The organism is Streptomyces uncialis, assembly GCF_036250755.1.
GTDB lineage: Bacteria > Actinomycetota > Actinomycetes > Streptomycetales > Streptomycetaceae > Streptomyces > Streptomyces uncialis.
Map to the genome: position 1 here is coordinate 4369703 of NZ_CP109583.1, position 56506 is coordinate 4426208.

Annotated in this window: 52 protein-coding genes and 2 pseudogenes (2 of these 54 cut by a window edge); 23 read left to right on the plus strand and 31 right to left on the minus strand. The window is 71.4% G+C overall.

The window, feature by feature from the left end:
* A protein-coding gene (locus tag OG711_RS17990; protein ID WP_073783302.1) for a RidA family protein crosses the window boundary here: on the plus strand, positions 1 to 245 show its 3' portion. The gene continues 145 nt to the left of window position 1, outside the view; the window shows 245 of its 390 coding nt (coding positions 146-390); its start codon lies off the left edge, out of view; its stop codon occupies positions 243 to 245.
* A 262-nt stretch (positions 246 to 507) separates the two neighbouring features.
* Here OG711_RS17990 and OG711_RS17995 read toward each other — a convergent pair.
* A pseudogene (locus tag OG711_RS17995) lies at positions 508 to 981 on the minus strand (YbjN domain-containing protein); the annotation flags it as partial.
* Between the two features lie 85 nt (positions 982 to 1066).
* Positions 1067 to 2413, minus strand: coding sequence for a D-inositol-3-phosphate glycosyltransferase (mshA, locus tag OG711_RS18000; RefSeq protein ID WP_329559750.1), 1347 nt, complete (start codon positions 2411 to 2413; stop codon positions 1067 to 1069).
* A 265-nt stretch (positions 2414 to 2678) separates the two neighbouring features.
* On the opposite strand from mshA, the gene OG711_RS18005 reads away from it, so the two are divergent.
* The 3 genes from OG711_RS18005 (at position 2679) to OG711_RS18015 (ending at position 6922) form a co-directional block, all read left to right on the plus strand.
* Positions 2679 to 3464, plus strand: coding sequence for a methyltransferase domain-containing protein (locus OG711_RS18005; RefSeq protein ID WP_329559751.1), 786 nt, complete (start codon positions 2679 to 2681; stop codon positions 3462 to 3464).
* Positions 3465 to 3857: 393 nt separating this feature from the next.
* Complete coding sequence (locus OG711_RS18010) at positions 3858 to 4904, plus strand: C40 family peptidase (RefSeq protein ID WP_329559752.1); 1047 nt, start codon at positions 3858 to 3860, stop codon at positions 4902 to 4904.
* A 488-nt stretch (positions 4905 to 5392) separates the two neighbouring features.
* Complete coding sequence (locus OG711_RS18015) at positions 5393 to 6922, plus strand: PP2C family protein-serine/threonine phosphatase (protein WP_329559753.1); 1530 nt, start codon at positions 5393 to 5395, stop codon at positions 6920 to 6922.
* A gap of 121 nt (positions 6923 to 7043) precedes the next feature.
* Here OG711_RS18015 and OG711_RS18020 read toward each other — a convergent pair whose 3' ends face one another.
* From OG711_RS18020 to OG711_RS18030, 3 genes are all read right to left on the minus strand, one after another.
* Complete coding sequence (locus OG711_RS18020; protein WP_073783296.1) at positions 7044 to 7385, minus strand: DUF2516 family protein; 342 nt, start codon at positions 7383 to 7385, stop codon at positions 7044 to 7046.
* 220 nt (positions 7386 to 7605) lie between these two features.
* Complete coding sequence (locus OG711_RS18025; protein WP_329559754.1) at positions 7606 to 8400, minus strand: hypothetical protein; 795 nt, start codon at positions 8398 to 8400, stop codon at positions 7606 to 7608.
* Between the two features lie 2 nt (positions 8401 to 8402).
* Positions 8403 to 8954, minus strand: coding sequence for a helix-turn-helix domain-containing protein (locus tag OG711_RS18030; RefSeq protein WP_329559755.1), 552 nt, complete (start codon positions 8952 to 8954; stop codon positions 8403 to 8405).
* Positions 8955 to 9209: 255 nt separating this feature from the next.
* Between OG711_RS18030 and OG711_RS18035 the strand changes: the two genes are divergently transcribed.
* On the plus strand, positions 9210 to 10058 hold the full coding sequence (locus OG711_RS18035) for an NAD(P)H-binding protein (protein WP_329559756.1): 849 nt from the start codon (positions 9210 to 9212) through the stop codon (positions 10056 to 10058).
* 124 nt (positions 10059 to 10182) lie between these two features.
* Here the strand turns inward: OG711_RS18035 and OG711_RS18040 are convergent, their stop codons facing one another.
* Positions 10183 to 11145 carry a phosphotransferase family protein gene (locus OG711_RS18040; protein WP_329559757.1) on the minus strand — a complete coding sequence of 321 codons (963 nt, stop codon included), beginning with the start codon at positions 11143 to 11145 and terminating at the stop codon, positions 10183 to 10185.
* Between the two features lie 257 nt (positions 11146 to 11402).
* Between OG711_RS18040 and OG711_RS18045 the strand changes: the two genes are divergently transcribed.
* Positions 11403 to 11807 (plus strand): type II toxin-antitoxin system PemK/MazF family toxin, encoded by a 405-nt coding sequence (locus OG711_RS18045; RefSeq protein WP_329559758.1) that lies wholly within the window; start codon positions 11403 to 11405, stop codon positions 11805 to 11807.
* Positions 11808 to 11945: 138 nt separating this feature from the next.
* Here the strand turns inward: OG711_RS18045 and OG711_RS18050 are convergent, their stop codons facing one another.
* The gene (locus tag OG711_RS18050; RefSeq protein ID WP_266509457.1) at positions 11946 to 12911 is read right to left on the minus strand and encodes an alpha/beta fold hydrolase; all 966 of its coding nucleotides are present in this window, start codon (positions 12909 to 12911) and stop codon (positions 11946 to 11948) included.
* A gap of 245 nt (positions 12912 to 13156) precedes the next feature.
* Between OG711_RS18050 and OG711_RS18055 the strand changes: the two genes are divergently transcribed.
* On the plus strand, positions 13157 to 14104 hold the full coding sequence (locus tag OG711_RS18055) for a helix-turn-helix transcriptional regulator (RefSeq protein ID WP_329559759.1): 948 nt from the start codon (positions 13157 to 13159) through the stop codon (positions 14102 to 14104).
* A 27-nt stretch (positions 14105 to 14131) separates the two neighbouring features.
* Here the strand turns inward: OG711_RS18055 and OG711_RS18060 are convergent, their stop codons facing one another.
* Together OG711_RS18060 and OG711_RS18065 are read right to left on the minus strand one after the other, a co-directional pair.
* Positions 14132 to 15328 carry an alkene reductase gene (locus OG711_RS18060; RefSeq protein ID WP_329559760.1) on the minus strand — a complete coding sequence of 399 codons (1197 nt, stop codon included), beginning with the start codon at positions 15326 to 15328 and terminating at the stop codon, positions 14132 to 14134.
* Positions 15325 to 15756 (minus strand): RidA family protein, encoded by a 432-nt coding sequence (locus tag OG711_RS18065; protein WP_073783277.1) that lies wholly within the window; start codon positions 15754 to 15756, stop codon positions 15325 to 15327. The genes OG711_RS18060 and OG711_RS18065 overlap by 4 nt, the downstream gene beginning before the upstream one ends.
* Positions 15757 to 15901: 145 nt before the next feature.
* Here OG711_RS18065 and OG711_RS18070 point away from each other — a divergent pair, with 145 nt between their 5' ends.
* Together OG711_RS18070 and OG711_RS18075 are read left to right on the plus strand one after the other, a co-directional pair.
* Positions 15902 to 16489: a TetR/AcrR family transcriptional regulator gene (locus tag OG711_RS18070; RefSeq protein ID WP_073783275.1), complete on the plus strand. Its 588-nt coding sequence runs from the start codon at positions 15902 to 15904 to the stop codon at positions 16487 to 16489.
* Between the two features lie 153 nt (positions 16490 to 16642).
* Positions 16643 to 17551: an aminoglycoside phosphotransferase family protein gene (locus OG711_RS18075; protein ID WP_329559761.1), complete on the plus strand. Its 909-nt coding sequence runs from the start codon at positions 16643 to 16645 to the stop codon at positions 17549 to 17551.
* A 140-nt stretch (positions 17552 to 17691) separates the two neighbouring features.
* Here OG711_RS18075 and OG711_RS18080 read toward each other — a convergent pair whose 3' ends face one another.
* Positions 17692 to 18120: a VOC family protein gene (locus tag OG711_RS18080; RefSeq protein WP_329559762.1), complete on the minus strand. Its 429-nt coding sequence runs from the start codon at positions 18118 to 18120 to the stop codon at positions 17692 to 17694.
* A gap of 171 nt (positions 18121 to 18291) precedes the next feature.
* A complete protein-coding gene (gene helR / locus OG711_RS18085) occupies positions 18292 to 20583 on the minus strand; it encodes an RNA polymerase recycling motor ATPase HelR (RefSeq protein WP_329559763.1) in 2292 nt (763 codons plus the stop codon).
* Positions 20584 to 20693: 110 nt separating this feature from the next.
* On the opposite strand from helR, the gene OG711_RS18090 reads away from it, so the two are divergent.
* Positions 20694 to 21059, plus strand: a complete 366-nt coding sequence (locus OG711_RS18090; RefSeq protein ID WP_329559764.1) for a hypothetical protein — start codon at positions 20694 to 20696, stop codon at positions 21057 to 21059.
* Between the two features lie 299 nt (positions 21060 to 21358).
* On the opposite strand, the gene OG711_RS18095 is transcribed toward OG711_RS18090, so the two are convergent.
* On the minus strand, positions 21359 to 21946 hold the full coding sequence (locus tag OG711_RS18095; protein WP_329559765.1) for an HAD domain-containing protein: 588 nt from the start codon (positions 21944 to 21946) through the stop codon (positions 21359 to 21361).
* An 872-nt stretch (positions 21947 to 22818) separates the two neighbouring features.
* Between OG711_RS18095 and OG711_RS18100 the strand changes: the two genes are divergently transcribed.
* The gene (locus OG711_RS18100; protein WP_329559766.1) at positions 22819 to 23373 is read left to right on the plus strand and encodes a VOC family protein; all 555 of its coding nucleotides are present in this window, start codon (positions 22819 to 22821) and stop codon (positions 23371 to 23373) included.
* Between the two features lie 194 nt (positions 23374 to 23567).
* The gene (locus OG711_RS18105; RefSeq protein WP_329559767.1) at positions 23568 to 24848 is read left to right on the plus strand and encodes a serine hydrolase domain-containing protein; all 1281 of its coding nucleotides are present in this window, start codon (positions 23568 to 23570) and stop codon (positions 24846 to 24848) included.
* A 33-nt stretch (positions 24849 to 24881) separates the two neighbouring features.
* On the opposite strand, the gene OG711_RS18110 is transcribed toward OG711_RS18105, so the two are convergent.
* Positions 24882 to 25085, minus strand: coding sequence for a hypothetical protein (locus tag OG711_RS18110; protein ID WP_329559768.1), 204 nt, complete (start codon positions 25083 to 25085; stop codon positions 24882 to 24884).
* On the minus strand, positions 25082 to 25432 hold the full coding sequence (locus OG711_RS18115; RefSeq protein ID WP_329559769.1) for a hypothetical protein: 351 nt from the start codon (positions 25430 to 25432) through the stop codon (positions 25082 to 25084). Before OG711_RS18115 ends, OG711_RS18110 begins: the two co-directional genes overlap by 4 nt.
* Before the next feature lie 182 nt (positions 25433 to 25614).
* On the opposite strand from OG711_RS18115, the gene OG711_RS18120 reads away from it, so the two are divergent.
* The gene (locus OG711_RS18120; RefSeq protein WP_329559770.1) at positions 25615 to 25896 is read left to right on the plus strand and encodes a GntR family transcriptional regulator; all 282 of its coding nucleotides are present in this window, start codon (positions 25615 to 25617) and stop codon (positions 25894 to 25896) included.
* An 18-nt stretch (positions 25897 to 25914) separates the two neighbouring features.
* Here OG711_RS18120 and OG711_RS18125 read toward each other — a convergent pair whose 3' ends face one another.
* The gene (locus OG711_RS18125) at positions 25915 to 26241 is read right to left on the minus strand and encodes a hypothetical protein (protein ID WP_329559771.1); all 327 of its coding nucleotides are present in this window, start codon (positions 26239 to 26241) and stop codon (positions 25915 to 25917) included.
* A gap of 850 nt (positions 26242 to 27091) precedes the next feature.
* Between OG711_RS18125 and OG711_RS18130 the strand changes: the two genes are divergently transcribed.
* The 8 genes from OG711_RS18130 (at position 27092) to lpdA (ending at position 35670) form a co-directional block, all read left to right on the plus strand.
* Positions 27092 to 28267 (plus strand): helix-turn-helix domain-containing protein, encoded by a 1176-nt coding sequence (locus tag OG711_RS18130; protein WP_329559772.1) that lies wholly within the window; start codon positions 27092 to 27094, stop codon positions 28265 to 28267.
* Between the two features lie 51 nt (positions 28268 to 28318).
* Entirely contained in the window at positions 28319 to 29353 is a 1035-nt protein-coding gene (locus OG711_RS18135; RefSeq protein ID WP_329559773.1) for a transcriptional regulator, read from the plus strand.
* Positions 29354 to 29368: 15 nt separating this feature from the next.
* Positions 29369 to 30391 carry a transcriptional regulator gene (locus OG711_RS18140; RefSeq protein WP_329559774.1) on the plus strand — a complete coding sequence of 341 codons (1023 nt, stop codon included), beginning with the start codon at positions 29369 to 29371 and terminating at the stop codon, positions 30389 to 30391.
* Between the two features lie 11 nt (positions 30392 to 30402).
* On the plus strand, positions 30403 to 31416 hold the full coding sequence (locus OG711_RS18145; protein WP_329559775.1) for a transcriptional regulator: 1014 nt from the start codon (positions 30403 to 30405) through the stop codon (positions 31414 to 31416).
* Between the two features lie 155 nt (positions 31417 to 31571).
* Entirely contained in the window at positions 31572 to 32060 is a 489-nt protein-coding gene (locus OG711_RS18150) for a MarR family winged helix-turn-helix transcriptional regulator (protein ID WP_073783242.1), read from the plus strand.
* Positions 32061 to 32717: 657 nt separating this feature from the next.
* Positions 32718 to 33359 (plus strand): histidine phosphatase family protein, encoded by a 642-nt coding sequence (locus OG711_RS18155; protein WP_073783240.1) that lies wholly within the window; start codon positions 32718 to 32720, stop codon positions 33357 to 33359.
* 222 nt (positions 33360 to 33581) lie between these two features.
* Positions 33582 to 34139: a pyridoxamine 5'-phosphate oxidase family protein gene (locus OG711_RS18160; RefSeq protein ID WP_329559776.1), complete on the plus strand. Its 558-nt coding sequence runs from the start codon at positions 33582 to 33584 to the stop codon at positions 34137 to 34139.
* Positions 34140 to 34257: 118 nt separating this feature from the next.
* On the plus strand, positions 34258 to 35670 hold the full coding sequence (gene lpdA / locus OG711_RS18165; RefSeq protein ID WP_073783238.1) for a dihydrolipoyl dehydrogenase: 1413 nt from the start codon (positions 34258 to 34260) through the stop codon (positions 35668 to 35670).
* A 197-nt stretch (positions 35671 to 35867) separates the two neighbouring features.
* On the opposite strand, the gene OG711_RS18170 is transcribed toward lpdA, so the two are convergent.
* The 5 genes from OG711_RS18170 to OG711_RS18190 form a co-directional block, all read right to left on the minus strand.
* A complete protein-coding gene (locus OG711_RS18170; RefSeq protein ID WP_329559777.1) occupies positions 35868 to 38261 on the minus strand; it encodes a HelD family protein in 2394 nt (797 codons plus the stop codon).
* Positions 38262 to 38327: 66 nt separating this feature from the next.
* Positions 38328 to 38966 carry a TetR/AcrR family transcriptional regulator gene (locus OG711_RS18175; protein WP_329559778.1) on the minus strand — a complete coding sequence of 213 codons (639 nt, stop codon included), beginning with the start codon at positions 38964 to 38966 and terminating at the stop codon, positions 38328 to 38330.
* Between the two features lie 104 nt (positions 38967 to 39070).
* A complete protein-coding gene (locus OG711_RS18180) occupies positions 39071 to 40261 on the minus strand; it encodes a phosphotransferase family protein (protein WP_329559779.1) in 1191 nt (396 codons plus the stop codon).
* 252 nt (positions 40262 to 40513) lie between these two features.
* Positions 40514 to 41269, minus strand: a complete 756-nt coding sequence (locus tag OG711_RS18185; RefSeq protein ID WP_329559780.1) for an HAD family hydrolase — start codon at positions 41267 to 41269, stop codon at positions 40514 to 40516.
* Positions 41269 to 42105 (minus strand): GntR family transcriptional regulator, encoded by an 837-nt coding sequence (locus tag OG711_RS18190; RefSeq protein ID WP_073785315.1) that lies wholly within the window; start codon positions 42103 to 42105, stop codon positions 41269 to 41271. The genes OG711_RS18185 and OG711_RS18190 overlap by 1 nt, the downstream gene beginning before the upstream one ends.
* 322 nt (positions 42106 to 42427) lie before the next feature.
* Here OG711_RS18190 and OG711_RS18195 point away from each other — a divergent pair, with 322 nt between their 5' ends.
* The gene (locus OG711_RS18195; protein WP_073783230.1) at positions 42428 to 42616 is read left to right on the plus strand and encodes a hypothetical protein; all 189 of its coding nucleotides are present in this window, start codon (positions 42428 to 42430) and stop codon (positions 42614 to 42616) included.
* Positions 42617 to 42978: 362 nt separating this feature from the next.
* On the opposite strand, the gene OG711_RS18200 is transcribed toward OG711_RS18195, so the two are convergent.
* From OG711_RS18200 to OG711_RS18215, 4 genes and pseudogenes are all read right to left on the minus strand, one after another.
* Positions 42979 to 44247, minus strand: a complete 1269-nt coding sequence (locus OG711_RS18200) for a GNAT family N-acetyltransferase (protein ID WP_329559781.1) — start codon at positions 44245 to 44247, stop codon at positions 42979 to 42981.
* A gap of 58 nt (positions 44248 to 44305) precedes the next feature.
* Complete coding sequence (locus OG711_RS18205) at positions 44306 to 44977, minus strand: YdcF family protein (RefSeq protein ID WP_073783226.1); 672 nt, start codon at positions 44975 to 44977, stop codon at positions 44306 to 44308.
* Between the two features lie 66 nt (positions 44978 to 45043).
* Positions 45044 to 45388, minus strand: a pseudogene (locus OG711_RS18210) (XRE family transcriptional regulator); the annotation flags it as partial.
* 144 nt (positions 45389 to 45532) lie between these two features.
* Positions 45533 to 46714 (minus strand): helix-turn-helix domain-containing protein, encoded by a 1182-nt coding sequence (locus OG711_RS18215; protein WP_329559782.1) that lies wholly within the window; start codon positions 46712 to 46714, stop codon positions 45533 to 45535.
* A gap of 491 nt (positions 46715 to 47205) precedes the next feature.
* On the opposite strand from OG711_RS18215, the gene OG711_RS18220 reads away from it, so the two are divergent.
* Positions 47206 to 47334, plus strand: a complete 129-nt coding sequence (locus OG711_RS18220) for a hypothetical protein (protein ID WP_329559783.1) — start codon at positions 47206 to 47208, stop codon at positions 47332 to 47334.
* 76 nt (positions 47335 to 47410) lie between these two features.
* Here OG711_RS18220 and OG711_RS18225 read toward each other — a convergent pair whose 3' ends face one another.
* The 7 genes from OG711_RS18225 to OG711_RS18255 all read right to left on the minus strand — a co-directional run.
* A complete protein-coding gene (locus OG711_RS18225; RefSeq protein ID WP_329563890.1) occupies positions 47411 to 47959 on the minus strand; it encodes a GNAT family N-acetyltransferase in 549 nt (182 codons plus the stop codon).
* Between the two features lie 173 nt (positions 47960 to 48132).
* Complete coding sequence (locus OG711_RS18230; RefSeq protein WP_329559784.1) at positions 48133 to 48711, minus strand: XRE family transcriptional regulator; 579 nt, start codon at positions 48709 to 48711, stop codon at positions 48133 to 48135.
* Positions 48712 to 50120: 1409 nt separating this feature from the next.
* On the minus strand, positions 50121 to 50537 hold the full coding sequence (locus OG711_RS18235) for an NUDIX hydrolase (RefSeq protein ID WP_073783216.1): 417 nt from the start codon (positions 50535 to 50537) through the stop codon (positions 50121 to 50123).
* Positions 50534 to 51778, minus strand: coding sequence for a CHAD domain-containing protein (locus OG711_RS18240; protein ID WP_329559785.1), 1245 nt, complete (start codon positions 51776 to 51778; stop codon positions 50534 to 50536). The genes OG711_RS18235 and OG711_RS18240 overlap by 4 nt, the downstream gene beginning before the upstream one ends.
* Positions 51759 to 53987 (minus strand): RNA degradosome polyphosphate kinase, encoded by a 2229-nt coding sequence (locus OG711_RS18245; RefSeq protein WP_073783214.1) that lies wholly within the window; start codon positions 53985 to 53987, stop codon positions 51759 to 51761. The genes OG711_RS18240 and OG711_RS18245 overlap by 20 nt, the downstream gene beginning before the upstream one ends.
* A gap of 591 nt (positions 53988 to 54578) precedes the next feature.
* Positions 54579 to 55625: an ABC transporter permease gene (locus OG711_RS18250; RefSeq protein WP_329559786.1), complete on the minus strand. Its 1047-nt coding sequence runs from the start codon at positions 55623 to 55625 to the stop codon at positions 54579 to 54581.
* Positions 55622 to 56506: the 3' portion of an ABC transporter ATP-binding protein gene (locus OG711_RS18255; RefSeq protein WP_329559787.1), read on the minus strand. The gene runs 63 nt beyond the window's last position; the window shows 885 of its 948 coding nt (coding positions 64-948); its start codon lies beyond the right edge, outside the window; its stop codon occupies positions 55622 to 55624. Before OG711_RS18255 ends, OG711_RS18250 begins: the two co-directional genes overlap by 4 nt.

Sequence of the window (56506 nt, forward strand, 5' to 3'; positions counted from 1 at the left end):
TGGAGCAGGCCGAGCAGTGCCTGCGCAACATCGAGGCGGCGCTGACCGAGGCGGGGTGCACGTTCGCCGATGTGGTGCGGGTGCGGTATCTGCTCCCCGAGCGGGAGGACTTCGAGCCCTGCTGGCCGGTGCTGCGCCGCTGCTTCGGTGAGGTGCGGCCGGCCGCCACGATGATGGTGTGCGGGCTGGCGGACCCCCGGATGCGGATCGAGATCGAGGTGGACGCGCGACGGGTCACCGCGTAGCCCGGATCGGTACGTCGGTACGTGCCCGGTACGTCGGTACGTCGTACGTGTCGGTACGTGGGTGGGGGCGGCTACCGCGCTGCCGGGGCCGTGACGCGTGAGCCCCCTGGACCCGTCCGGTGCGTCAGGGCTGGGTGTCGGTGTCCCCGGGGGCGGGGCCGTCGGCCGTGGGCTGCTCGCCGGACGGGGCGGACGTGGGCCGGGCGTCGGACGTGAGGTGGGCGTCGCCGGACGGGGTGCTCGCGGACGGGGTGTTCGCGGAGGTCAGGTGGGCGAAGGCGTCCAGGTTGCGGGTGGACTCGCCACGGGAGACGCGCCACGCGTACTCGCGGCGGATCGACGTCGCGAAGCCCAGTTCGAGCAGGGTGTTGAACGCGCCGTCGGCCGCTTCGAGGACCGAGCCGAGGACGCGGTCGATCTCGTCGGGGGTGACCGCCTGGAGCGGGAACCTGCCGGTCAGGTAGATGTCGCCGAGGGGGTCGACGGCGTAGCCGACGCCGTAGAGCTTGAGGTTGCGTTCCAGCAGCCAGCGGTGGACGCCCTCCGCGTTCTCGTCGGGGTGCCGGATCACGAACGCGTTCAGGGACAGCGTGTGCTTGCCGACGATCAGGGACACCGTCGTGGTGAGTTTGCGGGTGCCCGGGAGCTTCGCCACGTAGGTGCCAGGGCCGGGGTTCTCCCACTCGATCCCGGCCTCGGTCAGCACCCGCTCGATGATCGTCGCCGCGTCAGCCATACGGGGAGCCTACGGGAGACCTGTGACACCGCCGGGGTGACGCGTCTGTGGTGATCGACACGGGCACGCGCGCGTGCCCGTGTCCTCAGGTGTGCCGGGCGCGGGCCTTGCGGCGGAACTCGTGCATGGCGTCCGCGTAGACGTCCGACGTGGTGGAGGCCGCGCGGTCCCAGCCGAAGGACTCGGCGTGCAGGGCCGCCTCCGCGCCCATCCGGAAGGACATCGCGGGGTCGTCGGCGAACGCGCCCAGCACGCGCGCGTAGGCGATCGGGTCGTGACCGGGGATCAGGAAGCCGGTGTGCCCGTCGCGCACCGCGACGGGCAGTCCGCCGACCGCCGCCGCGAGGACGGGGGTACCGGTGGCCTGGGCCTCGATCGCGCAGAGTCCGAACGACTCGTTGTACGAGGGCATCACGAGGACCGAGGCGGCCCGGAACCAGTCGGCGAGCTCGTCCTGGCCGACCGGCGGCCGGAACCGTACGACATCGGCGATCCCCAGCCGTGCCGCGAGCTTCTGGAGCCCTTCCGGGCGGGCCAGGCCGCTGCCGCTGGGGCCGCCGACGACGGGGACGACCAGCCGGTGGCGCAGTCCGGGACGTTCCGCCAGCAGGACGGCGACCGCCCGCAGCAGGATGTCCGGCGCCTTCAGGGGCTGGATGCGGCCGGCGAAGAGGGGCACCAGGGCGTTCGGGGGGAGTCCGAGGCGGGCGCGGGCGGCGAGGCGGCCGTCGGCGGGCCGGAAGCGGTCCAGATTGACGCCGGGGTGGACCACCGCGGTCTTGCCGGGTTCGGCGTCGTAGTGCCGGACCAGTTCGTCGGCCTCCTCGGAGGTGTTCGCGATGAGCCGGTCGGCGGCGCGGACGATCTGGGTCTCGCCGATGACCCGGGCGGCGGGTTCGGGGGTGTCACCGTCGGCGAGCGCGGCGTTCTTGACCTTCGCCATGGTGTGCATCGCGTGCACCAGGGGGACGCCCCAGCGTTCGGCGGCGAGCCAGCCGACGTGCCCGGACAGCCAGTAGTGCGAGTGGACCAGGTCGTAGTGGCCGGGCCGGTGGCGGGCCCACGCCTGCATGGTGCCGTGGGTGAAGGCGCAGAGCTGCGCGGGCAGGTCCTCCTTGGCGAGGCCCTCGTAGGGACCGGCGTCGACATGCCGGACGAGGACGCCCGGGGCCAGCTCCACGGTCGGCGGCAGCCCGCCGGTGGTGGCCCGGGTGAATATCTCCACCTCGATGCCCTGCGCGGCCAGCCGCCGGGCGAGCTCGACGATGTAGACGTTCATCCCGCCCGCGTCGCCCGTGCCTGGCTGGTGCAGCGGCGACGTGTGCACGCTCAGCATCGCCACCCGGCGGGGTCTGCGGTGGGCGCCCGGCAACCGCAGTCGGGGCGGGGAGACGGCGGAACGTCGTCCGAGCCTGCTGACGTACTGGCTCACGAAGCGGTCCTCCTCGCGGCTGCTTCCGGTCGTCTGCCGTGCTGTGGTGCTGATCACCGAGCTCGTGCGCGACCGCGTGCGGTGCCCGTCGGAGGGCGCGGCCCACCCTCCGAAGCGCTCCAACACCGGAAGTCATCGCTCCATTTCCATTTTGCCCAACTATTACGTTGCCTTCCTCAACCTCGCAGCTCACAGCCCTGGAGGCCCGGCCCGGGCCGCCCGGCCGGAGGGTCCGCGAGCCGCCCCGCCTGGATACCCTCTGGACATGCCCTCCCGCCCCGTGGGGACGGTGACCCGTGGGACCACCAACCCGAACCGGCTGCGCCGGATGGACCGCTGGATCGCCGCCGCCCATGCCCCCGCCCTGCGCCGCGCCGCCGAACCCGTCGCCGTCGACCTCGGATACGGCGCCGCTCCCTGGACCGCGGTGGAACTGCTGGGGCGGCTGCGGACCGTCGCGCCACGCGCGCGCGTGGTGGGTGTCGAGATCGACCCCGCGCGCGTGGCCGCCGCCGAGCCGTACGCGCGCGAGGGCCTCACGTTCCGGCACGGCGGCTTCGAGGTGCCCTTGCCGGGCCGCCCGCTGCTGATCCGCGCGGCGAACGTGCTGCGCCAGTACGACGAGTCCGAGGTGGCGGAGGTCTGGCGGCGGCTGTGCGGGCGGCTCGACCCGGAGGGACTGCTGGTCGAGGGCACCTGCGACGAGATCGGGCGCCGTCATGTGTGGGTCGCGCTCGGTCCCGAGGGCCCTCGTACGGTGACGTTCGCGACCCGGCTGGCCGCGCTGGAGCGCCCCTCGGACCTCGCGGAACGGCTGCCCAAGGCGCTGATCCACCGCAATGTGCCGGGCGAACCGGTGCACGCGTTCCTGCGGGACTTCGACCGCGCGTGGGCCGCCGCGGCCCCGTACGCGTCGTACGGGGCCCGGCAGCGGTGGATGCGGGCGGTACGGGATCTCGCCGCGGGCGGCTGGCCGGTGCTGGACGGTCCGGTGCGCTGGCGGCAGGGCGAAGTGACCGTGTCCTGGGGGGCGCTGGCCCCGGTGGGGTGAGACGCGCTCGGGGACGGGTGGGGTGCGCGGGATGGGTGCGGTGGTCGGGGCGGGACGCCGTACGTGGGGCTGCTGGGTGTGGAGGTGGCTTGGGTGGGGTGTGGGGGCGGCGGTCGGCGCTATGCGGGCGTCGGGCTGTCGGTTCCGGCGGTCGGGCCACATGCGTTCGAACGGATGAATGTCCGTACGGGGGCTTCGAGCGGGGAACGATCTCCGGGAGCCGCTCGTCCATCGGAGTGAGCGGTGCGGGGTGGCGGAGCGGCGGGGTGCGGGCGAGGGCGGCGGGGCGTGGCGGGGTGCGTCCGGGTCCGGTGTCCTGTGCGGCGGCCGGGTGTCGTCCCGGGGCCGTCCGTACGGCACTGAAGGCCGAGTGGAGCTGAGGGGGGCACAGCCATGCGGGTGTACCGGAGTTCGACGGCCGCGGCCGTGGTGGTGGCATGCGCGATCGGCCTGCTGGCCGCGCCGGGTGCCGCCTTCGCGGCGCCCGCCCCGCCCGGGGACTCCGTCCGGCTGGAGGACGTCCGCAAGCGGCTGGACCGGCTCTATCACGAGGCGGCGGTGGCCACCGACGCGTACAACGCGGTGGAGGAGCAGGTCACCGAGCAGTCCGGGACGGTCAGCGACCTCAAGAAGAAGATCGCGGACGGCCAGAAGCGGCTGGACGGGCTGAAGAACCGCGCGGGCGCCGCCGCCCGCGCCCACTACCGCACGGGCGGCGGCCTCCCGCCCGGGGCCGGGCTGATCCTCAGCGACGACCCGGAGGACTTCCTCGACGGCGCCGGACGGCTCAAGGAGGGCCAGCGGGCCACCGAGGGCCTGATCGCCGCGCTGGCCCGCACCCAGGTGAATCTCCGGATCTACGCCGAGGACGCCGCGGCGAACTGGGACGAGCTGGAGCGGACCCGGAAGAAGAAGGACTCCGCGCAGCAGAAGGTCAAGCAGAAGCTCGCCGACGCGGAGGAGCTGTGGACGTCCCTCGCCACGAGGGAGCGCGAGCGGCTGCGGGAGATGGAGCTGGAGCGCGAGCGCGCGGCGCAGGCCGCCTGGCTGGGCTCCGGTGTCCTCGACGAGGTGGCGGCCGAGGGCAGCGGCGCGGGCGGGAAGGCCGTCGCGTACGCCAGGAAGCAGCTCAGCAAGCCCTACGAGTGGGGTGCCGAGGGCCCGGGGTCGTTCGACTGCTCGGGGCTCACCCAGCAGGCGTGGGCCGCCGCCGGGACCGACATCCCCCGTACCTCGCAGGAGCAGTGGCGCGCGCTCCCCCGGGTCGACGAGTCGCGGATGCGTCCGGGCGACCTGATCGTCTACAACAACGACGCGAGTCATATCGCCCTGTACATAGGGGACGGCGAGATGATCCACGCGCCCCGTCCCGGCCGTTCGGTCACGGTGGCGGGCGCGGGCTCGATGCCGATACTGGGGGTCGTCCGGCCCGATATGTGAGACGGGCGTCCGTGATCCCCCGCACAGTCCCGTCCGGACGGGTGCGGGGCCCGTGCGGCTTGTGCGGTGTTCGGGTGCGGGTGGGGGGAGTTGTCCGCGCGGCGCCTCGCGCCTTCTTGTGGCCTCTGACCTGCGGGTGGTGCGTGGAGGGGTACGGAATCAGCGCGGTCGGCCGTATGCTTCGGCACGCCCTTGGGCGGTGCCCGCCGGTGCCGGTCCACCAGGTGCGGGCCGGGGCCCCGCGTGACGCACGGCACGTCCCGTGCGGGACTCAACCCCGGTGGCGTGACGTTCGTCATCCCGTACGAGCATCCGTGGGGCGGCCCGCTGTCCAATTGCGGGAGGGGATGCGGCATATGACGGAGGCCGATTACCCAAAGCCTTCCCGTACGTCGTTCCCTTGCGCCGCCGCGTACCGCTAAGGTCCCCGTCTGGCGGTGCGTCGCTCGGCGCCCGTCGCCCTCGGGGGGAGGGAAGGAAGCAAGACGATGCCCGCACCCGTACCGCGCCCCAGAGCCGTTCCGGCCGTGGAAAGCGGTCCGGCCATGGACAGTGGCCCGGCCGCCACGACCACCGACCGCGCACCCATGCGGGCCCCCGTGACCGGTGAGGACCCGGTCACCGCACCGGACCCCGCCACCGGACGGCCCTCCGCAGCCGTCGCGGCGGCCTCTGGCGTACCCGCTCCGGCGGCGTCCGGCGGCGGTCTGAGCCTGCTGGTGATCGAGGACGACCCGGCGGGCTCGCTCGGTATCCCCGAGCTGCTGGACGCCGCGGGCAAGCCCATCCGTATCCGCACCGCCCGCAACCTCACCGAGGCCGAGCGGCTGCTCACCGACGACGTCCACTGCATCCTGCTGGACCTGGCACTGGCCCTCCCGGGCGCCGGACGCCCCCGCGGCCCCGCCCCGGCCCCCACCACGGGCGGACCGACTACGGGCACGGCCACCGGCCCGGGTACGCCCACTGGTACGGGTACAGGGGCGGGGACGGGTGACACCGCGACGAACGGCGGTACGGCCCCGAAGCCGGGCGCACCGGACGAGCTGGCGACCCTGAAGCACGTCCTGAGACTGGCCCCGCAGCACGCAGTCCTCGCGCTCACCACCTCCGGTGACGCGGAGCGCGGCGCCGAGGCCGTCCGGGTCGGCGCCCAGGACTACCTCTTCCGCGACGAGCTGGACGCCCGGCTGCTGAGCCGCGCCATCCGCTACGCCGTCGAGCGCAAGCGCGCGGACGCCGCCCAGCGCAAGCTGACCGAGTCCCGGCTGCGCGCCCAGGAGAACGCCCGACTGGAGCGCGGTCTGCTCCCCAAGCCGCTGCTGGACGGCTCCCGGCTGAGCTTCGCCGCGAGCTACCGGCCCGGCCGGTCCCGCGCGCTGCTCGGCGGCGACTTCTACGACGCCGTGCGCACCCCCGACGGCACCGTCCACGCGATGATCGGCGACGTCTGCGGACACGGCCCCGACGAGGCCGCACTGGGTGTCGAGCTGCGTATCGCCTGGCGGGCGCTGACGCTGGCGGGTCTGTGCGGGGACGAGCTGCTGTCGACGCTCCAGCAGGTGCTGGAGCACGAGCGCGCCGACGAGGAGATCTTCGCGACCCTCTGCACGGTCGACATCGCCCCGGACGGCCGCCGCGCCGGACTGTCCCTCGCCGGACACCCGTCCCCGCTGGTCGTCCGCCCCGGACGGCTCGCGGAGCTGCTGCCGTACGAGAGCGGGGGCCCCGCCCTCGGGCTGCTGCCGCGCGCCCGCTGGCCGCGGCGCCAGGTGGACCTGGGCGGTACGTGGAGCCTGATGCTCTACACGGACGGGCTGATCGAGGGCCGTATCGGCGTCGGCAACCAGCGCCTAGGCCAGGACGGCATGGTGGAGCTCGTGCGCCGCCAGCTCGCGGCCGGGATGCGCGGCGAGGAACTGCTGGAACGGACGGTCACGGAGGTCCGGGACCTCAACGGCGGGGACCTCACCGACGATGTGGCGGTCGTCCTGCTGGGACGCGAACCGGGCCACTGAGCGGGCTGTAGGGCTGAGCGGGCTGTACGGCTGAGCCACGCTTTCGGTGCGTGGCGGCGGGGTGTCGTGCAGTACGCGGCGGCGCTACCGGTCGCGTAAGTGCCGCGGTACCGGTCAGCGACTACCGGCCGCCGTTGTACGGGCCGTACGGGCCGTCGCTGCTGCTGCCGCCCCCGCGTCGGCCGCCTCCGCCCCCGGAGACCTGCTTCAGGGCGGGCCGGACGTCCACGAAGAACACGATGGTGGCGATCAGTCCGGCGATCTGGAGGAACAGGACCGGCACCAGGAGGTTCACCGTGACGGTGATGCCCAGGATGATCATCCAGAACATCTTGTTCTGCTTGTCGGCGGCGCGATAGGCGTCGTCCCGGGCGATGGCCGCCATCACCAGGGCGACCGCCGCCATGGCGAACATGGCAATGTAGATCACCAACAGCAGACTGCTGAATCCGGAACTCAGCACACTACCCACCACCCGTGTCGAATCGTCGCTACGCGGCCACCGTACCCGCACAACGCACGGGCCACGCCGTTCGTGCCCCCGAAGTTCCTCACGGTTACCGGGGCCCTCGGGAGCGGACACACCTGTACCTGTGCGGGTCGTCCGTGGACGACGGTTCCCCGTCGGCCGGGGGCCTGCGGGGAACCGTCGTCCAGGTGCGACCGCCGTACGGCCGGGGGGACTACTGCGCGGAGGGCGGAGTCGTCTTCTTGGCCGCGGGCTTGCGGGCAGGCGCCTTCTTGCCGTTGGCGACGGTCTTCCCCGCGGGCGACTCCTGCGCGGAGCCGCCCTTGGTGTCCTGCGCGGGGACGGAACCGGCGGCCGGACGGGGCTTGGCAGCGGACTGCCTGGCCGCGGGCTGACCGGTCCCGGCGGGCTTGGCGGTGCCCGCCCTGGACGCCGCGGGCTTCGCGGTGGCGGACCCCGTCGACCTGGTGGCGGACCCGGCCGGGGACTGCGGACGCGGCTGCGGCCGGCTCTTGGCCCGGGCGGCACCCGGCGCCGCCTTCGGCTGCGTGCGCGGCGCGGGCTCCACGACCTCCGCGAGGTCGACGATCTCGTCGGCCGCCTCGCCGCGCCAGGTGCGCACCGTCTGCTCGCCGTGCTCGGCGACCTTCTCGTACGTCTCCCGGGCCCTGACCGCGTACTCGGCGGCCACGCCCACACTGCGCATCGCGAGGTCCTGCGCGGACTCACCGAGCTTCTTGAAGTCGCCGTCGAGCGTGCCGATGAACTCGTTCACCCTGGCCTGGACGGTCTCCTGGACCTCCTTGGCCCGGGTGGCGGCCTTGTCCTGGACGGCCTTGGGGTCGGCGTTGCGGACCGCGTCGATCCGCGCCGGGGCCTCGGTCCTGAGCTGGTCCACCAGCCCCGGCACCTTCTTGGCCTGCTGGAGAGCCAGATCGGCCGTACCGGCGGCGAAGTAGAGGGGGGTCGGGTCACTGAGGGTCTTGCGCAGGTCGTCGGTGATGGCCATGATCAGCGTCCTCCTGGAGCACTTCGGTTCGAGGGTTCGTCGTGCGGTGTTCCATCAAGCGCGTCGGACTCGGTACGGCTCGGCTCCCCGCCCGGCGGCGGGTCGTCGTCGCCCGTCGCGGCGGACTGCCCACTCGTGGGGGCCGCCGCCGCGGAATCCGGTATCGCGCCCTTCGCGCCGCGCGGGGAGCCGTCGGCGCCGGTGCCGTCGGTCCCGTTCTCCTTGCGGAAGGACTCGTAGATCTGGAGCAGCACCTGCTTCTGCTGCTCGTTGATGGAGGGGTCGCCGAGGATGACGGCACGCGTCTCCAGCTCGTCCCGCTCCCGCTCGTCCAGGATTCCGGCCCGGACGTACAGGGTCTCGGCGGAGATCCGCAGCGCCTTCGCGACCTGCTGGAGCACCTCCGCGCTGGGCTTGCGCAGCCCGCGCTCGATCTGACTCAGATACGGATTGGACACCCCGGCGGCCTCGGCGAGCTGCCGCAGCGAGAGCTGCGCGCTGCGGCGCTGGTCGCGCAGGTACTCACCGAGATTGCCGACGTTGAGCGATGCCATGCCTCTACCGTGCACCCACCTTGCTAACAATTGCAAGCAGGCGCTTGCAATAGTGTTCCGCGCCACGTCGGGCCGCAGCTGAGCCCTGAGTGACCTGTCTCGCTGAAGGCGGGCCAGTCTCGGTGTATCCGAGCCATCTGGCTGTGTGCCTCGGTCAACCTTGGCCATCTGCTGTTCTGTCCCGCTCCTTCTGAGCCGCTGCCGCGCGTGGCCGCCTACGGTTGTACGACTGGCGACAAGGCGACGGGGGCAACGATGCGCATCGCGGTGACCGGGGCGGCGGGCAGCCTGGGTGGGCGGGTCGTGCAGTTGCTCGCGGACCGGGCCGACGTGGACGTCGTGGCGATGACCAGGAGGAGGCTGCCTGCCGAGGCGTTGCCGCCGCAGGTGGAGGCCGCCGTCGCCGACTACGCCGATCCGCCTGCGCTGCGTGCGGCGCTGAAGGGCGTGGACACTCTGGTCCTCGTCTCCAGTGACGGGCCCGATGCACGGGTGCTGCTGCACCACCGCAACGTCGTCGCCGCCGTGGCGGCTGAGCGCGTCGGCCATGTCGCGGCGCTGAGCAGCGTTGACGCCGACATGGCGTCCCCGTTCTGCTACGCCGTGGTCAACCGGCTCACCGAGGATCTGCTTCTGGCCTCCGGCGTCCCGTGCTCGTTCGCCAGGGCTTCGCTCTACATCGAGTTCTTCCAAACCTGGCTCACCGAGGCGCGCGCGACCGGGCGGCTAAGGCTCCCGGCAGCGGATGGCCGGGTCTCCCTGGTGGCGCGCGACGACGTGGCGCGCGCCCTCGCCGCACTCGCGGGGGGTGAGCCGACCGGCCGTCACCATGACATCACGGGACCCGAGTCGGTGGACCTGGCAGGCATCGCCTCGATCGCGGCGGAGGCATGGGAGACGCCTGTCGTCTACGTGGACATCCCGGCTGACACGTACTGTGCCGAGACGGCGGCGACCGGCCTGGATCCCTGGTGGCTCTATGCCTTTTCGTCCATGTTCGCCTCGGTGCGCGAGCAGCGCTGGGATCGAGTCCGAAACGACTACACCCAGCTGACCGGCCGCGCCCCTCTCGCTCTCCGCGACGTCCTGTCGGCACACGGGTGAGAGTCGGACACCACCGAGCGGGCAACGACGACGATCGGCGCGGGGTGGAGGTGGCCGGTGGAGGCTGAGGACTTCCGGCTGGAGTACGTCGGCCCCCCGGGCAACCGCCCCCGCGTCCCGTGTGTCAGCCCGGCGCGTCCATCAGGGCGGTGACATAGGCATCCAGCCGCTCCTCGACAGCTCGCGTCGTCAGCTCTGTCCTCCCGGCCTCCCGCCACGGCTGCGACACCGACCGCACCTCCTCCGAGGCGGCCAGCGCGTCCCGCACCCGCCAGTACCGCCGCTCGCTCGCGCTCGCGGCCAGCACACCGCCGGCCTCCTCGTACGCCTCGGCGAACCGCAGACCCCAAGCAGGGCCGTGCAGCAGCGCGAGATTGACGGAGCAGTGCGCCACATCGAGATCGGCCGGGCCCCAGGAGGGTCCTGCCCAGTCGACGACGCCGGTGATCCGGACGCCTTCCGGGTGCGAGGGCGACACGTCGAACAGCACGTTGCCAGGTTGGAAGTCCCGGTGCAGGAAGCGCCCTTCATAGGGTGGCGCGGGTCCGCGGATCACTTCGATGGCCGCGGCCCATACGGCCGCGTCGGCGCCCTTGGGAACCACGACGGTGTCGACGGTCGTCAACGTCGTGTATGCGCGGGGCCGTTCAGCGGGGTGCACCGCGTGGATCGCGACAAGTTGACGGGCCAGCAGGCGCACACGCGCCTCCACTCCCCTGTCGGCAAGGACCGTCCGGCCCGCCAGATGGGTCATCAGGAGCGACGGATACTCGCACTGCGCGGCGGTCGGATCAACCGCGACCAGGGAAGGAGCCGGCACGGCGGTCCCCGCGAGCAGGGTCAGCGCGCCGGCCTCCCTCATCAGCCCGTCCTCGGCGTTCTCCATGTGAAACGGATCGACGTAGCTCCGCAGCACCAGGTCACGGGTGCCTCCGTCCCGGGTGCCGATGATCAGCCTCCGCATCTCGGCGGTGATGCCGCCGTGCAGCGCCTCGGCTTCGACGATCCGTTCGCCGGCTTCCAGGTGCCGACCCACCCAAGCCAGCGTCAACGGCCGGACGGTCGCGGTCTCATCGTGGTTCGTCACCGTGCCACCCCATCATCCGGGCGGCTGCACGGGCGAAGGCATTTTCAGGTACCGACGGCCGTGCGGCTCGGCCCCCACGGATGTCGGGCGTCAGGCCCTCGGATGCCTCCTTCCGGTGGGTGGGGTCTACGCTGCGATCTGCGGCCCTCGCATGAACGTTCGTCTTCACGCACCGATGATCAACGGTGGCCGCACCCGTCTCCGCAGAGCGTCAGGGTCGCGCGGCGTTCGCCTGCCGTCCCGGGTCAGGAGGACTTGTGCAGCGTGGCGAGGTCTGGTGGGTGGAGTTCGATCAGCGGCGGCCGTTCGTACTGCTGTCGGTGGATGACGCGTCCGGGATCCGGGCGATGCAGGTCGTCGCTCCGGCGGGTGTCGACATCAGCGGTCTGGGCGTCGAAGTGCGGGTCGGCGCCATGGAAGGGCTGCCCTTCGAAGGCGTGCTGCGGTTCGCGTTCGCGCGTCCTGGCCTCACCCCTTGCACGTGGCTGACCACCGTGGCCCGGGACGACCTGATCGAGCGGGCGGGCGTCCTGTCCTCCGCGAAGCTCAGCGAGATCGAGGACGCCCTCCGCCTCGGCGGACAGGCGCAGGAGTGGACCCCGGCGGCAACCGCGAGGCTCAGCGAGTTGAGGGACGCCCTCCGTCCCGACGGCCTCGGGTAGACGGAGAAGGAACCGACGCCGCCGAAGGCGTGGTCCGTCTCGTCCGGACGACCGACGCACCGACGCACCCGGAGACGTGGTCCATCTCGTCCGGACGACCGAGGTCGGCCGTCTCCTCGGCACCTCGCACCATCGAGGTCACGAACTACGGCTGGAGTACCGGACAGCGTCCTGCCGTTCCAGCCAATTCGTGATCGCGCGGTTCGTCTCCTCCGGCTTCTCCTGCTGAATCCAATGGCCGCAGTCCAGACCGACCACTTCCGCGTTCGGCACGGACTCCGTCAGCCTCTCGGACCTCTGGACCGCGTCCCGGTCGCCGTAGATCATGAGCGTGGGCTGCTGGATGACCGGGTCCACGTCCGCCAGCAAGCGCCAGTTGCGGTCGAGATTCCTGTACCAGTTCACACTGCCCGTGAACCCTGCCGATGCGAAGGCGGAGACGAAAACAGCCAGTTCGCTGTCGCTCATGACGGGATCACCGAGCGGCTTTTCCGCCCTGGCGAGATCGATCAGCGCCATACCCGGCCGGGGCTCCCTGGGGGGCTCGTTCTTCCGGTACATGTTGCGAAGGAACTGGAAGGTGTTCTCGTCGAACACGGCGTCCGCGACGCCCGGCCGCCGATTGAAGTGGACGAAATAGAAGTCGCCGCCGAACACCTCTTCCATGAACTCGATCCAGGGCTTCTCGCCGCGTTCCTGGTACGGCAGGCTCAGGTTGATCACCTTGTTCACACGGTTCGGGTGCAGCAGGGTCAGCCCCCAGACGACCATCGCACCCCAGTCATGCCCGACGAAGGTGGCGTCCTCGTACCCGTAGTGATCGAGAAGTGCGACGAGGTCACCCGTCAGGTGTGCGATGTCGTAGTCCGTCACCTCGGCCGGACGGGAGGAATTGCCGTAACCCCGCTGGTTCGGAACGATGACATGGTAGCCAGCCGCAGCGAGGACGGGCATCTGATGGCGCCAGGAAAAGGCGTGCTCCGGCCAGCCGTGACAGAGCACGATGGGCTTTCCGGCATTCTCCCGGCCCGCTTCGAAGACTTCGAGCTCCACACCGTTGACCGGAACAAGGGTGGGCTCGGGGAAATCTGCTGGATCGAACATCACGGTTCCTCTTTATTCTTTTCGGGGTGATCAGGCCCAGGCTATTTTTCTGGGTGATCAGGCTCGGGCGACGGAGGTTCCCGAAGGCGGCGCCCACGCACCCGTGAAAGGCCGAGGGTCGACAGAGCTGAAAGGCCCGGGGTCGATACGGCCGTGGGTGGCGGGACTCGTCGCCGAAGCCATGCCGCCATCCTGGCGACCAAACCGGTCACCCCATGACCGGTTTCATTGAGAGTGTTGTCGGTATGCGAACCGACCGGCTGGTGGCCGTCCTCCTCCTGCTGCAACGGCGCGGGCGGGTGACGGCGGCAGAGGTCGCCCGGGAGCTGGAGGTCTCCGAGCGCACCGCCCGCCGCGACCTCGACGCCCTGGCCATGGCCGGGGTACCCGTGTACTCCACACAGGGCCGGGGCGGCGGCTGGCGCCTCGTGGGCGGCGCCCGTACCGACCTGTCCGGGTTGACCGCGGGCGAGGTCCGCGCCCTGTTCCTGGTCGCCGGACCGGCCTCGGCCGCGACGCCGACCGTGAAGGCGGCTCTGCGCAAGCTCGTCCAAGCCCTGCCGGAGCCCTTCCGGGCGCAGGCCGAGGCGACGGCGTCGTCGCTGGTCAAGGACCCGCAGGCATGGGGATCGGGTCCGGTCGGGCACCGGCCGCCCCGCTTCCTCGACGCACTCCAGGACGCGGTGATCCACGGCGTCCAGGTACGGCTCCGCTACGTCGACCGCGAAGGCGCCGAGACCGGGAGAACCGTCCACCCGCTGGGCATCGTCGCCAAGGGTCCGTCGTGGTACCTCGTCGCCCACACCGAGGCGGGTCGGCGGACCTTCCGGATCGACCGTGTGGCGTCCGCCGACCCGACCGGCGACCCCGTGCACCGTCCCGGGGACTTCGACCTCGCCGAGAGCTGGCGCGAGATCGCCGACGAGATCGACCGCAGACGAACGCCACTGGAGGTCCAGGCGGTATGCGCGCCCCACGGGGTGAGCGTGCTCCGGATGGCGTTCGGCGGCCGGCTCCAGGTGGGGGGTTCCGCGCCCGACGGCCGGGTCGAGGTCGTGATCCGCGGCCACGACGAGTACATGCTCGCCGGTGAGCTCGCCGGGCTGGTCGACCAGGTCGAGGTGACCGGCCCGCCGGGGGTGCGGGACCGCCTGGCCGTGATCGGCGGCACGCTCGTCGAGCGATACGGCTAAGGGCTGTCCCGTGATTCGTGCCGCGGCCTACGCGGCGGCCGGGACTACCTGGGCCGCCGGGGTCGCCGCGACCCCGAGGCCGTCCGTCGCGGGCGGGTAGTCGATGTAGCCCTCCGCCCCTCCCCCGTACAGGTTCTCCGTCGGCGGACCCGCGAGCGGGATGCCGTCGGCCAGGCGGGCGGGGAGGTCCGGGTTCGTCATGAACAGGCGGCCGAGGGCGATCACGTCCGCGTGGCCGTCCCGCACCAGGCGCGCGCCCGCGGCGGGGCTGCTCGGCACCGGACCGTTCGTGTTGGCGACGAGCGTGCCCGACCAGCGGGTCCGCAGATCCGCGATGGCTCCGTACGCGCCGTTCTCCAGCACATGCAGATAGGCCAGGCCCAGCGGCTCCAGCGCGTCGACCAGTGTCCGGTACGTGGTGCGCGCGTCGGTCTCGGCGAGCTGGTTCTCGGCGTTGTCCGGTGAGATGCGCAGGCCCACGCGGTCCGCGCCGACCTCGGTGACGACCGCTTCGACGACCTCCGTCGCGAACCGCAGCCGGCCGGTGACCGAGCCGCCGTACCCGTCCGTGCGCAGGTTGGTGTTGTCGGCGATGAACTGCTGGACGAGGTAGCCGTTCGCGCCGTGGATCTCCACGCCGTCGAAGCCCGCCTCGATCGCGCGCCGGGCCGCGGACGCGAAGTCCCGTATGGTCGCGTCGATCTCACGGGCCGTCAGCTGGCGCGGAGTGACGTGGTCGAGCAGCCCGTCCCGGGTGAAGATCCGGCTCCCCTCGATGGCGACGGCCGACGGGGCCACCGGCAGCTCGCCGTCCGGGAGGGTCAGCGGGTGGGTCATCCGGCCCACGTGCCACAGCTGGGCGAAGATCGTGCCGCCCTCGGCGTGCACCGCGTCCGTCACCTCCCGCCAGCCTCGAGTCTGCGCGTCGGTCACCAGGCCCGGGATGCCGGGGCCGCCCTTGGCGAGCGCGTTGACGTACACGCCCTCCGTGATCAGCAGCCCGGCTCCGGCGCGCTGCCGGTAGTATGTCGCCGCGTGCGGGCTCGGCACGCCCGTCGCGTCGTCGGCCCGGCCCCGGGTCATCGGGGCCATCGCCACCCGGTTCGCCAGTTCCAGCCGCCCCGCCCGGTACGGCTCCAGCAACTCCCGCATCCCCACAACCTCTTCCCGCTCTTCCCGCGATTCCATGTCCCGTGCCTGTCCCGTCACGACCCCGGCGCTCATGCGGCGCTCCGGTCCAGCGCGATGACCTCGACCTCGATCTGCCAGTCGGGCCGGGCCAGCGCGACGACCTCGATGAGGGTGTCGGCGGGGTAGGGCTCGGCCAGGAACTCGCCGCGCAGCGTCATCACATGCGGGAAGTTCGCCGCCATGTCCCGGACGAGGATGCCGACCTTGATCACGTCCGCGAAGGTCAGGCCGCCCGCCTCCAGCACCCGTCCGACGTTCCTGAACGCCTGCCGCCCCTGCGCCAGGAACCCGCCCTCGACGGTCGTCCCGTCCTCCTCGAACCCCGCCTGCCCGGACACGTACACCAGGCCCCCGGCCCGGACGGCCTGCGATATCCGGTACGGCGCGTACCAGTCCGGCGTGGTCGCGATCTTCTCGACGCGCACGCGCTCCATGGTGGCCACGCTCTCGTTGCTGGACATGACTCTCCCCTGTCTCGGCGGGGACCGGAACCGGCCCCCGCACGGCCACGTTACGAAACGTTCCGTAACGTGGCCTGAAGTTAGGCCACTCCGAGCCGGATTGTCAAAACGAAACGTAACGTCACCCGAACGGTAGGGTGGGCCCATGACCCCCGACCCGAACAGTGACCGGCGCAGCGAGCGCGCCCGCCGGGCGATCCTCGACGCGGCGTTCGACCTGGTGAGCCGTAAGGGCTTCGCGAAGCTGACCATCGAGGCCATCGCCGCCCAGGCAGGCGTGGGCAAACCCACGATCTACCGCTGGTGGCGCTCCAAGGGCGCGGTGGTGCTGGAGGCGATGAACGAGGAACTCGGCGACGACTTCGCCTACCCCGACACCGGTGACATCGCCGCCGACCTCACGACCCAGATCACCGCGGTGAGCCGACGGCTGATCACCGGCCGGATGAGCGAGGCGTTCAGGGGCGTCCTGGGCGAGGCCCAGAACGACCCCGAGCTGATGAAGGCGTTCCGCCGGACGATCCTCGAACCCAGCATCGCGCAGTGCCGGGCCCGGCTGGAATCCGCCGTCGCCGCCGGGCAGCTCCGCTCCGACCTGCCCACCGATGTGATGGTCGACCTCTTCTACGCGCCGATCCACTACCGGCACTTCCTGGGTTTCGGCGACGACGCGGTCAGGGGCAGCGCCGATCTCGTCCAGGACGTCCTGCTCGGCCTGCGGCCCCGGCCGTAGGCGGGGTGACGCCCGCTGCCCGGACACTCTTCGGTCTCCACCCCGCCGCGCCGCCTGCGGTCACTACCTCATGCCGGCCGGGGGCCCGTTGCGGTCGGCGGGGACGGAGAAACCCGTTGGCGCCCCGTTCCGTTCAGCGGTGAGACTCGGCCCATGACGCTGCACGAGAACGAGGTCCCGGCCGACGGTTCGGTGGTCCGGTCGCTGCTCACGGCCCAGTGTCCGCAGTGGGCCGACCTGCCGTTGTCGGCCGCCGGAGCCGGTACGGACAACACCATGTACCGGCTGGGCGACGACCTGCTCGTACGGCTTCCCCGGACCCCCGACAACGCGCGGGCCGTCCGGAAGGAACAGCGGTGGCTGCCGCGTCTGGCGCCCCTGCTCGGCCGCCCGGTCCCCGCGCCCGTCCACGCCGGGACGCCCACCGAGGACTTCCCGCTCGTCTGGTCGGTCCACCAGTGGATCGAGGGGGACGTGGTCGGCCCGGACACCGTCCGGGACTGGGCCGCCTTCGGCACCGACCTGGCCGCGTTCGTACGGGAGCTCCACGGCGTCGGCCTCATGGGCGCGACCCGTACGGGCGACCTCAGCTGGTACCGCGGCGGCGGTCTGCGGGCGTACGACGGGACGGCCCGCGAGTACTTCGACGGCTGCCGGGCCGTGGTGGGCACGGAACTCGACGTCGATGCCCTGGAGCGGTTGTGGCACGCGGCACTCGTGCTGCCCGACTCCTCCGGTCCCGAGGTGTGGCTCCACGGCGACCTCAAACCCACCAACCTGCTGGCCCGGAACGGCGCGCTCCACGCGGTCATCGACTTCGGATGCCTCTCGGTCGGCCTGCCCGACGCCGAGCACTCCACCGTCTGGGACCTGCCGCCCCTCGCCCGGGAGACCTACTGGAACGCCCTGCGCCTCGACGAGCCGGCCTGGGTCCGCGCCCGCGCCTGGGCGGTCGTGGTCGGCGTCAGCGGGATCGCCTACTACTGGCACACCTACCCCGCCTTCGTCGCCGAGTGCCGGGCCCGGCTCCAGGCGATCCTCACCGACGCCGCCACGCGCTGAGCGCCCCGACGGCCTCCCCAGCCCGTGTTCGGTGGGTCCCGGTCCGTACCCCGGCGGTACCCGGCGGGTCCCGGTCCGCACCCGGCGGACCCCGGTCCGCACCCGGCCGGTCGTGGTCAGTCACGGCCGGTCGTGGTCAGTCACGGCCGGTCGTGGTCCGCACCCGGCCGGTCCCCGGGCCGCTCCTGGTCCGTCCTCGGCCGGGCCTTGATCACGCAGAAGGGGTGCCCGGCCGGGTCGATGAGGACGCGCCACCGCTTCTCGTTCGGCTGATGCTCCGGCCTGCTCGCGCCCAGCTCCAGCAGCCGGGCCTCGGCCTCGTCCACGTCCTCCACGTCGAAGCAGAGATGGAGCTGCTGGGGGACGAGCGGGTCGGGCCAGGTCGGGGCCCGGTGGCCGTCGACCCGCTGGAAGCCGATGAGGAGTCCGTGCTCACCGCGCAGACCGGCGAACTCCGCACCGGACTCCGCGTGCGGTTCGAGGCCGGTGGCCCCCTGGTAGAACGCCATCAGGGCCAGAGGGTCGGGGCAGTCGAGGGTGACCGCGCTCAACCTCATCTTCGGGGACATGGCACCTCCGGGACGTTCGGTGGACTCACGCCGCACCACCCTAGGCGTGCCCGGTCGCGGGCCGACGCGCCTTGGCGGGAGCGGGAGCGGGTGCCCGCGACCGCTCCGCCCCGGGCACCCGCTCCCGCTCCCGCCACGAACCTCGCAGGTCAGCCGCCGGTCAGCCGGTCGTCAATCGCTCGTCAGGACGACGAGTTGCTGGGTCGGGCGGGTCATCGCGACATAGCGGTCGACCGCGCCCTCGATGCCCGTGCCGAACGCCTCCGGGTCGATGACGACGACCAGGTCGAATTCGAGCCCCTTCGACAGCTCCGGTGTCAGTGACCGCACGCGGGGCGTCGCCCGGAACGCGGGGTCGCCGATGACGCAGGCGATCCCGTCCTCGTTGTCGGCGAGCCAGGAGCCGAGGATCTTGTCCAGATCCGTGACCGAGCCGTGGACGACGGGGATACCGCTGCTGCGGACGGAGGTCGGCACATTGGCGTCCGGGAGCACCGCGCGGATGACCTGCTCGGCCTCCGCCATGACCTCCTCCGGGGTGCGGTAGTTGATGCTGAGGGAGGCCACGTCGATCCGGTCGAGGCCGACCCGGGCGAGCCTCTCCTGCCACGACTGCGTGAACCCGTGCCTGGCCTGGGCGCGGTCACCGACCACGGTGAAGCTCCGGGACGGGCAGCGCAGCAGCAGCATCTGCCACTCGGCGTCGGTCAGCTCCTGGGCCTCGTCCACGATGATGTGCGCGAACGGTCCGGCCAGGGGTTCCGGGTCGGCGGTGGGCATCGCGCTGTGGTCGATGAGGCTGTCCTGGAGGTCCTTGCCGTGCAGCATCGTCAGCGCGCCCTCACCGTCGTCGTCGGCCCTCAGCAGGCTGTCGATGACATCGGCCCTGCGGGCGCGTTCGGCGGCGACGGAGGCCTCGTGCCGACGTTTGCGTACGGACGCCCCCGCGTCACCGAGCCGCTGCCGTGCCGCGTCGAGGAACGGCAGATCGGACACCGTCCAGGCCTGGGGGTCCGCGCGTTGCAGCCTGCGGATGTCGGCGATGTCGAGCCAGGGCGCGCATCTGCGCAGATAGGCGGGGACCGTCCACAGGTCGCCGACCAGGTCGGACGCTTCGAGCATCGGCCACGCGCGGTTGAGGGTCCTCATCAGCTCCCGGTTCTGGAGCAGCGACCTCCGGAGCAGTACGGGCGGGACGTCGTCGTCGTGCTTGTCCGCCAGGATCGAGAAGAGCTCGTCCCGGACCTGGTCGCGTGCCTCGTTGTGCGGGGTGCCCGGTTCCACCGCGTCGAACGCCGCCGCCCAGTCCTCGACGCTCAGCCGGACCTCGGCCCAGTGGGTCGTGACGGTCAGCGCCTGGGTGGGCGGCTCCTCGTACATCCCGACGGCGGGTTCGATCGCCTTCACCAGGGCCGCCGACGACTTCAGCAGGGCGACCGCCGGGTCGGGCTCGGTCCCCGCCCCGGCTCCCTCGATCACGAGGTCGCGCAGGGTGCAGGTCTGCACGCCCTCCTCGCCGAGGCTGGGCAGGACATCGGCGACGTAGGCCAGATACGGCTGGTGGGGGCCGACGAACAGCACACCGCCGCGACGGTGGCCCAGGCGCGGATCGGAGTAGAGGAGGTGGGCGGCACGGTGCAGGGCGACGACGGTCTTGCCGGTTCCCGGGCCGCCGTCCACGACGAGGGTGCCGCGGGACCCCGCCCGGATGATGGCGTCCTGGTCGGCCTGGATGGTGGCGAGCACGTCACGCATCCGGGCCGAGCGGTTGCCGCCCAGGCTGGCGATGAACGCGGACTGGTCGTCGAGCGCGGCGTGCCCTTCGAGCCCGTCGGCGGTGAATACCTCGTCCCAGTAGTCGCTGATCCGGCCACGGGCCCAGCGGTACCGGCGGCGGCTCGCCAGCCCCATCGGATTGGCGTGCGTCGCCGCGAAGAACGGCTCCGCCGCGGGGGAACGCCAGTCGAGCAGCAGCCGCCGTCCCGTGCTGTCGGTGAGGCCGAGGCGACCGATGTACACGGGCTCGGGGGTGCCGGGGTCGGCGGGGCCGCCGGGGGCGTGGGGTGTACCGGGGCTGTCGGCGCTGCCTGGGCTGCCGTGGGTGTCGGCGCTTTCGGGGTTGCCGTGGGTGCCGGGGCTGTCGGGGGTGCCGGTGTTGTCGGGGGTGCCGGGGGTGCCGGCGGGGACGAAGTGTCCGAGGCACAGGTCCAGGCCGAAGCGGCGCAGGGTGCGCAGCCGGGCGGTCAGCCGGTGGATCTCCGCGTCCCGGTCCATCGCCTCCCGGCCGATGCCGCCGGGCGCCTTGCGCTCGACCGCGAGACGGCCGGACAGTTCCGCGATCGACTCCGCGAGGCTCTCCGAGATGGCCGCGAAGTGCCGCTCGTCGCTCGCGATCAGCGCCGGGTCGGCCTTCTGGGAGAGGCGGTCGGGCAGGTCGAACGCGCTGGTGGTCCGGGGGTTCACTTCATCGGCTCCGTTCTGTGGTCGCGTACGACCGTTGTGCGGGGGAGGGGGTCCGGACCGGTGACGGGTCCGGTGCGCGGTGGGTCCGGTGCGGCTTGCGGTGGGTCCGGGTGACCGGTTCGCTGATCGTCGTGGTCACGCCGGTCGGTGTTCCGGCCGGGGGTGACCCCGTGACGGTGACCGTGTCCGTGCTCATGGCCTCCGTCGCGGCCATGGCCGTGGCCTCGGTCGCGGCCTCGGTCGTGGCCCCGGCTATGCCCCCGGTCATCGCCTCCGGTCACGGTCACGGTCGTGGCCGGTTCGGGTCGGCCGGTGGTGGGGCGACGGCAGGCCGAACCGTGCCGGTCTCGTCCGGCGGCATGCCCATCCGCGCCTGCTCGCCCACCTCCCGCGACCGCACCGCGAGCGCGAGGGCGACCAGTGGTTCGACGCCCCCGCACGACCCGAACGTCGACAACAGCACTCGCATTCCGTGACCCCCCGATGTCCGTTGTTCCCGGCTTCGGTCGGTGATTCTGCGTCACGACGGGGGCCTTGCCGCAAGGCCCCCCATGCGCTATACGTTGAGCATGGAAAGGCGTGGGTACTCCGCTTTCCCCATTCTCCCTCCCCCGCTCCCGTCCGCCGTCGACGGGCCCCTTCCCCGCGAAGCCGCGCCGCGCCGCGCATGGCGTTCCGGGCACACAGGGCGGGCCGGACGAGCCACCGCCGTCCCCGAAGGACCTCCCCGGCCCGGCCCCCGGCACACCGAGGCGTACGGCTTCCCCGGCCCGGCTCACGGCGCACTCCGGGGTGCCGGGGTGCCGGAAACCTCGTGCAGCCACTCACCGAGAGTGCCGTAGTCGGCGTCGGTGAGTCCGCGCGTGGGGTCGACGCGGTGGAGCAAGGCTTGCCCTGAGTGGTGGGCGGACGCCCAGGCCCGATCGGCGTCGGTGATCTCATCGTCCACCCAGACGAACGAACGCCCCGCCGCCCACTCCACGAGAGCCCGGGTCTTCCAGTGCACCCCGGCCCGCGCGGCCCGGTCATCGGCGGTGTCCCACTCGGCACGGTCATCGGCGCCGGACGGCTCCGGCCAGGCCACCACTGGCAGCTGCGGCAGTCCGATCAGCGGCGCGACGCATTCGTTCGCCTCGTCCATCCAGGTAGTGGCCCACACCAGCTCGCAAGGCAGGGCCAGCAGCCGTGGCCCGTGCCCGGGGTCGATCCTGGCCAGCAGCGGATTCGAGGCAGCCGCCCCGGCCCCATGACCGGTCCGATACGTCGGGTACCCGTCCGGAAACCGCTCCGGTGACCCGCCGAACGGGATCAGCGGGCCGTCGACATCGAGGAACAGCAGGGGGAGGGGTCCGGGGGCGGTCACCCCGGCACCGTACGGGACGGCGTGGGGTGCGGCGGTGCCGGGACAGGCGGAGGCTCAGCGCCAGGACGGCGGACCGTTCGACGGCGGGACGGGCGGACCGTCCGGTAAGGCACGGCGGACGTTCACCGGTAGGGCAGGCGGGCGGTTCAGTGCCTGCTGGTCGGCACCTTCGAGGTCAGAGCTCGGTCGTCCAGACCCGACAGTGCCAGCCGCAGCTCAGGCTGCGACTCTCAGCTCTTCGGCCAAAAGTACGCTGCCCTCATTTCGAGCAGCAGTCGGCGATCTTGAGGCTCGTGGATGTTCACGAGAAATGGACGTCACTGCCGGAGCGCGTGGTGGCCGACAGAGTTGCTCGGCCGTGATCGGGGACTGCTCGATCCGCTGCCATATCCTTCTGCCGTGGCGAACAGGCCGCGACATCGGGCAGGACGGGGTTGGGGTGTCACGAGACCCGAGGGGCGATTTCCTTGATGGCCCGGCTTGGATGTGCTTGAGCATCCTCGTCTTCGGGTGGACGGCGGCCAGTAGCGGCACCGCGCCCTGGGTGAGGGTCGCCGCGACGCTGATGCTGGTGGCCTGGGTGGTGTTGCTGGCGAGACACCTTCTGCGACGTGCCCGCGGCCGTAAGTCTTCCGAGTCGGATGAATCGGCGTCCTGAAGGACGCCGGGACCGGGACCGGGGCCGGTCGGCCGTGAGGGCGGCCGACCGGCGGAGTGTGACCGGCAGAGATCACCGCCGGACAGCGGTCGTCCACCGGCGGCGATGGAACGGAACGCCGGAACGGGTGGCATGGGAGGGCCGTGGGCCCGGGTACGCGCAGAGCGGGCGTGCCCGCACGTCCGCCCGGTACCCGGAACAGGAGGATGCCCTCATGAGCCCCGTGAACTCTGTGGATCCCAGCAACCCCGGCAACCCCGTCGGCCCCGCCCACCAGGTGGGTTCCGCGAGCCCAGACGGGGTGACGGCCCCCGTGTCCTCCTCGGCGCCCGGGGCCACGCGCCCGCGCGTGGCCCTGTCCACGGTCGTCCTGGAGTGTTCCGACGCCGATGAGCTGGCCGCGTTCTACCAGCGGCTGCTCGGCTGGGAGGTCGAGCGGCAGGAACCTGACTGGGTGAAGCTGCGGGCACCCGGGCGGGGGGACGGCTCCGGGGGTACGGGGATCGCGTTGCAGTCGGACGACACCTACGTACCGCCCGTCTGGCCCGGGGTGCCCGGCGCCCAGCAGATGATGGCCCATCTCGACTTCGAGGTGGCCGACTTGGCGGCGGCGACCGCGTACGCCGTCGCGTCGGGCGCCGCACTCGCCACCCACCAGGCGGCGGCCGACACCCGGGTCCTCTTCGACCCGGCCGGACACCCGTTCTGCCTGTGGACGAAGGAGGGGACGGGGTCAGACGCGGACACGAACAGGGAGACCGGGCGGTGAGGGGGCGCCTTGGTGACCCAGGGCCCGTCCGAGGCCCGCACCGGAATCCGCACCGGAGCCGCCCCTGATATCCCTGACATCCCTGACATCCCCCCTACCGACCAGCCGGACCAGGACCTTGGAGGTATCCCCACCTCCGTTCCGGAGGCTGTCGCCATGGGCGCGGCCGGTCCGCCCCGGCAGGGTGTGGGGGCATGAAGGCAACAGTGAAGACCTCCCGGGCCCGGCTCATCACCGCCGTCGCGCTCGCCTCCACCTTCGCGGCCACGGCCCTCGTGCCCGCCGCGGTGGCCGCTCCCCGTCCGTTACCCATGGACGCCGTGACCTCCGCGGACGGCCGTCCCACCTCACGGCAGCTCCAGCGCGAGGCGGCCCGCGTCCTCGCGGAAGGCGGGTTCGTCGGCGTCTCGGTGCGGGTGCGCGACGGCGCCCGCACCCTGCACGCCCAGGCGGGCGAGGCCGAGCTGGGCACCGGCCGTCCCGTGCCGCGCGGGGCGGAGTTCAGGATGGCCAGCGTCACCAAGCCGTTCGTGGCGACCGTGGTGCTGCAACTCGTCGCCGAGGGCCGGCTGTCCCTGGACGACACCGTCGAGCGCTGGCTGCCGGGTGTGGTGAGCGGCAACGGCAACGACGGCAGCCGCATCACCGTCAGACATCTGCTCCAGCACACCAGCGGCGTCCACAACTACAGCCCCGAGGACGACACCGGGAGCACCGCCGCCGATTTCGAACGGACCAGGTTCGACCACTGGGACCCCGAGCAGCTGGTGGCCGGGGCGATGCGCCGGGCGCCGGACTTCTATCCCGTCCCCGATCCCGTTCCCGTACCGCCCGAAGGCCCCAAGCCCGCCTGGAACTACTCCAACCCCGGTTACGTCCTCGCCGGGATGATCATCAAGAAGGTCACCGGGCGGACCTGGGCCGAGGAGGTGCGCGACCGCGTCATCCGCCCGCTGGGTCTGACCGGCACCTACGCCCCCGGCGACAACCCCCACCTGAAGCGGCCGCACGCGCACACCTACCATCTCTTCCCCGGCTCGGTCACGCGGACGGACACCACGACCAGGAACATCTCCGCGGCGGACGCGGCCGCCGCCCTGGTCGGCACCGAACGCGACGTGGACCGCTTCTTCACCGCCCTTCTCGACGGACGCCTGCTGCCTCCCGCCCAGCTCGCGGAGATGCGCGGGACGGTGCCCGTCAGCGAGCGCCACGACGAGGGCTTTCCCGGTATGCGGTACGGCCTGGGGCTGATGCGCCAGCCGCTGACCTGCGACGACCACACCTGGGGTCACGCGGGGAGTCATGAGGGGGGCGCCGTGAGCACCGGCTTCATCGAGAGCGGACGCCGCTCGGTCGTCGTCGTCGCCAGCGGAACGGGCGGCAGCCCCGAGCAGTTGCTCGCGGGCGAGCGGGCGGTACGCGGTCTCGTGGACCGCACCCTGTGCGCCGGTACGGGCGCCGGTACCCGCTGACGCGATGCCTCGTGGGTGCGGTTCCCCGAACGGTCAACTCCGGCCGGACTCGCCGTGGTCGGCGGTGCACGGGCCCCGGGTGTGGACGTGTTCCGCGCACACGTGGTGAGTGACGCCGACGCCCCCGCTCATGCTGCCGTAGCCGACGGTCACCGGGGCGATGGTCCAGCGTCCGCACAGGCAGCAGTGCTCACCGTGCACCGGGGGCACCTGGGGGAACAGGTGGTCGAGGGTCATGCGGACACCCCGACCCGCGCCACATCGGACCCGTCGAACGTGAACGGGAGGTCCAGCCCGAGGGTGGCCGCGGCGACCGCCGCCCGCCGCTCGTGCTGCCGCTCGCGTTCCTCCTGCTCCCCGATCCAGTCGCGGAGGTACGGCGGAACGCGGTGACCCCACGGCGACGGCACGGACCGCGCGAGGACGTGTACGGGGACGGGGGTCCGGGCCGCGCAGATGACCAGGGGGCCGGGCTCGGCCCGATCGGCCAGGTACTGGACGGTGTGGCGCCCCGGGCTGGTGCGACGGGTCCACGGAAGGACGTCCAGCACCCGTACGAGGGCACGGGAGATAGCATCACGCATACGTCGTTCAGCTCCTTCGAAGCTGTTGCGGCGAGCCCCGGTGGACCGTTGGCGCGGTCTGCCGGGGCGCTTTTGTTGGTGAGAGTAGAGCCTTACGTCATGCCACGTAAAATCTAGTAAAGGTACATACCTTCACGGCCCCTGTTGTACCCTGTCGCGTAAGTGCGGATATCGTTGGCGGCATGGAATACGGCCCTGATGACGAGATCGAGCGGGACGCGCCCGAGCCCCCGTTCCACCAGCTCGCGGGCATCCTGCGGGCACGTATCGCGCGGGGTGACTGGAAGCCGCGTCGCCCGATCTCCTCCGAGACCCGCTTGTGCGAAGAGTTCGGACTGTCCCGCCCGACCGTGCGCAGGGCCATCGCCGTCCTGGTCTCCGAGGACCGGCTGTTCGTCGTCCCGCAGCGGGGCACCTACGTCACAGAACGGAGCACTCAGAGCGAGGGCACCGGCGGCGGGTAGCCCGAAGGTTCAGCGGACTCAGTCGGCCAGGAAGCCCTCGGGGCCGTCCCGTTCGAACAGGTGCCGGTAGGCGGGGTGGGCGGCCAGGAACTTCTCGTGTTCCGGGTCCAGCAGGCCGCAGGAACACGCCCCCGGATGGCCGGTGAACAGGGTGCACCAGTCGTCGCGGCCGACCGGCTTGCCGTTCCCTTCGGCGCAGTCGCGCAGGACGAGGACGGTTCGCGGGTCGCGCCAGTCCGCCCACTGGGTCCACACGCTCTCGGGCGGGGAGCTGTCGAGCAGACGGACGGCGGCGGCGTGCAGACCCGGGTGATCTTCCTCGATCTCGCAACGGAGATCCGTCACGACGTCGGTTTCGTCGTCGCCGAGGGGAGCCGCCGTCAACGCGTCGAGAACCAGGGCCGGGGGAAGGGAACGGGCGGCTCCGCATATCGATGGCCGTTGACCTTGTCCGCTCTCACGTCGCGTGGGCACCATGTCGATTCCCCTCACTCAGGCGCAGAAGATTTCAGAACCCGTCGCGGAGCAGAAGGACCGTAGATTCCTTTCGCCGTCACCTCAGATTCTCCGGCGGCTGTTCGCGTTGACTTGGGCAACGGCGTCACTGAGCCGGACCGACGCTGTGGCGGGGCTCAGATTCTCCAGCCTCGTGCACCATTCCTGTCCACCGCTGACCGGGCGCAGGAAGTAGACCCCTTCTTCCCGGTCCATGACTTCCCCGACGCGTGCGGCGAGGCAGTCGTAAACGATGGCACCAATTGCGTGTTCACCTTCCCCCATGCCGTCACCCCTTCATCCGGAATTCGGCGGCGCGGGTGAAGGATGACGGTCTCGTGGAAGTCCCGGATCGCGTCGAGGTGTTCTCGTCCGCGTTCGTTCCTCTTGCCGCCGTTTCAGAGATCGGGTACTCGCCGGCACGCGTCGGCTCAAGTCCGGCGCCCCGAGACCTGGCGCTGGTCAAGAGCGCTGCTGGACGAGGTCCCCCGCCTTGCGGGCCGGACAGGTACGTGCGGCCCGTCGGTTCGAACACTTCGCTGCGCATGGTCGGCGCTCGCCCCCTTCACTGTCGATGCAGTCGCTGTCAGTAATCAGTCAACGACCGAACGGCAGAGTGAAAGTGCACAAGAAGTGCACAAGGCTCCCTCGTGGGTAGCTCTACCTTGGGAACGCAACCGATCAGAGAGACGCTGATGCCATGGGAGCGATCATCGAAGTCCCCGGACCAGGGGCCAACGTCGCCCGGCTGCGCAAGGCCCGGGGCTGGGGCCAGGACCGGTTGGCAGCCGCGGCCGGTGTGTCCAAGTCCCAACTCGGCAAGGTCGAGCGAGGAGAACGAACTCTTACCCAGGGAGTCGCGGCCTCGATCGCAAGGGTCATGGGCCTTTCGCTGGAGGAGGTTCTGGGTTCTGTACCCGTTTCCCCGAATTCGGAAGAGTCGCTGAAGTCGCTCCAGGCCGCTGTACGACGTTTTGACCTCCCCGGGGACACGGAGGCCGGCGAAGCCGAGTTGAGGAACGCCCTGAAGGAAATGGTGGATCTTCGCGGTGCCGCGAATTTAGCGGAAGTCCTCAAGAAGCTGCCTGATCTTCTTTCGGGGGTCCAGGCATACGCCAACTCCACCGGAACGGCGGAAGCGTGGGCCATGGTTTCGCAAGCCTACTCCGCTGTCTATTGGCTGGCCGCCAGGCATCGATGGATGATACTTGCCGACCTGGCAGTGACCAAACAGAAAATCGCAGCACAGCAAGCGGACTCGATCAGCCTTGCCATCGCGGCACGCGATGAAGCAGGGGTGCACCTCAATCACGGCGATTTCATGGACGGGCTGGCCGTCGTGGACCGCGCCATTGTGCAAGTCGAATCTGCCACCACCGGTCACGAACGAGCGTACGCGCTTGGCATGCTCCACCTTCGAGGTCTGACCCTCGCGGGCCGCGCCAAGGAGAGGCGGACCGCCGACGCGCATATCAACAGGGCATGGAACCTCTCCGAGGAATTCGATCACGAATTGAATCGATACGGTATCCACTTCGGGCCGGAGAACACCGCCGTGCATGTGATTGCCACATCGGGTGACCTCAACCGCCACGAGGACGCGATCGCCACCATGGGTGACCTGAGCGGCAAGAAGGGAATCACACTTCCGGCCACCAGGATCAGCCCTCTCCATATGAACATCGCCCGGTCCAATCTGGCGCTCGGGAACCGCGATTCCGCGTTGGAGCACCTGGAGAAAGCCTGGACGCTGGCACCGCAATTGGCGAAGGTCCACCCAACCTCCCAAGAATTGTTGCGCGTCCTCACGAGTCACCACAAGCGCAGCAATCCACGACTGACCAAGCTGGCGAAATTGGCGAACATCCAGTTCTGACTTCGAACCCGCCGCGCCCCACCAGGACTTGTCGAGCTCGGGAGGCTTGATATGGACCCGGTCCGACGCAACTTGCTCAGTGCGGGGCTTTTCTCCGTCGCCGTAAAGATCCCCGACTGGCGGGACGCCGTGGACAGGATCGCTCTGGCGCGGTCCGGTGAGGTGCGGCGGATCGGAGAAGGGGAGATCTCCATGGTCATCTCCATGACGCAGCATTTTTCCGATCTCGACTACCAGTTCGGCGGACGAAACACACGTCCCGTGGCAGCGGCTTTTCTTGTGAACACAGTCGCCCCATACCTGACTGCGGAAGGGTCTGATTCCGTACGCGACAGGATGCTGTCTGCCGCTTCCGATCTCTGTTATCTCACCGGCTACATGGCCGTCGATGAAGGGCAGCAGGGCTTGGGGCAGCGGTACTACCTGAAGGCAATGGAACTGGCCAGGTCCGCCAACGACAGGAACGCGCATTCCCTCGCGCTGCACGGGATGAGTTCCCAGGCACTTCAGCTCGGACACCACAGAACAGCGCTCCGCCTGACGTCGGCCGCCATGGCTGACGGACGTCAGATGGAGCCCAACATGCGAGCGTTCCTTGCCGGGCAGCGCGCTTACGCCAGCGCCTTGACGGAGGGGTCAGGTTCGGCGCTGCCGTTCCTCCGGAAGGCCGAGACGGAGATAGGGAAGACGGAGTCCGCGAGCAAGGTGGTCATGGGGCACTACAGGGATGCCGTACTAGAATTCGACATCGCACAGGTGAAGTACGGGCTGAACGACACCGCCGGTTCCGTGGAATCGCTGAAGCGGTACACAGCCATGCAAGATCGAAGGCATCGCCGCCGAGCGGTCCTCGACGGCGCGACGCTGGCGGAGCGGCAACTGGAGATCGGACATCTGGAGGCTGCTTGCTCCACCTGGGACCAGATGATGACCGATTACCCGTACGTTCAGTCAGGCCGCGCCGACCAGAGGGTCATTTCCATGGTGAGCTCGCTCAAGCCGTTCCTGAAGAACTCCGTCGCTCGGGACCTCTATGAGCGGGCACGGGAAGCGGTGCGGCGACGCATCCCGCCCGGGAACAAGTAGCACCCGGTACCGGCGGTGACGGTGGACGAGTTCGACGCACTCCTGGCCCGCGAAGGCGACGGCGACGGATTCGATGCCCTTGAGCTGGCGCGGCGGGTGTCGGCCGGCGACGCCGGGAAGGAGACTCTGAGCCGACTGGAGGACTCGTTCGACAAGTTGGCCGTGCGATACCCGGGCTCTCCACCTCAAGAACTACTGGAACGAGTGCGCGGGCATTCCGCCGATGTGACTCGTCTGATGGACGCACGTATGACGTTGGCGGAACAGCGACGTCTCCACGTGGTCGGAGGCTGGTTCCAACTGCTCGCGGCCACCCTGCACATCGACCTGAACCAGGAACACGCGGCCACCGCCAGTCTGCGGACGGCGGACACCCTCGCGCGCCATGCCGAGCACTCCGAGATCCGCTCCTGGTGCCACGAGACGGACGCTTGGCGGGTCCTTACGGACGGTGTGTACGGGCGGGCAGTCGATCTGTCGCAGGCCGCACAGGAGTTGGCTCCAGCAGGCAGCTCCGTCGCGATTCAGGCGACCGCCCAGGAGGGGAGGGCGAGAGCGCGCTTGGGTGACCGGAAAGGCGCGTATGCCGCCATAGACAGGGTTCAGCGCATGTCGGCCACTCTGGAACCGCTGAAGAACGCTGAGCACCACTATCAGTACGAGCCCGGAAAGGCCCTCGCGTACACGGCGACCACACTGGCCTGGATCGGTGACCCCGCCGCGGAATCGTACGCGCGAGAAGTGATCGCCGGACTCGCGCCCACCGGTGACGTCCAGAAGTGGCCCCGCCGAGTCGCGTCGGCCAACATCGACCTGGCTTTGGCACTGCTCGTCGACGACCGGCCGGACGAAGCGTGCGACGCGGTCCAGCGGGCGATACTGTCCGGCCGCGTCGTTCCCTCGAACCACTGGCGGGCGCTGGAAGTGGTCAGGGCGGTGGAAGCCCGGAAGCTGCCGGAAGCCCCTGATCTGCGCGAGGCGTATCAGGGTATGCGCTCGTCGGGAGCGGATCGCAGCCGGCAGAGACGATTGACCTAGGGAGACAGGACGTGGAGCGACGCGAATTTGTCGGTGCGAGCATCTTCTCCGTTGCGCTCAATATCCCCGATTGGCCCGACGTCATGGGAAGAATGGAAGCGGTTCGAACCGGGTCGGCACGCCGGGTGGGGATCTCCGATGTTGAGCTGGTCAAGCGCATGACAGCTCAGCTTTCCGATACGTACGACGAGTTCGGTGGCCGACACACAAGACCCTTGGCCGCGACATTCATAGCCCAAACCGTCACACCTCTCCTCCTTACCGATGGGGCAGTGGAGACACGTAAAGCCATGATGTCCGCTGCCGCTTCCCTCTGCTTCCTGACCGGCTGGATGGCCGTGGACGAAGGAATGCATGGGATCGCTCAGCGCTACTACGTCAAAGGGTTGGAGTTGACAGGAGGAAGCGGCGACCGGCTGACTTACTGCCGTGTGCTCCGGGGGGTCTCGGTTCAGGCGGTGGACCTCGGCCACGGCGCCATGGCGGTACGTCTCGCGGACGCCGCTGCTGCCACCGCGCCGGAATCGGGACCGCGCATGCGGGCATTCATGGGCGGGCAGCAGGCTCATTCCCTTGCTGTCGCGGGAGACCGGAGTGCCGCACTGCGGAGCCTGCGGGAAGCGGAGCGGGCCATGGATCAGGCCGAGAGCACCTCGCAGAATCTCGGAAACTACGACCCGGCTGTTTTGGCCTATCACGTGTCACAGGTTCGATACGCGCTCGACGATGTTGCCGGAAGCGTTGACTCGCTGAAGCTGCATTTTCGCTTGCGGACACCGACGGACACCCGTAGGTCCGCTTTACGTTTCAGTTCCATTCTGGCCGAACGGCAGCTTGAACTTGGGCACGTGGAGCTGGCCTGCAACACATGGGCGCATGTTCTTGACGAGTATCCGAAAATCCACTCGGGCAGGGTTGACCGTCACGTCGCCGCAATCGCGCAGCTACTTTCGCCGTATCGCGCCAACCCGACAGCGCGTGAAGTGCGGGAGCGCGCCTTGCAGGCCACCAGAGGCCAAGTGTGAAAGGCTCCCGCGCCCCGGGCGGCAACGGGTCGGGGCTCGGGGCTGACGGTGGGCGGTGGTGACCGTGAACGCCCGGCCGGGGCCCGGGGCTGCGACACGAAATGCGATGCCTCGCGGATAATCCGTCACGGGACGAACACCGCTACCCTGGACGGATGACCGCTACCGCGCCCACCCGCGTCGAACCCGACCTCTCCTTCCTCCTCGACCACACCAGTCACGTCCTGCGGACCCGGATGGCCGCCGCCCTCTCGGAGATCGGGCTCACCGCGCGGATGCACTGTGTGCTCGTCCACGCCCTGGAGGAGGAGCGCACCCAGATCCAGCTCGCCGAGATCGGCGACATGGACAAGACGACCATGGTCGTCACGGTCGACGCCCTGGAGGAAGCCGGGCTCGCGGAACGGCGGCCGTCCCGGACCGACCGCCGGGCCCGGATCATCGCCGTCACCGACGAGGGCGCGACGATGGCCCGGCGCAGTCAGGAGATCGCGGACCGGGTGCACCGTGACGTGCTGGGTGTGCTTCCCGAGGGGGAACGCGAAGTCCTTACGCGGGCGTTGCTGCGGTTGGTCGACGGGCCGCTCGCGGTGCCCGTCGAGGGGCCGGCGCCTGTGCGGCGCGCCCGGCAGCGTAAGCGGTAGCCCTTGCGGGCGGCTTCTCAGTGCCGGGGTCGCCTGGCCCCGTGCAGGTCGCCTGTGCCTGCGGGCCCTGGGTTCGCTGTGCTGGGCGCACTTGTTCCCGTGCGGGTCGCTCGTGGGTTTGCGCAGTTCCCCGCGCCCCTGGGTTGCCTGTGCTCGGCGGACTTGTCGCTGTGCCGTCGCTCGTGGGGTGCGCAGTTCCCCGCGCCCCTGAGGTTGCGCCTCCCGCCGTCCCCGTCCGGCTGCGGGCCCTGGGTTGCCTGTGCTCGGCGCACTTGTTCCTGTGCCGTCGCTCGCCGGGTGCGCAGTTCCCCGCGCCCCTGAGGTTGCGCCTCCCGCCGTCCCCGTCCGGCTGCGGGCCCTGGGTTGCCTGTGCTCGGCGGACTTGTTCCTGTGCCGTCGCTCGTGGGGTGCGCAGTTCCCCGCGCCCCTGAGGTTGCGCCTCCCGCCGTCCCCGTTCGGCTGCGGGTCTGCCCTGGTCGCTCGCGCAGTTCCACGCGCCCCCCGGATACGCGGTGCTCAGCGCACTTGTTGCTGTGCTGGGCTTCCTGTACTGGGCGTGGGGCGAAGAACTCGCTTGATGGATGTGAAAGTTCGCCCTCATAGTTGCGGACTGCGACCGGCCAGGCAGGACGGCCCCTACAGGAGGACACCCCACCCATGCGCACTCTCTACGTCGTCACCCATCCGGAAGCGACGCACCATGTCGAGCGGGTCGTCGGGGGGTGGCATGACTCGGAGCTGACGGCCGGCGGGGTCCGGGCGGCGGTCTCCATCGCGCGGGCGCTGCGGGCCCAGGTGCCGGACGGCGCCGACGTCGAGCTGTTCTCCTCGGATCTGCGGCGCACCCTGCGGACGGCGGACGAGGTGGCCGGGTTGTTCGGTGTGCGGCCGGTCGTGGATCGCAGGCTGCGGGAGAAGTCCTACGGCGAGGCGGAGGGAAGGCCGCAGGAGTGGCTCGACCAGCGCTTCGTCCCGCCGCCGGCCGTCGGGGAACGGATGGACCACGACGAGGGCGTACCGGGCGCGGAGACCAAGGCGGTGTGGGCGCGGCGTATCTACGCGGCCATGGACGACATCCTGCGGAGTCCTTGCGAACACCAGATCGTCGTGACGCACGGCGGCTCCCTGACGTGCGTCGTGGCGGCATGGATCAAGATGCCGATCGAGTCCGCCGGTTACGCGAACTTCCGGGCGCCCTCCGGCAGCGTCACCACACTGCGCGAGGACGACTTCTTCCACAACCGCCAGCTCGTCAGCCTCGGGGACATCCGACATCTCGACTCCGGCAAGGCCGGGTGACGACGGCCCAGTTGCCGCTGCGGGGCGGGTGGGCGGAGCCGGAACGAGGACTGCGCCCGCAGTCGATAGTCTGCAACGGAACTATCTGCTACGGTCGATCTCGTCGTCGTATCCGGCGCCGTCCACCCCGGACGCGCCGCAGTCACCACGGCATCCCCGAACAGCCACCTGATCCGGTCACCCGTCACCAGTCCCCCGAACGCACCGAGGAGACCAGCGACCATGAGCGCCGAGCCCACCCCCGCCACCGGTCCCACCGCCGCCATCGAAGCCACGAACCTCGGAGCCGCCGCCGATGGCCCCGGCGACGCCGCCGGGTCCTCCCCCGCCGGGCCCGCGCCCCGGCCGCTCACCGACGCCGACGCGTCCGCGCTGCTGGCCGCCGGGCGGTTCGGGACCCTCGCCGCGGTCCGGTCCACCGGACACCCGCACCTGTCGACCGTCCTGTACGACTGGGACCCCGCGGAGCGGACCGTCCGGGTCTCCACCACCGCCGAACGGCTCAAGGCACGGCAGCTGCGGCGTGATCCGCACGCGTCACTGCACGTCCAGGGGCCGGACGTGTGGTCGTTCGCGGTGGCCGAGGGGCTTGCCGAGGTGTCGGAGCCGACGGCCGTCCCCGGGGACACCGTCGGACGGGAACTGCTGGCGTTGACCCCCGGGTTCCCCGACCCCGCCAACGAGGCCGCCTTCCTTGCCCAGGCGGTGACGGACCGCCGGGTGGTGGTCCGGCTCCGCGTCTCCCGGCTGTACGGGACGGCCCTCGACATCACCGGCTGACCGGCCCTTCCTCCCCGGTCGGCGGGAAGAGGGGCTCCGAAGGGGTGGCCCCGGGCGGCGGACCGCCGCTGTGGTGCGACCATCGGGGAGTACAGCCATCACCAGGCAGGAGTACTCCATGGCCACGGAAGAAGACCGTTTCGATGTCGTCGTCCTGGGTGCGGGACCGGGCGGGTACGTCGCCGCCATCCGGGCCGCCCAGCTCGGCAAGAAGGTCGCGGTCGTCGAGGAGAAGTACTGGGGCGGCGTCTGTCTGAACGTCGGCTGCATCCCCACCAAGGCCCTGCTGCGCAACGCCGAACTCGCGCACATCTTCACCCATGAGTCCAAGACCTTCGGCATCAAGGTCGACGGCACGGTGTCGTTCGACTACGGGGAGGCGTACCGGCGCAGCCGGCGGGTCGCGGACGGCCGGGTCAAGGGCGTCCACTATCTGATGAAGAAGAACGCGATCACCGAGATCGACGGGCGCGGCACCTTCACCGACCCGCACACCCTCCAGGTCGCCACCGCCGACGGCGGCACCCGCACCCTCACCTTCGAGAACTGTGTCATCGCGACGGGCGCCACCCCGAAGCTGCTGCCCGGTACCCGTCGCACCGAACGCGTCGTCACGTACGAGGAGCAGATCCTCGCGGAGGACGTACCGCAGTCCATCGTGATCGCCGGTGCCGGCGCGATCGGGGTGGAGTTCGCGTACGTCCTGCACAACTACGGCGTGAAGGTCACGATCGTCGAGTTCCTGGACCGGATCGCGCCGCTGGAGGACGCGGATGTCTCCGCCGAACTGGCCCGTCAGTACCGCAAGCTGGGTATCGACGTGCTGACCTCGACCCGGGTCGACTCCATCGACGAGTCGGGCCCGCAGGTACGGGTCACGGTCACCGGCAAGGACGGCGCGCAGCAGGTGCTCACCGCCGACAAGGTGCTCCAGGCGATCGGCTTCCAGCCGAACGTCACCGGGTACGGCCTCGACGCCGCCGGGGTACGGGTCACCGAGCGCGGCGCGATCGATGTGGACGGGCGCTGCCGGACCTCCGTCCCGCACATCTTCGCCATCGGTGACGTGACCGCGAAGCTGATGCTGGCGCACGCCGCCGAGTCGATGGGCGTCATCGCCGCCGAGACCATCGCGGACGCCGAGACGATGGAGCTCGACTATGTGATGATCCCGCGTGCCACGTACTGCCAGCCGCAGGTCGCGAGCTTCGGTTACACCGAGGCGCAGGCCCGGGAGCTGGGGTACGACGTGAAGGTGGCGAAGTTCCCGTTCACCGCGAACGGGAAGTCGCACGGCCTCGGGGACACCGTCGGTTTCGTGAAGCTCATCAGCGACGCCAAGTACGGGGAGCTGCTGGGCGGTCACCTCGTGGGACCGGATGTCACGGAGCTGCTGCCCGAGCTGACCCTCGCCCAGCAGTGGGACCTCACGGTGCACGAGGTCGCGCGGAACGTCCACGCGCATCCGACGCTCGGTGAGGCGGTCAAGGAAGCGGTGCACGGCCTCGCGGGTCACATGATCAATTTCTGAGCCCGCCGCACGTTCCGTACTCCGTACTCCGTCGTCACTCCGTTGCCTTCCGGTGCCCGGTGCCCGGTGCCCGGTGCCCGTCCGGACGTATGCGCGTCCGCGCGGGTGCCGGGCACCGCCACACGGTCGCCCGCCACACGGTCGCCCGCCACCGGTCATCCGCCACCCGCCACCCGCCACCGGTCACCGGTCACCGGTCACCCGAACGGCAGCGGTCTCGTGTGCAGGATCTCCAGGTGGGTGACCGCCCGGGTCAGCACCACGTACAGCCGGTGGGCGCCCCGGGGTTCCGCCTCCTCGATCGCGGCGGGTTCCACCGCGATCACATGGTCGTACTCCAGCCCCTTGGCCAGCGTCGCGGGCAGCAGGGTGACGGGGGCGCCCGGCGCGGCGGGACCGGCCGGGTCGGCGGGCGCGAGCCCGGCGGCGGTCAGGGCCGCGCGCAGCCGGGGGACGTCCGCGTCCGCGGCGATCACCCCGACCGAACCGAGCGCACCCGCGGGGACGTCCGGACCGGCGGGGATGTCCGGACCGGCCGGACCGGCGGGGGCGCCCAGCCGCTCCGTACCGCTTCGCGCCGCGCGTACCGCCGCGACCGTCGCGGCCACCACGTCCGGGACCCGCCGGACCGTCAGCGAACCGTCCTCGCGCAGTGAACGGCCGGGCGGTACGGGCACGTCCAGCCGGGCGAGGAGGCGGTTGGCGAGGGCCGTCACCTGGGCCGGGACCCGGAATCCGGTGGTCAGGGCCACGGTCCGGGCGTCCGGACGGCCCAGGTGCGCGAGCTGTTCGGGCCAGGACCGGGCGGCCCAGGGGGTGGTGCCCTGCGCGAGGTCGCCGAGGACGGTCAGCGAGCCGTGCGGGGCGCGGCGCCCGATCGCGCGGCACTGCATCGGGGACAGGTCCTGCGCCTCGTCCACCACGATGTGACCGTGCCCGGCGGGGAGTTCGAGGAGCCCGGCCAGTTCGTCCAGCAGGACCAGATCCGCGGCGGACCAGCGGGCCGACCGGGCCGTGAAGGGCCGGGCCCGGCCCAGCGCGGCCCGTTCGGCCGGACCGAGGACACCGTCCGCCGCCCGCTCCCGCTCCTGCGGCCCGGACAGCAGTCCGGCGAGAACCTCCTCCGGGCTCGTCCTCGGCCACACCGCGTCAAGGAACGCGGCCACCGGCCGGGCCCGCGCGGTCCGCCGCAGCCAGCCGTCCCCGCGAGGTCCCGAACGCCGCTCCGCCAGCTCCCTGACCCGGGCCGCGACCCGGGCCCGGACCCGCTCCCGGCCGGTGTCGTACGGGAGTTCCTCCGCGAGGACGTCCGCCACGATCGCGGTCAGCTCCCCGGCGGGCACCCGCCAGCGGTACGAGCCGTCCGGGACGGTGAGCCCCGCGCCGTCCACCGCCTCCGGCCGCACCCGCGCGTACAGGGCGCGGCGCAGCACCCGGGCCATCCGGGCGTCGTGCTTGACGAGGGCCGTCGCCTCCGGGTCGTGCCCGGTCACCGGGTGCCGGGCCACCAGGTCCTCGACGGTGAGCTGTCCGACGCCGCCCTCCCCGAGCGCGGGCAGCACCTCCGCGATGTACCGCAGGAAGGTCCGGTTGGGGCCGAGCACGAGGAGCCCGGAGCGGCTGATCCGCCGGGGGTGGGTGTACAGCAGATACGCGGCGCGGTGCAGCCCGACCGCCGTCTTCCCGGTGCCCGGCGCGCCCTGTACGCACAGGGAGGTGCCGAGCGGGGAGCGGACGAGGTCGTCCTGTTCGGGCTGGATGGTCGCGGCGATGTCCCGCATGGGTCCGGTACGGGGCCGCCGGATCTCGGCGGCGAGGAACCCCCCGGCGACACCCACGTCCGTACCCGTACCGGGGTCTGGGCCTGTACCTGTACCTGTACCCGACTCCGTCCCCGTACCTGTACCCGAGGCCGTTCCCGGGCCCGACTCCGTACCCGATTCCGTACCGCCGGGCCCCGTCCCCTCACCGCCCGGCCCCGTCCCCGTACCCGACCGGCCCAAGTACTCGTCTCCCGTACCCGACGGGCCCAGGTACTCGTCCTCCAGGCCCGTCAGGTCGTGCGGCGCGCCCGTGCTGCCCGGTGCCCAGCCGAAGCGGCGGCGTACCGCCACGCCCCGGGGGTCGTGCGGGCCCGCCTGGTAGAAGGCCCTTGAGACGGGTGCCCGCCAGTCGACGACCAGGGGCGGGGCGGTGGGTTCCTCGGTGATCCGGGTCCGTCCGATGTGATAGCTCTGCCCGGCGTGCGGCGCGGCGTCGGCGTCCCGGCCCGCGTCCGGACCCGCCCCGGACCGCTCGTCGCCGGACCCCGCGTCACCAGGTGCGGCGGCGAAGTCGAGGCGGCCGAAGAAGAGCGGCCCCGGAGGGAGTTCGCCGAGGTCGCGGGCCTTGGTGCGCAGCGCCCGGCCGAGCACCTCGGCGTCGGCGCCGGACGCGGAGACGTCCGCCGCCGTGACGACGTGTTCCCGCGCTCCCGCCGCCATCGCCGCGAGGGCGGCGCGGCAGCGTTCATGGTGGGCCCGTTCGTCCGCGAGGGCCTGTGGCCCCTCGGGGTCCGGGGCTGGACGTGTTCCGGTATCGCGACGCGCCATACGCCGACCCTAGCGAGAAAGCGTTACCGAGTCACATTCTTTACCGGGTCGCGATGTGGCGGGGGCTCAGGCCCCCGCGTACCGGGGAAGTCCGTCCCGCAGTTCGGCGAAGGCGCGGTCGGCGTGGGTGACGGCGTCCGGGTGCACCGCGTCGGCGCGTTCGCCGGAGGCGACCCGGCGCCGGTTCTCCTGGGCGAGCACCCTCCGGACGGCGACCATCTGCGCGGCGGCGGTCCGGTCCGGCAGGCCGGGCGGACCGGGGGCGGCCAGCGCCCCCGCCAGCCGCTCCTCGGAGCGTTCGAGGTACGTGTACAGCCGCGCGACCAGCGACGGAGTCCCGTACAGCAGGTCGTGGAAGGCGAGCACCCCGGGATCGTCGTTCAGCCCGGTCACGGGGTCGTGGCGGGCGAGCCCGTCCAGGAAGTCCCGGTGCAGCGCGGCCAGCGGGGCGGTCCCGTCGGCGCGGGCGGCCGTGACGACCCGGGCGGCCTCGTCCTCGTGGTCGGCGAACCGGTGCAGGACCAGGTCCTCCTTCGCGGGGAAGTACCGGAACAGCGTCGGTTTGGAGATGTCGGCCGACGCCGCGATCTCCGCGACGGACACCTTCTCGAAGCCCCGCTCCAGGAACAGCGCGATCGCGGTCTCGGACACCGACCGGTACATCCGCAGCCGCTTGCGTTCCCTCAGCCCCATCTCACCACTCATGCCGATGAGCGTACGCAGCGCGGACGGCCGTCACGCCCCGCCGGGACGTGACCCGGCGCACGCGTCACGCGGCACCGGCCGCCCCGCCCCCATGCCCCGGCGGGTCACCGGCCGTCGGGCGGGAAGGCGCGCGCGAGGCACGGGTCCGCGGTGGGCCGGAGCGGGAGCCCCAGCCCGGCGGTCGCCGCCCGCAGGGTCATCGCACAGGACGCCATGGCCCGCCGGACGTTGGGGGCGTCGAGGGCGGCGCCGGTGACGAGCCGGTCCAGATCGACGTACGCGGAACGGACGGTCTCGATCGTCCGGTACGCGTTCCAGTCCCGTTCCCAGCCGGCGGTGTGCCGCGCGGGCAGCCGGGCGGACCAGCGGGCGAGCATCCGGCGGCGGATCTCGGGGCGCGTCGGCGTCAGATGCAGATGCCGCACCAGGTCGTACAGCGGGTCGCCGACCACGGCCATCTCCCAGTCGATGAGGGTGAGCCCCCGGTCCGGGCCCTGACCGCGCACCAGGTTCCACGGGTTGAGGTCGCCGTGCAGGAGCACCGGGGGCCGCGCCCGCACCTCGCGGCGGGCCAGCAGTTCCGCCAGCCGGTCGCCGCCGGGCAGTCCGACCTCCCGGGCGAGCCGCCGCGAGGGCAGGGGCAGCTCACGCACCAGCCGGACCAGCTCACCGCGCAGCCAGGCGAAGAAGTCGACGCCGCCCGCGGTGGGGTCCAGCCGCTCATGGCCGACGCCGGTGAGCGCGGCCAGCTGGTCGACCAGGTCGTCCGCCTCATGGGGCAGCAGCCCGTCCACCGGGTGCTCGGGGGGCCGGACGCCGTCGCGGGGACCCTCGTACGAGTGGACGGCGAACCGGTCGCGCGGGCCCTCGTGACCGTGGACGGCGAACCGGTCGCGGGGGCCGCTGACGCCCAGTGCCAGCACCCGGGGCGCGCGGACGGCCGCGCCGGACTCCTCGATGGCCCGCAGCACGGCGTGCTCGCTGAGGAAGCTGCGCTCCAGCCGGTGGGCGGTACCGCGTTCACGCCGTACGACGACCAGGGTCCGGCCGTCGCCGTGCGGTGCCGGTACGGCGACCACCGTGTTGAGGTGGGACGTCCCGGTGAACACCCGTCCGGCGGGGGCCGTGCGCTCCCCGTCCAGCGCGGCGCGCACGGCGGAACGCGGAAAGCCGGGGTGCTCACCGAACCTGCCGTCCGGACGCCAGTCGGGGTACCGGGAACCGTCGCCCGCGGGGAGCGGACCGGCGCGGTTCCCCGCCAGGTCCGCGGGCCGGGGCACCGGGCGTCCGCCCACGGGCCACTCCTGGAGGATCGCGCACACGTGTCACAAGAATGGGCACACCCTAGTGGCGCGACGGGCGGCCCAGGGCCCGTACGCCACCACCGCGCGCCGCCCGCGGTCGTCTCTCATGCGCGCACCGTCATACCGCGAGGTGCGCCCGGCGCGGACGCCCGGGAGCGGCCGCAGGTTCTCATCCCCGCCGCCCCCGCCGCCCCCGGTCCGTCCGGGACCTCCCCGGAACCTCACCGGGGCGTCACGGGTCCGTCACCGGCTCGTCGTCCCCACCAGCCGCAGTACGCCCTCCAGCGAGTCGACCACCAGGTCGGCGCCCGCCTCGGACAGCACCTGGCGCTTGCGGTCGTTGCGGGCGTAGCCGAGGAAGGGGACGCCCGCCTTCCGGGCGGCCAGCAGGTCGGACGGCGTGTCGCCGATCATCAGCGCGGCGGACGGGGCCGCGCCCATCGCGTTCAGCGCCCGGATCAGACAGTGGGGGTCGGGCTTCAGCAGCCGCAGTTCGCGCGTACGGCCGTACACATGGGGTGCGAAGCAGTCGGTGAGGCCCCGGCCCTCCAGGTACTCGCGGACGACCCGGGGGGAGTTGTTGGTGGTGACGGCGAGCCGGACGCCGACCGCGCTCCAGGTACGGATCAGGGGGTCGGCCCAGGCGGTGGGCCGCGCCGAGGCGGCGGCCCGGGACTCCTCCTGGGTGAGGCGTTCCTCCAGCTCCGCGACGAGGTCGCTGCCGGGGTGCCCCCGGTCCACGGCCCGCAGGACCACATGCGGGTCCAGGGAGGCCCGCTCGGTCGCGCTGAGCAGCCCGCGCAGGCCCTGCCCGGCGAGCCAGTCGACCAGGTCCGCGGCCACCCGTTCGGCCTTGTGCCCGGCGAACAGACGGCAGATGGGGCCGTCGAAGTCGAAGAGGACGTACCGCGCCCGGCCGATCGTCCCGCGAAGCTGCTCGGTCCCCTGTGTCACCGTCTCGTCGGCCACCCGTCCCGTGTGTGCTGTGTCTTGGGTCACTAGGAGAGTGTCAGGTCCGTGGCGATGGTTTCCCAGAGGGCGTTGAACCACTTCTGCGACTCCTCCACGAACGCGGTGTCCCGGGCCCCGGCGAGCTTGTCGAAGGAGAACAGCAGCGAGGCCGCCCCGAGCGTGTCGAACAGCTCCATCGAACCGCTGCCCACCTCCTCCTGGCGGCGCGTCACCGTGTAGTACGCGATCAGCGCCTCGTCGCCGTTGAGCAGGTACAGCTTCACCGGCGGGGTGAACGGCAGCGCGCGGAAGGTGACCTTCACCTCGATGCCGTGGGAGGAGCGCAGCGCCCCCAGGTTGTGGCGCAGCACCTGCCCCTGCGCGTTGCGCTGGGTCAGCCAGCGGTCGTGGACCCGGCCGTCGTCGTCCTCCTCGTCGGCGGCGACCGGGAAGGCGAGATGGATCTCGCGGCTGGGCAGCAGTACCCGCACCTCGACCGAACCGGGCCTCAGGGTGCCGTCGTGGATCTGCCGCAGCGGTTCCCCGACGGCGAGCATCAGGGTCTCGGCGGTGAGGCACACCGCGTCCACGGTGACGTGCGGCGCGGCGAACGCCCTGGCCAGCCGGGGGGCGAGACCGACCATGGTGGGCTGCGGCCGGTCGGCGGGCGATCCGTGCGCGAGCGGGTCGCGGGGCGGGGCGACCCGGGGCGGGCTGCCCTTGCTCACATCGCTGAGCAGCCCGGCACCCTGGAGCGCCTTGAGCGCCTGCCGTACGGTGCCGCGCTCCACCCCGAACTCCGCCGCGAGCCCGGCCTGGGTCGGCAGCCGGTCACCGGCCCTGAGCGCGCCGGTGCGGATGCGTTCACGCAGGACGTCGGCGATGTCCTGCGCGGAGCGCCTGTTGGGCGGGACGGGGGCGGTCGGAACCGGGTCGGACGGGACTGGGGCGGGGGTGTCGGGGGGCTCGGCTTCGGAGGGCTCGGCGTCGAGGGGCTCGGTGTCGGACGGGGGGCCGTCGGAAGGGGGGCCGTTCACCGCGGCGTTCTCCTGGGTCACGACCAAACGGTACAACCCACACCCAACTATGGGCAGTTGTTCGACAGTTGTTTATAAGAGGCAGCCAAGTGGGGACAACTTAAGTGTAGTTGGTTGCCAACATCACCAAGTTGGCGTATCACTCCTCCCCACCGCAAGGAGGATCACCGTGCCCACCGCCGCTCTCCTCACCGCCGCGTTCGTCATCGGCCTGGAACAGTTCGTCGAGTGGAAGTACGGTCCGGCGGGGCTCGCCGGACTGCTGCTCCTCACCGTCGGGATCAAGGCCAGGAGCCCGATGTGCAGCTCCGCCGGGGCAGTGACCCTGGCCCTGCTGATGACCACCCCCGCGCGCTGACCGGCCCGCGCGCACGGTGACCCCACCGACTTCCGACGGGCCCTTCTCCGGAGGGGAGCCGGGGCCCGTCGGACGCGGTGCGCCGACGAAGCCGCACCGCCGCACCACCCGCGACCGGGCGGCACCGGGAGACAACCGGCCCCCGGACGCACCTACGGACACCCGGCCACCACCGACACCCGAAAGCGAGGCGGAAGACCGTAAGCCGTACGCCGTACGCCGGGCGCCGGGACGTCCGCCCGGAACACGACCGGTGCGGCACACGCACAGGTGCAGCACACGCACCGGCTCAGAAGAGGCGCCGATTCAGCACGGGTACCGGCTCAGCACAGGTACCGGCTCGGAAAAGGCGGGGCCCCGGTTCAGAAGATGTCCGGACACCAAGGGCGCCTCGGCGTACGGAACAGGGCGTCGGCGACGGCGACGGCGCCCTCCCGTTCCTCCACCACCCGGCCGAGCGCCACGAGCCGCGCCACCGAGCCGTCCCCGAGCCACAGCGACCCCAGGTCGCCCAGCGACAGTGTGAGATCCGCCGGGGCGTCCGTCCGCGCGCACACCGCGCCCTGCGGTGACGCCTCCAGCCGGAACCGCCCGCCCGAGACACCGCCCGCGCCCCCGGGCTCGTCCACCACGTCCAGTACCAGCGAACCCGCGCTCCCGTACGTCCGCGCCTCCAGCGCACCGGCGACGTCCAGCAGCCGCACCCACAGCCAGTCCGCGTGCCTCACCACCCGCGCGGCGCGCGGATCGGGCATCAGATGCGGTACGAGGGCGTCCGGGGCGCGCATCCCGGTACGGACCGTGGTGATCCAGTCGACCGCGCACAGGTAGTGCCACAGCGCGCGCTCCGCGTCGGGGTCCAGCGCCAGCAGGTGCTTCACCCGGGCGGTGTTCTCCGGCTGCGTGCCGTCCCCCGACTTGTCGTCCACGCCGTACGCGAGCAGCCCAGTGACCTGCCCGTCCGGCGCCCGGTACGCCACCTGGAAGTCCTCCTTCCAAGGGCTCGCGTCCAGCCGGAGCTCCCCCGTCTCCATCTGCCACCACACCGCGTCCCGCGAGGTGGCCCCCGGCTGCGCGCGGCGCACCCGGTCGTAGAACCCCGGACCCCACGCCCGTACGTCCTCGGCATTGACGAGCTCGATCCGCGCCCCGTCCCGCTCCGGCCGTGACCAGCGCGGGTCGAGCCCGCTGCGCGACACGTCGATCGACCACTCCGTGACGGAGGTGGCCGGGCCGAAGCCGTAGCGTCCGTAGATCGGGTACTCGGCGGCGATCAGCGTCGCGACCAGGTCGCCCCGCTCCCGGGCGGCCCGCAGATCCGCGTCGATCATCCGCGTCAGCAGCCCGCGCCGCCGGTGGGTGGGGCTGACGGTGACATTGCTGACCGCGTTCGCCGTGACCACCGCGCCCCCAGGCACGGTCAGTTCCTGCCCGAAGGACCGGTACGTGGCGACGCACCGCCCCCGGTCGAACGCCCCCGTGGTCCTGGCCGCCTCGGTATGTCGGCGCCGGATGTCCACATCGTGCGCCGTGGGCGTCGGCTCCCGCAGGAACCCGGTGTTCAACGCCCGCAACCAGTCGGCGAGCTCCCCATAAGCAACAGCCCGCACGTCCACCACATCGTGACCCATACGTCCCACGCTAGGCGCCGGGATCGGTGGTGTCGCCCGCTTTTTCTGGCCGGTGGCCTCAGGGCTTGATGAGTCGGCTGGTGTACCCGTCCGCGATAAGGGCTTCATAGGCCGTGCGGACATCGTCGGGGACGTCTTGGGCGACGGCGTACCCGAGCGCGGGGTACTCGATCACCCGCTGGAGGTCTCCGACGAGCATGTCCAGGACGAGTTTCCCGTCACCGATGGACTTGAGGTAGTCGTCCAGTTCCAGTGGTTCCGAGGCGCAGAGCACTTCGGCCCCGGGCCACAGCTTGCGGGCGGTGGCGTACGAACGGCGTTCCATGTAGGGCTTGGACACCAGCAGGACCGACGCCGGCGCGATGCCGTGGGCGGCCAGGAGATCACGGGAGAACGTGATGTTCTCACCGGTGTTGGCCGCGTTCGGCTCGACCAGGATCGCCTCGTCGGGGACCCCGAGCCCGAGGGCGTGCTCGCGGTAGTGGACGGCCTCGCCCCTCGGGAAGCGGGCGCGGGTGGTGGGGCTGTTGCCGCCGGTGAACACGAGGGTCCGGAACAGCCCGGCCCGGTACAGGCCGGCGGCATGGGTCGCGACACCGAGGTCATGGCTGCCCAGTCCGATCGCCACGTCGACGGGTCGCACCTCGTGGCGCATCCGGTGGTGGTCCCAGATCAGCTTCGCCTGCCGGTAGCGGGTACCGGTGATGCCGTACGGATGGTGCGTGGTCACTCGCGTCTCCCTGCCCACCGCGACCGGGCGCCGGACGCCCCCGCCGAAGTGTCCGGCCGGAGTGGGCTAAACCCTCGGAACGCCCCGCCCCCACAGTTCCTCGGCGTGTTCGGTGAACCGGCCGAACATGCCCCCGTCACCCGCCCGCCGCAGATGGAACATGGGCGAGTCGTGCCCGACCGTCCGCGCCAGATGAGGCGTGACAAGCACGTCGTCGTCGAAACGGAACACCGACAGACCCACATGGTTCACGGCATCGTCCGCACCCGAGAACCGCACCTCCAGCCCGTCCACCGGCCCCAGCTTCGCCAGCTCACCCAACGTGATCCTGATCCTCGTGGACACGGTCAGCGCGGCACCCTCCACACGCTCCCGCTCCCGCGTCACCTCCCCGTCAGGATCACCCAACAGCGGGCCACAGCATCGTGACTTCCACTCCCCACGCTTGCGAGGCATCTTCCCGGTTCCTGACCTCGACAATCCGTGTGCTCCCCCGGTGGGACGACACCTCGTCCCGGCGGTCCCGGGCCTCGGACGCCCTCGCTTCCGAGGGTCTCAGGGAGCCAGTCCGGCGAGCTTGCACAGGCGCTGGAGGCGCGGGTTGCTCCGTTGGTGCAGTGATGACACGACCCGCAGCACCTCCCGTCCCATCGGGTTGAGCACCGCCATCTGGGGCGCGGCGTCCCACGCGGTACTCAGGCTCTCCAGCGCTCCGTCACGGTCACCGGTGTCGACCTGCGCCCGCGCGAGGTTGACCTTCGTCGCGGCGACGCGAGTCGGGGTCAGGGCCGCGAGCGCGGTGTCCACGTCGTCCGCCATCGCCAGTGCCTCCCTCGGCCTGCCCAGGTCGAGCCGCGTGGCCAGCACATGGGTGGTCGTGTTCGCCGGCCCGAACAGCATGCTGTGCCGGGTACGGTCCGCCCCCAGCTCCGCCGAGGCCCGCCCGGCCGCCGTGATATGACGTTCCGCCTCCCGCCGGCCGTCCCTCTTGTCCGCGAGCCTGCCCGCCAACGTCATGCCCCGCAGGTTCAGCACCCCCACCGCGAACGCCCGGTCATCACCCGACAACCGCGACTCCGCTTCCACCACGGCTCGGTCGACGAGCGCCAGACCGCCCTCGTAGTCACCGCCGTTGAGATACGCCCCGGCCCGGTCCCGCGCGGCGACAGCGGCACCCAACGGGTTGGGCCGCTGCTCCACGGCCCACTTCTGGAGCGTCACGGCCAGCTCCGCCATGTCCGTCCACCGATGCCGGGCCGCGAGCCAGTAGACGGCGCTGTACACCTCCACCAGATCCATCCAGGCCCCGGCCGTGTTCACCAGGTGCGCCCGCGTGGTGGCGTCCCGCAGCAGCCCCGGCAGCATGACCAGCAGCTCGCTCACCCGGAACGCGTCCCGGTGTCCCGCCACTGTCCGCACATCGGCGGTAATCCGCGCGTTCTCCACGCGCTGCCCGCCCGGCACGTCGTAGTCACGCATCGCGGAACGCAGTGCGGCGAGGCACTGATCCCCGGACGGCGCGACCCGGCTCCTCCCCAGCACCTCGGACAACGGCACCCCCATGGCCCTGGCCAGGACGGCGGCCGTGGCATGCGTCAGCGTCCGGTCCCCCACCTCGACCTTGGACAGCAACGACAGGGACACGTTCGCGAGCCGGGCCAGGCGGGCCTGCGACAGCCCCCGCTCCTTGCGGAGGGCCGCCACGTTCGCCCCGGGCGGCAATGGACTCGTACGCATGGGCTCACCGGTCCTTCCGAGGAAGTCTCACTCGAACCATGGTCACGGACAGCGGGACCACCCACGCCCGTGTGCAGATGCCGTGCAACATCCGCTCCCCAGCACGCCAGTTGACTGTCAGCAGCGACCGACAACTGACCGAACAGGGCGGGCCGTCATGGGCGAACCTACACATTCCCGCAAGGACGTACTACCGCGATCGGACTCAAGGCCGGCGAGGAGTGCCCAGGACACCAGGCCGGTCCTTCAAGGTCAGCTGTGAGTACCGGGCGGCAGGGGCCGCCGGTCCCGTGCGCGGGGACGCCGTTCGAGAACAGCCCTGTGGGGTGGTGGACGGAGTACGGGGGCGCGGTCGATCCCGTGTCCGGGGTCGTGTACCTGCCCCGTGGATCCGATCCCCCGAAGTGCCCCTTCCCCTGCGGGATCTGCGACCGCGAAGACCGGGCCGACCGGTGAGAGTCACGTACCCCCGGTGCCGTGAACCTCTCGTCGTGAGCGACGAGACCCGCTGCCGCGCCGAACGCTACGACCGCTACCGCTACCCCCTCCTGGAAGAAGTGGTCAGCTGCGAACTCGCCGCACCCACCCAAGACCGCCTGCGCCGCGTACCTCCTGCATGAGGAGGCCTCCCACGTGCAGGTCTGGGCCCGATGGAACCCCACCGGCGGACCCGTCCACATCAAGAAGCTGAACGGGTCAGCCGGGCACCAGTGGTGTGATCACTGAGGGCCCCGTGAAGTCGTCGGCGACGGCGTCCATGACGATCTCGTCGCAGACCTTCCCGAGCCAGTATCCGGCCTGGCGCAGGGCGCCGACGGTCCGGAAGCCGGCCTTCTCGTAGGCGCGGATTCCCGCCCTGTTGGGGGCGAGGACCTTGAGCCACACCATCCGGAGGTTGGTGATGTGGAAGGCGTAGTCGAGGGTGAGACGGGTGGCCTCGGTGCCCAGGCCGCGCCCGCGTGCCTCGGGGGCGAGCATGACGATGTACTCGGCGGTGCGTACCGCGTCGTCGGGGAGCAGGGTGGTGACCCCGGCCGGTACAGGGTCACCACTGGTGAGGTCGTAGACGGTGAAGCGCAGGTTGCCGCCCTGGAGCTGCTGGGCCATGCCTTCGGTACGGGCTTCCAGGGACTCGGGGCTCTGGCGGCCGTATCCGACGAGGAGGGCCGGGTCCTGCTCCCAGCGCCAGTACGTCTCGACGAGATCAGCACGATAGGGGCCGAGGGCACAGGTGCCGGTGGTGATCCACAGAATGGGGTCAGGGCTGGCGCTGATGAGGGGCTCCGATGGTGAGGGCGGGCGCGTAGGCGAGGGTCGAGGCGGGTTCGGCAACGCTGATGGTGCGTGGTCACTCACGTCTCCCTGCCCACCGCGACCGGGCGCCGGACGCCCCCGCCGAAGTGTCCGGCCGGAGTGGGCTAAACCCTCGGAACGCCCCGCCCCCACAGTTCCTCGGCGTGTTCGGCGAACCGGCCGAACATGCCCCCGTCACCCGCCCGCCGCAGATGGAACATGGGCGAGTCGTGCCCGACCGTCCGCGCCAGATGAGGCGTGACAAGCACGTCGTCGTCGATACGGAACACCGACAGACCCACATGGTTCACGGCATCGTCCGCACCCGAGAACCGCACCTCCAGCCCGTCCACCGGCCCCAGCTTCGCCAGCTCACCCAACGTGATCCTGATCCTCGTGGACACGGTCAGCGCGGCACCCTCCACACGCTCCCGCTCCCGCGTCACCTCCCCGTCAGGATCACCCAACAGGAACCGCACACGACAACCGGCCTCCAGCCTGCCCCGGAGCGTCACCCCGAACGCCGGCTGCTGCGTCCAGAGGAAGTAGTTCGTGTACCCCGCGAAGAACAACTCCCGCCCCGCACCACCGACAAGGTCCCCCCACACCGTCGAGGGACACGCCGACCGGTACGGATAGCTGTGCACCATCTCCGAGTCCGCACCGGACCTTCCCCGGTCCTTGGCTGCTCTGGGCCACAGCATCGTGACTTCCACTCCCAACGCTTGCGAGGCATCTTCCCGGTTCCTGGCATGAGGGATCAGGTCCGGGTCCGCGACCCAGCGCTCCACCGTCTTGCTGGACACCCCCACTCTGGATGCCAGCTGACGCGGGGACAACCGCGCGGACTGCATAGCAGACCTCAAGTCAACATTCAAGATATCCCCCACGGACGTTTGGGCGTTCTTCAAGATACCGCCTGAACAATCCGTATGTCGTCCGATGACACGACACAACGTCCCTCATGGAACGTGAGGATCACCGGGCAACAGATCCCGGCCCCCACCCGGCAGCCGGAACACCAACCGAACAGGGACAGAGCTATGTTGAAGCTGAATTCCGCCACCTTCGAGGCCGGGGCGCGCGGATGACGCACCCGGGATCACGGCCGACTTCGTCAGTGAGCTTGCGGCTACTGCCCTGGCTGTCCCCGGAGGGGAAGCCCAGCTATCTCGCCACAGACAGCAACCACGGGTACCTGTCGCGGTTCGCCGACCACGTGGAGGCCGTGCAAATCGACATGGCGAGCACACTTCTCGACCATGCTCGCGAGTTGCTGAACGAGCCCAAGGCCAGCCCCCGAGAGTTGCGGTTCGTTGCCACACGGCTCATGGAGGCGTTGGCCGACACCTTGCGTGTGGCACAAAGCCGAGGGCGGCGTCTGACGGTCACCGACGATCCGCCAGACCCACCCGATGGCAACTGCGAGATGTCGCGACCGGCTGGCTGAACACGCCATGGTTTCAGCACAAACGGCTCCCTGTGCCGGGTGCCTACGGGCCCGCATCACAGGTGACTCCGCCTTCGGTCACGAGTGTCACGGTGTCACCAGGCTGCGAGTCACGGGACTTCAGCCTCAGTTGTCACTCGTTGAGCTCCCGTGCCCCTGCTCCTGCCGCACCGATGGCGCGCGGCCGGCAAAGGCCGGGCAACTGTAAGGCGGCTCTGCGCCCGGACGCCGCAGGCCGTGATCAACCCAGGGCTGGGGCTCAACCCCTCTCCTCGCGCAGCCGCACGGCCACCGAAGGGGGTGGGCGGGAATCTCTGCCCGCAGACTCCGATGCTCTTCAGCAGGGCAAGGGGGACGTCCGACCGAGCGCGTTGGAGCGAGGACGGAGAATCCCGACCGGCACCGACCCGAACAACCGACCGGACGCGCCCCAAAGGGGCGCGGGGAACTGCGCGAAACCACCGAACGACGGCACAGCAACGAAGTACGCCCAGCACAGGAAACCCAGGGGCGCGAGGAACCGCGCACCCCACGAACGACCCGCACAGGGGCAAGCGCGTCCCGCCGGACAGACCTCGGAAGCGCAAGCGAAGGCGACCCGCGGGGAACCGCGCACCCACCGAACGACCGCACAGGAGCAAGCGCGCCCACCCGGGAGACCCGCTACCCGAAAGGCCCCGCGGCGAGCAACGCCTCGACCAGTTCCGCGTCCCGCCCCTGCGAAAGGACCCGTTTCGCCGCGCCCGGCGTGAGCCACAGCAACCGGTCCACCTCGTCGTTCGCGGCGAAGCGGCCCTCCACCGCCTCGGCGGCCCAGTAGGACACGACCTTGGGCCGCCCCTCCACCTCGTACCGGACCGTGGGCAGCACGGCCCCGGGCACGCACCCGTACCCCGTCTCCTCCGCGACCTCCCGGACCGCCCCCGCCAGCGCGTCCTCGCCCCGCTTGAGCTTGCCCTTCGGGTGCGAGAAGTCGTCGTACTTGGGCCGGTGGACGACGCACACCTCGATCCCCCCGCCGGACGGCGCCCGCCGCCACAGCACGCACCCGGCCGCCCTGATCGTCCCGCTCCCGCTCATACCCGTGCCTCCTCACGTACCCAGACGCGCTGGAACGCGTACCGCGCGGCCTCCACCTCGTGCCGCTGGTCCGCGTGCAGCACCCCGAGCGCGTACGCCGTCGCCGGGGTGATCCTCGGGGTCCGCGCCGCCGCGGACGCCGCCGCCGCGGCCTCGGAGGCGTCCCGGTGGCGGTCGAGGGCATGACCGGCCGACAGCAGCCGGGCCCCCTCCCCCGCCCCGTCGGGTACCGCGTCCGGCACGGACCGCAGGACCTCGTCCGCGTACCGGTGCAGCCGCAGCAGCAACCGCACCTGGTGCCAGGGCGCGTCCTGCGGCTGCGGCGCGGGATCGGCGGTGAGCCCGTGCGCGAGGGCCTCCGCGTTGTACGGGTGCCCGGCCCGCAGCAGCGGCAGCGCCCCGACCGCGTCGAGGAGCCGGGCGCCGGCCTCGGCGGCGAGCGGACCCAGTCCGCTGGGCGGTCCCGCGGCGGCCCCGGCCAGGGGCACCTCGCTCGCGAGGAGCGCCACGCTGTCCGCGACCGCGTGGAAGCGGGCGGAACCGAGGGCCTGGAGCGCGGCGGAGTGCGCCCGCGTCCGGGCGAGGTTGAGCTGGCGTTCGAGCAGCGCCCCGGCCTTCGCCGCGCCGAGCGCGAGCGCCCCGGCGGGCTCCACCGACCCGGCCCGCCCACCGGACCCCTGACCTTGGCCCTGGCCAGGAACCGGAGCCGCAGCCGCAGCCGCAGCCGCAGCCGGAACCGGAACCGGAACCGGACCCGGAACAGTCGCCGGAACCTGCGGGGCGGGCGGAACCGGGACCCGGCCCCCGCCCCCTACCGGCACCTGGACCCCACCCTGTACCGGAGCCGGAGCCCCACCCCGTACCTGCACCCCGCCCCGTACCGGCACCGGAACCGGCGTCCCCGACAGCCGGGTCAGCGCCGCCAGGAGCCGTTCCAGCCGGTCACCGTACGCGTGCTCGCGGGCCAGCGTGCCCGACAGCCACGCCAGTTCGGGGCGCAGCGCGTCGGACCACTCCCGGTCGAGCATCGGCCGGAACGTGTGCAGCGTCCCGCTGATCCGGCGGGCGGACCGCCGTAGCCGGGCCGCCGCGTCCGCCGAGGCGGCACCGCCCCCGGCGGGTCCGGCCTCGCGGTGCAGCCGCAGCGAGCGGAGGAAGTCGGTCGCGCGGTCCTGGAGATGGACCGCGAGCACGTCCCCCGCCGAGCAGGGCCCCGTGGGTTCATGGTTTCTTCTTGCCACGCCGGCGCCTCCGGGCGTCAATGAGCATCTCCTGTACGTTGCGCAGGGGCTGGCCGTCCGAGTCGGTGGCGTGCCGGGTCCATTCACCGTCCGGGCCCAGATGCCACGAGCTGGTGGCGTCGGACATCCCGGTCTCCAGGAACCGGTTCAGGGACGCCCGGTGGGCCGGGTCGACCACCCTGACCAGCGCTTCGATCCGGCGGTCGAGGTTGCGGTGCATCATGTCGGCGCTGCCGAACCACACCTCCGGCTCACCGCCGTTGCCGAAGGTGAAGACCCGGGAGTGCTCAAGGAAGCGGCCGAGTACGGACCGTACCCGGATGTTCTCCGACAGTCCCGGTACGCCGGGGCGCACGGCGCATATGCCGCGCACCCACACGTCGACCGGTACGCCCGCCTGGGACGCGCGGTAGAGGGAGTCGATGAGCGCCTCGTCCACCATGGAGTTGACCTTGATGCGGACATAGGCGGGGCGGCCGGCCTTGTGGTGCTGGACCTCCTTGTTGATCCGGGAGATGAGGCCGTCGCGCAGCGACTTGGGGGCGACGAGGAGCCTGCGGTACGTCTCCCGGCGGGAGTAGCCGGACAGCCGGTTGAAGAGGTCGGAGAGGTCCGCGCCGACCTGGGAGTCGGCGGTCAGCAGTCCCAGGTCCTCGTACAGCCGGGCGGTCTTGGGGTGGTAGTTGCCGGTGCCGACGTGCGAGTAGCGGCGCAGGGTGTCGCCCTCCTGGCGGACCACCAGGGACAGCTTGCAGTGGGTCTTCAGCCCGACGAGCCCGTACACCACATGGCAGCCGGACTCCTCCAGCTTGCGGGCCCACTTGATGTTGGCCTGCTCGTCGAAGCGGGCCTTGATCTCGACCAGGACGAGGACCTGTTTGCCGGACTCGGCCGCGTCTATGAGGGCGTCGACGATCGGGGAGTCACCGGAGGTGCGGTACAGGGTCTGCTTGATGGCGAGGACGCCCGGGTCGGCCGCGGCCTGTTCCAGGAACGCCTGGACGGAGGTGGAGAAGCTGTCGTAGGGGTGGTGCAGCAGCACGTCGCGTTCCCGCAGCGCGGCGAATATGTCCGGCGCGGACGCGGACTCGACCTCGGCCAGTTCGCGGTGGGTGCCCGCGATGAACTTCTGGTACTTGAGCTCCGGGCGGTCGAGCGAGGAGATCCCGAACAGCCCGGTCAGGTCCAGCGGGCCGGGCAGCGGGTACACCTCCGCCTCGCTGATCTTCAGCTCGCGCACCAGCAGGTCGAGGACGTACCGGTCGATGGACTCCTCGACCTCCAGCCGCACCGGGGGACCGAAGCGGCGGCGCATGAGTTCCTTCTCCAGGGCCTGGAGAAGGTTCTCCGCGTCGTCCTCCTCGACCTCCAGGTCCTCGTTGCGGGTGAGCCGGAACATATGGTGCTCCAGCACCTCCATGCCCGGGAACAGCTCCTCCAGATGCGCGGCGATGACGTCCTCGATGGGCACGTACCGCGACGGGGACGCCTCCAGGAACCGGGACAGCAGCGGCGGGACCTTGACCCGCGCGAAGTGCCGGTGCCCGCTGACCGGGTTGCGGACGACGACCGCGAGGTTCAGCGACAGACCCGAGATGTACGGGAAGGGGTGCGCGGGGTCCACGGCGAGCGGGGTCAGCACGGGGAAGATCTGGTGCCGGAACAGGGTGAACAGGCGGGCCTGTTCCTTGTCGGTCAGCTCGTCCCAGCGGACCAGGTGGATGTCCTGTTCGGCGAGGGCCGGGGCCACGTCCTCCTGGTAGCAGGCGGCGTGCCGGGCCATGAGCTCCCTGGAGCGCGCCCATATCATCTCCAGCACCTCGCGGGGCTGGAGTCCGGACGCGGACCGGGTGGCGACCCCGGTGGCGATGCGCCGCTTCAGTCCGGCGACCCGGACCATGAAGAACTCGTCCAGGTTGCTGGCGAAGATCGCGAGGAAGTTGGCCCGCTCCAGCAGGGGCGTGGCCGGGTCCTCGGCGAGTTCGAGCACCCGTTCGTTGAACGCGAGCCAGCTGCGCTCCCGGTCCAGGAAGCGGCCCTGGGGGAGTGTGGCGCCCTCGGTGTCGTCCTCGTAGGCGTCGAGGTCGGCGTCTATGTCCGGTTCCAGATCGGAGACCACCGCCGAGACGGTGTGCGGGCGGTGCGCGGCGATCGACCCCACGGAGGGCTGCGCGTGCTGGACCTTGGCCTGGGCGTCTGGCTGACTCATGTCCCCATTCTTCCGCCTCACCGGACGAACAGGCGCGTCGGAGCGCGCGGGCGGGAGCGCGGGTACGGGTCCGGGCGTCCCGTTCACCACCGGACCGGGGGCGGGGGGCTGCATGGGGCGAGCCTCGCAAGGCCGTCTGAATCACCGGTTACGGGGACATGACGCTCAGGAGACAGCGCGAGGCGGCCCCCGGGGGTCCCGGGTGCCCGCGGGCACCCGCCAAGGGGGTCCGCACCCTGCGATACGTACGCCCGTTCGGATTACCCGCGACGCCTCGCGCGTCGGCGCGGACGGTACGGGTACGGGTACGGGTACGGGTACGGGTACGGGTACGGGTACGGGTACGGGTACGGGTACGGGTACGGCGCACCGGTCCGGGTCCGGACACACGTACGGGGCGGGACAACCGCTGTCCCGCCCCGCCCCCCGTTGCGCCTTCCCCCTCCCCGGCGCACCCCCCGCACACCCCCGACACGCCCCGCGGCCCCGTGGGCCTGGTCAGTGGCCCCCGCGAGCCTGGTCAGTGGCTCTCAGCCGGAGTGGCGGGGTGCGCCGGGGTGTCCGGGTGCGCCGGGATTCCGCCCGGGTGCGTCAGGGGGCGACCCGGCGCAGCACGCGGTACGCGGCGAACACCACGACGGCGGTGAGCGCCAGGACCAACCCGGTCTCCACCAGCTGGAGAGGCCAGAAGTGGGTCGGGGGGTGGTACTCGACCCAGCCCCCGGTGACGTTGTTGTCGGCGAGGCACTTCCGGTATTCCGCCTCCTGGTAGTAGCCGCTCGGCATGCAGAAGTCGGACGGCTTGCGGTCCCCGGAGGCGGTGAGCAGCCCGGAGTCCACATCGCTGGAGTGGTTCGGGAGCGTGGCCCCCTGCTTGCCCTGCCACTCCTGGGACACGGTCGGCCAGAGGCTGAACCGCACCTGCTGCGTGGCGCCGAGCACCGCACCCGTGGCCAGCAGCCCGAGGGACATCGCCATCAGCACCCGGCGGACGAGGAGCCCGGCGAGCGCGCCGAGCGCGACGGCGAGCAGCGCGTACGCCGTGAGCGCGGGGCCCAGCGCGCGGAACACGCCGTCCTGGTCCCACATGATCATCAGGTCCCCGTGCGTCTCCCAGACCAGCCGGTAGAGCGCGGTGACGGCGACGGCCGTCCCGGCGGCGACCGCGCCGCCCACGACGAGCCGTGCGGTCAGCCAGGACGCCGGTGACTGCGACTGGGTCCAGGCCATCCGGTACGTACCGGATTCCAGCTCCCGGGCGACGAGCGGTCCGGCCGCGAAGAGCACGGCCAGCACCACGGGCAGGAGCAGCCACATACGGGGCTCGTTGCCGAGCATCCTGTACCAGGAATCGGCCTCGATGTAGCCGTAGGAGTTCCGAAAGCACTCGATGTCGATCCGGATGTCGCCACGTGCGTCACGGCATTCGTCCCGGTCGGAGGCGAACCGCCACCACAGGTACACACCGATCACGAAAGCGGCGGCGAGCGCCACCAGCGCGGCGAGGAACCGCAGACCGCGCCGGTGCAGCCGCAGGACCGTCCGGTACGCGGCGGCGGGGCGGACCTCGCCTGCGGAGCCGTTCGGCGTCCCGTCACCGGCGGCGCGCCCGGCGGGGCTCAGTACGGGGGCGCTCACGCGGCCACCTCCGTACGGTCGCGGCCGGACGGGGACGCGCTCGGGGTGAGCAGCGCCGGGGCGCCCGGCGAGCGCAGATGGGCGAGCAACACATCCTCCAGACTCGGTTCGGTGAGCTCCCAGCCGGGTTCGACCGGGCCTTCGGGGCGGATCAGCGCGGTGACGCCCCGGCCGCTGGCGCGGGACTCCACGACGGTGTGCGCGTCCAGGTCCGCGAGGGTGCCGCGTCCGGTGACATGCGTGTGGGCGGCGACCAGGTCGTCGATGCCGCCGCCGAGCCGGATACTGCCGTCGCTGACGAGCAGCAGGAAGTCGCAGGAGGTGGCCAGCTCGCCGAGGATGTGCGAGGACATCACGACGGTGGTGCCGTGCTCCTCGGCCTCCGCGAGGAGGGTGCCCATGAGCTGGTGGCGGGCGAGCGGGTCGAGGTCGGCCATCGGCTCGTCCAGGAGCAGCAGCTCGGGCCGCTTGCCGAGGGCGAGGGCCAGGGCGACCCGGGTGCGCTGGCCGCCGGAGAGCCTGCCGACGCGGGCCCCGGTGGGCAGGGCGCCGTCCCCGACGATCCGCCGGGCGAGGGACTCGTTCCAGCGGCCGGGGTTCAGCCCGGCGCCCATGCGCAGGGTCTCCCCCACGGTCAGCCCCAGGTACAGCGGCTTCTCCTGGGCGACGTACGCGATCCGCGGGCGGGTCGACCCCGGCTCGGCGCCCAGCACGGACAGGGAGCCCTCGGTGGGGTGGGCGAGCCCGGCGGCGAGCGCGAGCAGGGTGCTCTTGCCCGCGCCGTTCGGGCCGACCATGGCGCAGACCCGGCCCACGGGCAGCCGGAAGCCGCAGCCGCGCAGCGCCCAGCCGTCCCCGCCGTCGACCGCCCGGGAGCGGGT

What these genes read in the sequence shown, in the direction of transcription:
- OG711_RS18005 (WP_329559751.1), top strand. Translation starts at nt 2,679, where the DNA reads ATGCCCTCCCGCCCCGTGGGGACGGTGACCCGTGGGACCACCAACCCG.
- OG711_RS18010 (WP_329559752.1), top strand. Translation starts at nt 3,858, where the DNA reads ATGCGGGTGTACCGGAGTTCGACGGCCGCGGCCGTGGTGGTGGCATGC.
- OG711_RS18015 (WP_329559753.1), top strand. Translation starts at nt 5,393, where the DNA reads ATGCCCGCACCCGTACCGCGCCCCAGAGCCGTTCCGGCCGTGGAAAGC.
- OG711_RS18025 (WP_329559754.1), bottom strand. Translation starts at nt 8,400, where the DNA reads ATGGCCATCACCGACGACCTGCGCAAGACCCTCAGTGACCCGACCCCC.
- OG711_RS18030 (WP_329559755.1), bottom strand. Translation starts at nt 8,954, where the DNA reads ATGGCATCGCTCAACGTCGGCAATCTCGGTGAGTACCTGCGCGACCAG.
- OG711_RS18035 (WP_329559756.1), top strand. Translation starts at nt 9,210, where the DNA reads ATGCGCATCGCGGTGACCGGGGCGGCGGGCAGCCTGGGTGGGCGGGTC.
- OG711_RS18050 (WP_266509457.1), bottom strand. Translation starts at nt 12,911, where the DNA reads ATGTTCGATCCAGCAGATTTCCCCGAGCCCACCCTTGTTCCGGTCAAC.
- OG711_RS18055 (WP_329559759.1), top strand. Translation starts at nt 13,157, where the DNA reads ATGCGAACCGACCGGCTGGTGGCCGTCCTCCTCCTGCTGCAACGGCGC.
- OG711_RS18060 (WP_329559760.1), bottom strand. Translation starts at nt 15,328, where the DNA reads ATGAGCGCCGGGGTCGTGACGGGACAGGCACGGGACATGGAATCGCGG.
- OG711_RS18065 (WP_073783277.1), bottom strand. Translation starts at nt 15,756, where the DNA reads ATGTCCAGCAACGAGAGCGTGGCCACCATGGAGCGCGTGCGCGTCGAG.
- OG711_RS18070 (WP_073783275.1), top strand. Translation starts at nt 15,902, where the DNA reads ATGACCCCCGACCCGAACAGTGACCGGCGCAGCGAGCGCGCCCGCCGG.
- OG711_RS18075 (WP_329559761.1), top strand. Translation starts at nt 16,643, where the DNA reads ATGACGCTGCACGAGAACGAGGTCCCGGCCGACGGTTCGGTGGTCCGG.
- OG711_RS18080 (WP_329559762.1), bottom strand. Translation starts at nt 18,120, where the DNA reads ATGTCCCCGAAGATGAGGTTGAGCGCGGTCACCCTCGACTGCCCCGAC.
- OG711_RS18100 (WP_329559766.1), top strand. Translation starts at nt 22,819, where the DNA reads ATGAGCCCCGTGAACTCTGTGGATCCCAGCAACCCCGGCAACCCCGTC.
- OG711_RS18105 (WP_329559767.1), top strand. Translation starts at nt 23,568, where the DNA reads ATGAAGGCAACAGTGAAGACCTCCCGGGCCCGGCTCATCACCGCCGTC.
- OG711_RS18110 (WP_329559768.1), bottom strand. Translation starts at nt 25,085, where the DNA reads ATGACCCTCGACCACCTGTTCCCCCAGGTGCCCCCGGTGCACGGTGAG.
- OG711_RS18115 (WP_329559769.1), bottom strand. Translation starts at nt 25,432, where the DNA reads ATGCGTGATGCTATCTCCCGTGCCCTCGTACGGGTGCTGGACGTCCTT.
- OG711_RS18120 (WP_329559770.1), top strand. Translation starts at nt 25,615, where the DNA reads ATGGAATACGGCCCTGATGACGAGATCGAGCGGGACGCGCCCGAGCCC.
- OG711_RS18130 (WP_329559772.1), top strand. Translation starts at nt 27,092, where the DNA reads ATGGGAGCGATCATCGAAGTCCCCGGACCAGGGGCCAACGTCGCCCGG.
- OG711_RS18135 (WP_329559773.1), top strand. Translation starts at nt 28,319, where the DNA reads ATGGACCCGGTCCGACGCAACTTGCTCAGTGCGGGGCTTTTCTCCGTC.
- OG711_RS18150 (WP_073783242.1), top strand. Translation starts at nt 31,572, where the DNA reads ATGACCGCTACCGCGCCCACCCGCGTCGAACCCGACCTCTCCTTCCTC.
- OG711_RS18155 (WP_073783240.1), top strand. Translation starts at nt 32,718, where the DNA reads ATGCGCACTCTCTACGTCGTCACCCATCCGGAAGCGACGCACCATGTC.
- OG711_RS18160 (WP_329559776.1), top strand. Translation starts at nt 33,582, where the DNA reads ATGAGCGCCGAGCCCACCCCCGCCACCGGTCCCACCGCCGCCATCGAA.
- lpdA (WP_073783238.1), top strand. Translation starts at nt 34,258, where the DNA reads ATGGCCACGGAAGAAGACCGTTTCGATGTCGTCGTCCTGGGTGCGGGA.
- OG711_RS18170 (WP_329559777.1), bottom strand. Translation starts at nt 38,261, where the DNA reads ATGGCGCGTCGCGATACCGGAACACGTCCAGCCCCGGACCCCGAGGGG.
- OG711_RS18175 (WP_329559778.1), bottom strand. Translation starts at nt 38,966, where the DNA reads ATGAGTGGTGAGATGGGGCTGAGGGAACGCAAGCGGCTGCGGATGTAC.
- OG711_RS18200 (WP_329559781.1), bottom strand. Translation starts at nt 44,247, where the DNA reads ATGGGTCACGATGTGGTGGACGTGCGGGCTGTTGCTTATGGGGAGCTC.
- OG711_RS18215 (WP_329559782.1), bottom strand. Translation starts at nt 46,714, where the DNA reads ATGCGTACGAGTCCATTGCCGCCCGGGGCGAACGTGGCGGCCCTCCGC.
- OG711_RS18230 (WP_329559784.1), bottom strand. Translation starts at nt 48,711, where the DNA reads ATGCTGTGGCCCAGAGCAGCCAAGGACCGGGGAAGGTCCGGTGCGGAC.
- OG711_RS18235 (WP_073783216.1), bottom strand. Translation starts at nt 50,537, where the DNA reads ATGAGCGGGAGCGGGACGATCAGGGCGGCCGGGTGCGTGCTGTGGCGG.
- OG711_RS18245 (WP_073783214.1), bottom strand. Translation starts at nt 53,987, where the DNA reads ATGAGTCAGCCAGACGCCCAGGCCAAGGTCCAGCACGCGCAGCCCTCC.